The organism is Cellulomonas sp. (assembly GCF_036279715.1).
Classification (GTDB): Bacteria; Actinomycetota; Actinomycetes; order Actinomycetales; family Cellulomonadaceae; genus Cellulomonas_A.
Genome location: NZ_DASUIR010000049.1, coordinates 1 through 55,035, shown reverse-complemented (window position 1 = coordinate 55,035; position 55,035 = coordinate 1). Strand labels below are relative to the sequence as shown.

The 55,035-nt window shown below is 72.8% G+C and carries 49 protein-coding genes and 1 tRNA gene; 24 read left to right on the top strand and 26 right to left on the bottom strand.

Going from position 1 to position 55,035, the window contains the following annotated elements; translation table 11 throughout:
• Positions 1 to 257 precede the first annotated feature (257 nt).
• Both cysS and rlmB read left to right on the top strand, forming a co-directional pair.
• Positions 258 to 1,715 (top strand): cysteine--tRNA ligase, encoded by a 1,458-nt coding sequence (gene cysS, locus VFW79_RS05545; RefSeq protein WP_329676323.1) that lies wholly within the window; start codon positions 258 to 260, stop codon positions 1,713 to 1,715.
• Entirely contained in the window at positions 1,715 to 2,785 is a 1,071-nt protein-coding gene (gene rlmB / locus VFW79_RS05540) for a 23S rRNA (guanosine(2251)-2'-O)-methyltransferase RlmB (protein ID WP_329676322.1), read from the top strand. The genes cysS and rlmB overlap by 1 nt, the downstream gene beginning before the upstream one ends.
• A gap of 51 nt (positions 2,786 to 2,836) precedes the next feature.
• Here rlmB and VFW79_RS05535 read toward each other — a convergent pair whose 3' ends face one another.
• The 7 genes from VFW79_RS05535 to VFW79_RS05505 all read right to left on the bottom strand — a co-directional run bounded on the left by VFW79_RS05535 (position 2,837) and on the right by VFW79_RS05505 (position 12,379).
• Complete coding sequence (locus tag VFW79_RS05535) at positions 2,837 to 4,114, bottom strand: DUF4032 domain-containing protein (protein WP_329676321.1); 1,278 nt, start codon at positions 4,112 to 4,114, stop codon at positions 2,837 to 2,839.
• 141 nt (positions 4,115 to 4,255) lie between these two features.
• A complete protein-coding gene (locus VFW79_RS05530) occupies positions 4,256 to 5,383 on the bottom strand; it encodes a sn-glycerol-3-phosphate ABC transporter ATP-binding protein UgpC (protein WP_329676320.1) in 1,128 nt (375 codons plus the stop codon).
• 199 nt (positions 5,384 to 5,582) lie between these two features.
• Positions 5,583 to 7,085, bottom strand: a complete 1,503-nt coding sequence (locus VFW79_RS05525; RefSeq protein ID WP_329676319.1) for a PQQ-binding-like beta-propeller repeat protein — start codon at positions 7,083 to 7,085, stop codon at positions 5,583 to 5,585.
• Between the two features lie 39 nt (positions 7,086 to 7,124).
• Positions 7,125 to 8,567, bottom strand: a complete 1,443-nt coding sequence (locus VFW79_RS05520; RefSeq protein ID WP_329676318.1) for a PQQ-binding-like beta-propeller repeat protein — start codon at positions 8,565 to 8,567, stop codon at positions 7,125 to 7,127.
• Between the two features lie 37 nt (positions 8,568 to 8,604).
• Entirely contained in the window at positions 8,605 to 10,098 is a 1,494-nt protein-coding gene (locus tag VFW79_RS05515; RefSeq protein ID WP_329676317.1) for a PQQ-binding-like beta-propeller repeat protein, read from the bottom strand.
• Between the two features lie 21 nt (positions 10,099 to 10,119).
• Positions 10,120 to 10,956 carry a trehalose-phosphatase gene (gene otsB, locus VFW79_RS05510; protein ID WP_329676316.1) on the bottom strand — a complete coding sequence of 279 codons (837 nt, stop codon included), beginning with the start codon at positions 10,954 to 10,956 and terminating at the stop codon, positions 10,120 to 10,122.
• Positions 10,949 to 12,379: an alpha,alpha-trehalose-phosphate synthase (UDP-forming) gene (locus tag VFW79_RS05505; protein WP_329676315.1), complete on the bottom strand. Its 1,431-nt coding sequence runs from the start codon at positions 12,377 to 12,379 to the stop codon at positions 10,949 to 10,951. The genes otsB and VFW79_RS05505 overlap by 8 nt, the downstream gene beginning before the upstream one ends.
• A gap of 139 nt (positions 12,380 to 12,518) precedes the next feature.
• On the opposite strand from VFW79_RS05505, the gene VFW79_RS05500 reads away from it, so the two are divergent.
• The 4 genes from VFW79_RS05500 to VFW79_RS05485 all read left to right on the top strand — a co-directional run bounded on the left by VFW79_RS05500 (position 12,519) and on the right by VFW79_RS05485 (position 15,822).
• A complete protein-coding gene (locus VFW79_RS05500; protein WP_329676314.1) occupies positions 12,519 to 14,180 on the top strand; it encodes a serine/threonine-protein kinase in 1,662 nt (553 codons plus the stop codon).
• A 52-nt stretch (positions 14,181 to 14,232) separates the two neighbouring features.
• Positions 14,233 to 14,748: a hypothetical protein gene (locus VFW79_RS05495; protein WP_329676313.1), complete on the top strand. Its 516-nt coding sequence runs from the start codon at positions 14,233 to 14,235 to the stop codon at positions 14,746 to 14,748.
• 44 nt (positions 14,749 to 14,792) lie between these two features.
• Complete coding sequence (locus tag VFW79_RS05490; RefSeq protein WP_329676312.1) at positions 14,793 to 15,644, top strand: DsbA family protein; 852 nt, start codon at positions 14,793 to 14,795, stop codon at positions 15,642 to 15,644.
• A gap of 104 nt (positions 15,645 to 15,748) precedes the next feature.
• Positions 15,749 to 15,822 (top strand) — tRNA-Thr (locus tag VFW79_RS05485).
• A gap of 5 nt (positions 15,823 to 15,827) precedes the next feature.
• Here VFW79_RS05485 and VFW79_RS05480 read toward each other — a convergent pair.
• Both VFW79_RS05480 and VFW79_RS05475 read right to left on the bottom strand, forming a co-directional pair.
• Entirely contained in the window at positions 15,828 to 16,154 is a 327-nt protein-coding gene (locus VFW79_RS05480) for a hypothetical protein (RefSeq protein WP_329676311.1), read from the bottom strand.
• Entirely contained in the window at positions 16,151 to 16,819 is a 669-nt protein-coding gene (locus VFW79_RS05475) for a response regulator transcription factor (RefSeq protein ID WP_329676310.1), read from the bottom strand. Before VFW79_RS05475 ends, VFW79_RS05480 begins: the two co-directional genes overlap by 4 nt.
• A 17-nt stretch (positions 16,820 to 16,836) precedes the next feature.
• Here VFW79_RS05475 and VFW79_RS05470 point away from each other — a divergent pair, with 17 nt between their 5' ends.
• The 5 genes from VFW79_RS05470 to VFW79_RS05450 all read left to right on the top strand — a co-directional run bounded on the left by VFW79_RS05470 (position 16,837) and on the right by VFW79_RS05450 (position 21,112).
• Positions 16,837 to 18,051 (top strand): sensor histidine kinase, encoded by a 1,215-nt coding sequence (locus VFW79_RS05470; RefSeq protein WP_329676309.1) that lies wholly within the window; start codon positions 16,837 to 16,839, stop codon positions 18,049 to 18,051.
• A 328-nt stretch (positions 18,052 to 18,379) separates the two neighbouring features.
• Complete coding sequence (locus VFW79_RS05465) at positions 18,380 to 18,799, top strand: hypothetical protein (protein WP_329676308.1); 420 nt, start codon at positions 18,380 to 18,382, stop codon at positions 18,797 to 18,799.
• A 100-nt stretch (positions 18,800 to 18,899) separates the two neighbouring features.
• Positions 18,900 to 19,532: a signal peptidase I gene (locus VFW79_RS05460; protein WP_329676307.1), complete on the top strand. Its 633-nt coding sequence runs from the start codon at positions 18,900 to 18,902 to the stop codon at positions 19,530 to 19,532.
• Complete coding sequence (locus VFW79_RS05455; protein WP_329676306.1) at positions 19,529 to 20,338, top strand: hypothetical protein; 810 nt, start codon at positions 19,529 to 19,531, stop codon at positions 20,336 to 20,338. Before VFW79_RS05460 ends, VFW79_RS05455 begins: the two co-directional genes overlap by 4 nt.
• A gap of 375 nt (positions 20,339 to 20,713) precedes the next feature.
• Positions 20,714 to 21,112, top strand: coding sequence for a hypothetical protein (locus tag VFW79_RS05450; RefSeq protein ID WP_329676305.1), 399 nt, complete (start codon positions 20,714 to 20,716; stop codon positions 21,110 to 21,112).
• 77 nt (positions 21,113 to 21,189) lie between these two features.
• Here the strand turns inward: VFW79_RS05450 and VFW79_RS05445 are convergent, their stop codons facing one another.
• The gene (locus VFW79_RS05445) at positions 21,190 to 21,999 is read right to left on the bottom strand and encodes an SGNH/GDSL hydrolase family protein (RefSeq protein ID WP_329676304.1); all 810 of its coding nucleotides are present in this window, start codon (positions 21,997 to 21,999) and stop codon (positions 21,190 to 21,192) included.
• 39 nt (positions 22,000 to 22,038) lie between these two features.
• Complete coding sequence (locus VFW79_RS05440) at positions 22,039 to 22,716, bottom strand: uracil-DNA glycosylase (protein ID WP_329676303.1); 678 nt, start codon at positions 22,714 to 22,716, stop codon at positions 22,039 to 22,041.
• A 194-nt stretch (positions 22,717 to 22,910) separates the two neighbouring features.
• On the opposite strand from VFW79_RS05440, the gene VFW79_RS05435 reads away from it, so the two are divergent.
• From VFW79_RS05435 to groL, 4 genes are all read left to right on the top strand, one after another.
• Positions 22,911 to 23,213: a DUF3263 domain-containing protein gene (locus VFW79_RS05435; RefSeq protein WP_329676302.1), complete on the top strand. Its 303-nt coding sequence runs from the start codon at positions 22,911 to 22,913 to the stop codon at positions 23,211 to 23,213.
• A gap of 71 nt (positions 23,214 to 23,284) precedes the next feature.
• Positions 23,285 to 23,908, top strand: coding sequence for a LytR C-terminal domain-containing protein (locus tag VFW79_RS05430; protein ID WP_329676301.1), 624 nt, complete (start codon positions 23,285 to 23,287; stop codon positions 23,906 to 23,908).
• Positions 23,909 to 23,957: 49 nt separating this feature from the next.
• Entirely contained in the window at positions 23,958 to 25,430 is a 1,473-nt protein-coding gene (locus VFW79_RS05425) for an NAD(P)/FAD-dependent oxidoreductase (protein WP_329676300.1), read from the top strand.
• Positions 25,431 to 25,718: 288 nt separating this feature from the next.
• Positions 25,719 to 27,356: a chaperonin GroEL gene (gene groL, locus VFW79_RS05420; protein WP_329676299.1), complete on the top strand. Its 1,638-nt coding sequence runs from the start codon at positions 25,719 to 25,721 to the stop codon at positions 27,354 to 27,356.
• A 202-nt stretch (positions 27,357 to 27,558) separates the two neighbouring features.
• On the opposite strand, the gene VFW79_RS05415 is transcribed toward groL, so the two are convergent.
• The 7 genes from VFW79_RS05415 to VFW79_RS05385 all read right to left on the bottom strand — a co-directional run bounded on the left by VFW79_RS05415 (position 27,559) and on the right by VFW79_RS05385 (position 34,533).
• Positions 27,559 to 27,843: a DUF4031 domain-containing protein gene (locus tag VFW79_RS05415; RefSeq protein WP_329676298.1), complete on the bottom strand. Its 285-nt coding sequence runs from the start codon at positions 27,841 to 27,843 to the stop codon at positions 27,559 to 27,561.
• Between the two features lie 51 nt (positions 27,844 to 27,894).
• Positions 27,895 to 28,185 carry a WXG100 family type VII secretion target gene (locus VFW79_RS05410; protein WP_329676297.1) on the bottom strand — a complete coding sequence of 97 codons (291 nt, stop codon included), beginning with the start codon at positions 28,183 to 28,185 and terminating at the stop codon, positions 27,895 to 27,897.
• 91 nt (positions 28,186 to 28,276) lie between these two features.
• A complete protein-coding gene (locus tag VFW79_RS05405) occupies positions 28,277 to 29,041 on the bottom strand; it encodes a hypothetical protein (RefSeq protein ID WP_329676296.1) in 765 nt (254 codons plus the stop codon).
• 54 nt (positions 29,042 to 29,095) lie between these two features.
• Positions 29,096 to 30,727 carry a HAMP domain-containing sensor histidine kinase gene (locus VFW79_RS05400; protein WP_329676295.1) on the bottom strand — a complete coding sequence of 544 codons (1,632 nt, stop codon included), beginning with the start codon at positions 30,725 to 30,727 and terminating at the stop codon, positions 29,096 to 29,098.
• Positions 30,724 to 31,458: a response regulator transcription factor gene (locus VFW79_RS05395; protein ID WP_329676294.1), complete on the bottom strand. Its 735-nt coding sequence runs from the start codon at positions 31,456 to 31,458 to the stop codon at positions 30,724 to 30,726. The genes VFW79_RS05400 and VFW79_RS05395 overlap by 4 nt, the downstream gene beginning before the upstream one ends.
• Before the next feature lie 80 nt (positions 31,459 to 31,538).
• The gene (locus VFW79_RS05390; RefSeq protein WP_329676293.1) at positions 31,539 to 32,267 is read right to left on the bottom strand and encodes a PspA/IM30 family protein; all 729 of its coding nucleotides are present in this window, start codon (positions 32,265 to 32,267) and stop codon (positions 31,539 to 31,541) included.
• A 142-nt stretch (positions 32,268 to 32,409) separates the two neighbouring features.
• Entirely contained in the window at positions 32,410 to 34,533 is a 2,124-nt protein-coding gene (locus tag VFW79_RS05385; RefSeq protein ID WP_329676292.1) for a TPM domain-containing protein, read from the bottom strand.
• A 120-nt stretch (positions 34,534 to 34,653) separates the two neighbouring features.
• Between VFW79_RS05385 and VFW79_RS05380 the strand changes: the two genes are divergently transcribed.
• A complete protein-coding gene (locus VFW79_RS05380; protein WP_329676291.1) occupies positions 34,654 to 35,433 on the top strand; it encodes a type 1 glutamine amidotransferase in 780 nt (259 codons plus the stop codon).
• Positions 35,434 to 35,465: 32 nt separating this feature from the next.
• On the opposite strand, the gene VFW79_RS05375 is transcribed toward VFW79_RS05380, so the two are convergent.
• The gene (locus VFW79_RS05375) at positions 35,466 to 37,145 is read right to left on the bottom strand and encodes a DNA repair helicase XPB (RefSeq protein WP_329676290.1); all 1,680 of its coding nucleotides are present in this window, start codon (positions 37,143 to 37,145) and stop codon (positions 35,466 to 35,468) included.
• Positions 37,138 to 39,828, bottom strand: a complete 2,691-nt coding sequence (locus tag VFW79_RS05370) for a helicase-associated domain-containing protein (protein ID WP_329676289.1) — start codon at positions 39,826 to 39,828, stop codon at positions 37,138 to 37,140. Before VFW79_RS05370 ends, VFW79_RS05375 begins: the two co-directional genes overlap by 8 nt.
• 179 nt (positions 39,829 to 40,007) lie before the next feature.
• On the opposite strand from VFW79_RS05370, the gene VFW79_RS05365 reads away from it, so the two are divergent.
• The 3 genes from VFW79_RS05365 to VFW79_RS05355 are packed head-to-tail and all read left to right on the top strand — an operon-like array spanning position 40,008 to position 44,892.
• Entirely contained in the window at positions 40,008 to 40,391 is a 384-nt protein-coding gene (locus VFW79_RS05365; protein ID WP_109131702.1) for a cold-shock protein, read from the top strand.
• Positions 40,388 to 41,422, top strand: coding sequence for a DUF3027 domain-containing protein (locus VFW79_RS05360; RefSeq protein ID WP_329676288.1), 1,035 nt, complete (start codon positions 40,388 to 40,390; stop codon positions 41,420 to 41,422). Before VFW79_RS05365 ends, VFW79_RS05360 begins: the two co-directional genes overlap by 4 nt.
• Before the next feature lie 2 nt (positions 41,423 to 41,424).
• Positions 41,425 to 44,892, top strand: a complete 3,468-nt coding sequence (locus VFW79_RS05355) for a sacsin N-terminal ATP-binding-like domain-containing protein (RefSeq protein WP_329676287.1) — start codon at positions 41,425 to 41,427, stop codon at positions 44,890 to 44,892.
• Between the two features lie 41 nt (positions 44,893 to 44,933).
• On the opposite strand, the gene VFW79_RS05350 is transcribed toward VFW79_RS05355, so the two are convergent.
• The 6 genes from VFW79_RS05350 to VFW79_RS05325 form a co-directional block, all read right to left on the bottom strand.
• A complete protein-coding gene (locus VFW79_RS05350) occupies positions 44,934 to 45,179 on the bottom strand; it encodes a DUF2530 domain-containing protein (protein WP_329676286.1) in 246 nt (81 codons plus the stop codon).
• Between the two features lie 58 nt (positions 45,180 to 45,237).
• On the bottom strand, positions 45,238 to 46,461 hold the full coding sequence (locus VFW79_RS05345; protein WP_329676285.1) for an EAL and HDOD domain-containing protein: 1,224 nt from the start codon (positions 46,459 to 46,461) through the stop codon (positions 45,238 to 45,240).
• A gap of 96 nt (positions 46,462 to 46,557) precedes the next feature.
• Positions 46,558 to 46,980, bottom strand: a complete 423-nt coding sequence (locus VFW79_RS05340) for a flagellar assembly protein FliW (protein WP_329676284.1) — start codon at positions 46,978 to 46,980, stop codon at positions 46,558 to 46,560.
• A complete protein-coding gene (gene flgL, locus VFW79_RS05335) occupies positions 46,977 to 47,882 on the bottom strand; it encodes a flagellar hook-associated protein FlgL (RefSeq protein ID WP_329676283.1) in 906 nt (301 codons plus the stop codon). The genes VFW79_RS05340 and flgL overlap by 4 nt, the downstream gene beginning before the upstream one ends.
• Positions 47,883 to 47,887: 5 nt before the next feature.
• Positions 47,888 to 49,312 (bottom strand): flagellar hook-associated protein FlgK, encoded by a 1,425-nt coding sequence (gene flgK, locus VFW79_RS05330; RefSeq protein ID WP_329676282.1) that lies wholly within the window; start codon positions 49,310 to 49,312, stop codon positions 47,888 to 47,890.
• Positions 49,313 to 49,324: 12 nt separating this feature from the next.
• The gene (locus VFW79_RS05325) at positions 49,325 to 49,807 is read right to left on the bottom strand and encodes a flagellar protein FlgN (RefSeq protein ID WP_329676281.1); all 483 of its coding nucleotides are present in this window, start codon (positions 49,805 to 49,807) and stop codon (positions 49,325 to 49,327) included.
• 407 nt (positions 49,808 to 50,214) lie between these two features.
• Here VFW79_RS05325 and VFW79_RS05320 point away from each other — a divergent pair, with 407 nt between their 5' ends.
• The 5 genes from VFW79_RS05320 to VFW79_RS05300 all read left to right on the top strand — a co-directional run bounded on the left by VFW79_RS05320 (position 50,215) and on the right by VFW79_RS05300 (position 54,741).
• Positions 50,215 to 51,117 carry a sigma-70 family RNA polymerase sigma factor gene (locus tag VFW79_RS05320; RefSeq protein ID WP_329676280.1) on the top strand — a complete coding sequence of 301 codons (903 nt, stop codon included), beginning with the start codon at positions 50,215 to 50,217 and terminating at the stop codon, positions 51,115 to 51,117.
• 115 nt (positions 51,118 to 51,232) lie between these two features.
• Positions 51,233 to 52,396: a flagellin gene (locus VFW79_RS05315; protein ID WP_329676279.1), complete on the top strand. Its 1,164-nt coding sequence runs from the start codon at positions 51,233 to 51,235 to the stop codon at positions 52,394 to 52,396.
• A 126-nt stretch (positions 52,397 to 52,522) separates the two neighbouring features.
• Entirely contained in the window at positions 52,523 to 53,902 is a 1,380-nt protein-coding gene (fliD, locus tag VFW79_RS05310; RefSeq protein WP_329676278.1) for a flagellar filament capping protein FliD, read from the top strand.
• Positions 53,903 to 53,977: 75 nt separating this feature from the next.
• Complete coding sequence (locus tag VFW79_RS05305; RefSeq protein ID WP_329676277.1) at positions 53,978 to 54,406, top strand: flagellar export chaperone FliS; 429 nt, start codon at positions 53,978 to 53,980, stop codon at positions 54,404 to 54,406.
• On the top strand, positions 54,403 to 54,741 hold the full coding sequence (locus VFW79_RS05300; protein ID WP_329676276.1) for a hypothetical protein: 339 nt from the start codon (positions 54,403 to 54,405) through the stop codon (positions 54,739 to 54,741). Before VFW79_RS05305 ends, VFW79_RS05300 begins: the two co-directional genes overlap by 4 nt.
• The last annotated feature ends 294 nt before the right edge of the window (positions 54,742 to 55,035 follow it).

The following is a 55,035-nucleotide window of genomic DNA, read 5'->3' as shown; positions in this document are numbered from 1 at the left end:
AGAGGCAGCCGGCCTAGCGCAGGCCGGCGCTGCTGGCGCGCAGGATCGCCACCACGTCGTCCCGGTGTCCTGGCGTCACTCTGATCGATTTGATGTATCCGTACGGCACGGCTTCTCCGGGGGTAGCGCGTCGTGGGCGGGTGCGTGCCGAATCGTGCCCGACAGGTCCGACACGGACGCGGATCGCGCGACGGGCCGCCGTCGGGCAAGAACCGCAGGCGGCGGGGCGAGACCGTATACCCCGGTAACCTTGGGGCGTGAGCCTGCGCCTATATGACACTGCGACGCGTGAGGTGCGCGATTTTGAGCCCGTCGTGGCAGGCGAGGTCGGCATCTACCTGTGCGGCGCAACGGTGCAGGCGCCCCCGCACATCGGGCACGTGCGCTCGGGTGTGGCGTTCGACGTGCTCGTGCGGTGGCTGCAGCGCAGCGGGTACCGCGTCACGATGATCCGCAACGTCACCGACATCGACGACAAGATCCTCGCGAAGTCCGCCGCCGCCGGTCAGGCGTGGTGGGCGTGGGCGATGGAGAACGAGCGGGCGTTCACCTCCGCGTACGACGCGCTCGGCGTCCTGCCCCCGACGTACGAGCCGCGCGCGACGGGCCACGTGCCCGCGATGGTCGACCTCATGGAGCGGCTCGTCGCGAGCGGGCACGCGTATGTCGCCGGCGAGGGTGACGTGTACTTCGACGTGCGGTCGTACCCCGACTACGGCTCGCTGACGAACCAGCGCCTCGAGGACATGGTCCCGGCGCCCGACGGCGCGCCCGCGGACGACGACGGCGACCTGGTCGCGAAGCACGACCCGCGCGACTTCGCGCTGTGGAAGGCAGCGAAGCCCGGCGAGCCCTCGAGCGCCTCGTGGCCGACGCCGTTCGGCCGCGGACGGCCCGGTTGGCACCTCGAGTGCTCCGCGATGGCGCAGCGCTACCTCGGCGACACGTTCGACATCCACGGTGGCGGCCTGGACCTGCGGTTCCCGCACCACGAGAACGAGCAGGCGCAGTCGCGCGCGGCCGGGTACCCGTTCGCGCAGTACTGGCTGCACAACGGCTGGGTCACCCTGGGCGGCTCCAAGATGAGCAAGTCGCTCGGCAACGGGCTGCTCGTGAGCGTCATCCTCGAGAGCGCCCGCCCGGCCGTGCTGCGCTACGCGCTGACCGCCGTGCAGTACCGCTCGATGCTCGAGTGGACCCCGGACACCCTGGCTGAGGCCGAGGCGACGTGGGACCGGCTCGCGGGGTTCGTCGAGCGCGCGACCGAGCGGGTCGGGGTCGTGGACGACGACGAGATCGCGCGCACGGCCTTGCCCGACGCGTTCACCAGAGCGCTTGACGACGACCTGAACGTCCCCGCGGGCCTCGCCGTCGTGCACGAGCACCTGCGCGCGGGCAACACGGCGCTCGCGGAGCGGGACCTCACCGCCGCCCGGACCGCGCTCGTGGCCGTGCGGGGCATGCTCGACGTGCTCGGTCTCGACCCGGCCGGCCCGCAGTGGGGCGGCCACGGGGCCGACGCCCGCTACGCGGTCGCCCTCGAGCAGGTCGTCCAGGCCGAGCTCACCGCCCGTGCGGAGGCCCGCGCAGCGCGCGACTTCGCCACGTCCGACGCGATCCGGGACCGGCTCGCCGCCGCCGGCATCGTCGTCGAGGACTCCGCGACCGGCGCCCGCTGGTCGCTCGCAGCACATCGCACCGAGGACGAGGACTGATGACAGGGAACTCGCAACGACGGGGCGCCACGCGCAAGCCGGGATCGAAGAAGGGCCCCACCGGGGGTACCGGTGGAAAGGGACGCCAGGCGCTCGAAGGCCGCGGCCCGACCCCCAAGGCTGAAGAGCGTCCGTACCACGTCGCCGCCAAGCGCAAGCTCGCCCACGAGAAGCTCGCGGCGACGTCCGGCGGACGCGTGAGCGGACCGACGCGACGCACGGGCGCGCCCACCGGACGGGTGCCGGGTGCCGGTGCCCCGCGCAGCGCATCGCGTGGCGCCGCCGGGACCCGCGGCGGCAAGGGCGTCAGCGCGACGCACGAGATCGTGTCCGGTCGTAACTCGGTGGTCGAGGCGCTCCGCGCCGGGATCCCCGTCACGACCGTCTACATCGCCACGCGCATCGAGGCCGACGACCGCACCCGCGAGATCCTGCAGGCCGTCGTCGGCCGCGGGTACCCGCTGCTCGAGGTGTCCAAGCCCGAGCTCGACCGCCTCACCGACGGCTCGGTGCACCAGGGCGTCGCCATCCAGGTGCCGCCGTACGAGTACCGCGACACCGACGACCTGCTCGACGCCGCCGCTGCGTCGGGGCGCCCGCCGCTCATCGTCGCGCTCGACGGCGTGACCGACCCGCGCAACCTCGGTGCCGTGCTGCGGTCGTCGGGTGCGTTCGGCGTGCACGGCGTCGTCGTCCCCGAGCGTCGCTCGGCCGGCGTGACCGCCGCCGCCTGGAAGGTGTCGGCCGGTGCCGCCGCGCGCGTCCCGGTGGCTCGCGTGACCAACCTCGTGCGTGCGCTCCAGGCCTACCGCGAGGCGGGCTGCTACATCGTCGGGCTCGACGGCGGCGGCGACACCCCCATCGGCGACCTGCCGTACGCGGGCGACCCGCTGGTCCTCGTCGTCGGCTCCGAGGGCAAGGGCCTGTCCCGGCTCGTTCGGGAGAACTGCGACGCGATCGCGTCGATCCCGATCAGTGCGGCGATGGAGTCCCTCAACGCAGGGGTGGCCGCAGGCATCGCCCTGTACGAGGTCGCTCGCCAGCGCAGCGTCTCGGCCGCTCAGGCCTGACCCGAGCCTGTCTGACGCGCCCGGTCCGACTCAGGTCGGGCCGGGCGCTCGTCAGTCGGCCCGGACCACCGGGATCATGTCGGTGTCCTCGCGCAGGTCCGCGGCGGAGATCCCCAGGATCGCCTGCTCGTCCGGCCGGTGCGGGAGGATGTACTTGACGTAGCTCTTGACCGCCTCCTGCATCGGCACGTCGCGCCCCTGCTGCTGCGACAGGAACCAGCGGTGGTCGAGCAGCTCGTGGAACACCTGGGCGGGTTCGAGCTTGCCGCGCAGGTGCCGCGGCACGGCCCGGACGGCGGGCTCGAACACCCCGGTGAGCCAGTCGTGGGCGACGAACGGCTCGTCCTCGTTCTGGCGGTCCGTGGCCGCGCGGAACGCGTCGAGGTCGTTGAGCAGCCGTCGGGCCTGGTTCTCCTGGACGTCGAGGCCCGTGAGGCGCATGAGCCGACGGGAGTGGTGGCCGGCGTCCACGACCTTCGGCTGGATCCGGACGGTCGTGCCGCCCAGGTCCGTCGTGATGTCGAGCTCGCCGACGTCGAAGCCCAGGTCGTTGAGGCGCTCGATGCGCTTCTGGACGCGCCACGACTCACCGCGACCGAACGACTCGGCATCGGTGAGCGCCGCCCACAGCTCGGAGTACCGCTCGACGAGCATGCCGCCGATCGCGACCGCGTCGGTGTCCTCGTCCAGGAACTCGCCCGCCTGCAGGTCCATGAGCTCGCCGATGATGTTGACCCGGGCGATCTCGAGGTCGTAGCTGCGCTGGCCGTCCGTCAGCGAGTCGTGCAGGTCGCCCGTCTCGGCGTCGACGAGGTAGGCGGCGAACGTCTCGGCGTCGCGCCGGAACAGTGTGTTCGACAGGGACACGTCGCCCCAGTAGAAACCGATGAGGTGCAGACGCACGAGCAGGACCGCGAGCGCGTCGATCAGCCGCGTGGCGGTGTCGGGCTGCAGCGACTGGCTGAACAGCGCGCGGTACGGCAGCGAGAACTGCAGGTGCTCGGTGATGAGGACGGCCTCGAGCGGCTCCCCGCTCGGGTCCGTGCGGCCCGTGATGACCCCGACGGGCTCGACGCTGGGGACGTCGATGCGGCTGAGGGAGCGCAGCAGCTCGTACTCGCGGTACGCGACCTCCTCGCCGATCTCCTTGACCGCGATGACGCGCCCGGACAGTCGAGCGAAGCGCACGATGTGGCGCGAGATGCCGCGCGGAAGGGCGGCCAGGTTCGCTGCGGGCCAGTCCTCGAGGGGGATGTGCCACGGCAGGTCGAGCAGGGCCGGGTCGGGCGCTGCCGTCGTGATCTGCAGCCGCTGGGAACGGGGACTCATGGGCGCGATTCTCTCAGAGGGACCTGACAGGTCGACGACACGTCCCACGTCGACGACGCGGTCCGCACCACCTGCACTGACAACAACGACGGGGCGGGCCCGGCAATTGCCGGACCCGCCCCGTCGTCGTGCGCGTGGATGTCAGACGTCGATGCGCGCACCCGACGCGGCGTGGAACAGGTGCTGCTCGCCGGGACGGATGAGGACGGCGATCGTGTCGCCCTTGGCGGGAACCTGACGCGGGTCGACGCGGACGATGACCTGCGCGTCGCCGGCACCCGACGTGATCGACGCCGCGGCGCCGAACTCGTTGGTCAGCGAGCCGTAGACGAACGCGTCCGAGCCGAGCTCCTCGACGAGGTTGACCTCGACGGGGATCGAGTCCGGGGTGCCGTGCGGCACGACGTCGAGCGCCTCGGGCCGGAAGCCGACGATGAGCTGGTTCTTGTCCTCGGGCGTGAGGCCCGAGACGACCGTGCGGGGGACCGCGATGCGGGCGCGCCCGATCTGAGCGAAGCCCTCGAGGACCGGGAACGTCCCGATGTTCATCGCGGGGGAGCCGATGAAGCCGGCGACGAACACGTTGTTGGGCGTGTCGTACATGTCGCGCGGGGTGCCGACCTGCTGCAGGACGCCGTCCTTGAGGACCGCGATGCGGTCACCCATCGTCAGGGCCTCGGTCTGGTCGTGCGTGACGTAGACGGTCGTGACGCCGAGGCGGCGCTGGAGCGACGCGATCTGCGTACGGGTCTGGACGCGGAGCTTGGCGTCGAGGTTCGACAGCGGCTCGTCCATGAGGAACACCTGGGGCTGACGCACGATGGCGCGGCCCATCGCGACGCGCTGACGCTGGCCACCCGAGAGGGCCTTCGGCTTGCGGTCCAGGTACTCGGTGAGGTCGAGGATCTTCGCGGCGTCCTCGACGCGCGAGCGGATCTCGGCCTTCGGGGTGCCCGCGATCTTCAGGGCGAAGCCCATGTTGTCAGCGACGGACATGTGCGGGTACAGCGCGTAGTTCTGGAAGACCATCGCGATGTCGCGGTCCTTGGGCTGCACGTCGGTGACCTCGCGGTCGCCGATCAGGATGCGGCCGGCGTTGACGTCCTCGAGTCCCGCAAGCATGCGGAGCGAGGTCGACTTGCCACAGCCCGACGGGCCGACGAGGACGAGGAACTCGCCGTCCTCGATGTGCAGGTCGAGCGCGTCGACTGCGGGACGCTCCGTCCCGGGGTAGATCCGTGTCGCGTGGTCGAAAGTCACTGTTGCCATGATGATTCCCTCCACCGGCAGGTACGTGCCGGACGATCCGTAGTGAGAGGTGCCAGAAGTGTCGCCGCTGACACGGAACGAGGGTCGGACATCATGCGTGCTGCCACGCACGGCGTCGTCACCCTCGGTCCAGGGCTAATCCTGCCATACCGCGCACCCGGCCGGTCAGGACTCCGGGCACGACTTGCGTCGACGCAGGTCAGCCGAGCACGACCGTCGAGCTGCCGTCCTCCGTCGCCCCGACGAGCTGGCGACCGAACGGCCACACGTAGGCGACCGAGCCGGGCAGCGGGGCCTCCCAGAGGCGTCGCCCGTCGTCGGTCGCGAACGCGACGAGCACGGCAGGGCCGGTGGGCGACGGCTCTGCCGCCAGGATCGAGCGACCGTCGGTGGACACCGAGCCGTCCGGGCCTGCGGCGACCGGCACGTCCCACAGCGTCGTCCCGGTCGCCGCGTCGATCGCGTACAGCAGGCCGCCCGAGGTCCTCGTGTAGAGCCGGCCGTCGAGCAGCAAGGCGTTGCTGCTGACCGACACGCTGCTGGACCAGGCGCGGCGTCCGGTCGTCAGGTCCCAGGCGACGAGCTGGTCGCTCATGGTGAACAGCAGTTTCGGGACCGACCCGTCGTCCACCTGGAAGGGCACGGGCTGCTGGTCGGAAGCCGCGCCCAACGACCCGTCGCCCACGACGATCCGTAGGGACTGAGCACCCGACGCGGACGGGCCGTAGTCGACGACGACGACCCGGTTCAGCCGGAGGACCGCCACCCCCGTGAGGTGTCCGGGGCCGACGTGGTCGATCAGGTCGCCGCCACCCGTGAGCACCCAGACCTCGCCGCCCGACGCGGTCACGGCGATGTGGTCGGCCACGACGACGAGGTTGAGCCCCGACGGGTCCTGCGACCAGGCGTAGGGGAGCGCGTCGGCCAGCGCGTCGGACGACTCGAACCGCCAGCGCACCTCACCGGTCCGCGGCTCCTCCCCGACGACGACGAGGTGGCCGGTGCCGCTCCGTGAGGCCAGGACCGCGAGGCCGTCGAGCAGGGGCACCGACAGGGCCGACGAGACAGGCTCGTCGTGCTGCGCCACCAGGCGGCCGGTCAACGGGTCGAGCACGACAAGGCGGGCGAACGTCGCCGGGACGGGGGTCAGGGACCCGTCGGCGTTGTCCAGGCGCGCGGCGTCGGACACGAGGCAGACGACCTGGGCCGCCCGCTCGTCGACCGAGCATGCCGGTCCGCTGCGCGCACCCCTCGACCGCGCGACCGGGTCCGCGGCGCTGAGGACTGTCGTCCACACCACCTCGCCGGTGCGCGTGCGGACGGCCCGGGCCGTCCGCACGCCCGCATCGTCGATGTACGCGCCGATGCTCAGGTCGCCGAAGGTCCCCCCTGCCAGCGAGTAGATCGTGGACCAGTCGCTCGACGACCAGAGGGTGCGGATCGACGCGTCCACCGGCGCGAGCACCCCGGGGACCGTCGCGAGGCGTGCGAGGTGGACGCGCTCGCGGGCGTCGAGCACCGCCTGGGTGCCCACGAGTCCGACGACGAGAGTCGCCGCGACCGCAAGGGCCCAGCGACGCCGCCGTCCCCACCGGCGGGTGGCCGCAGGTCCGGTCGGCGTACCCGAGCCGGTCGTGGCCGGCCCGGTCCCGTCGACCGGCTCGTCCGACAGCTCGACCGGCTGCATGAGCTCGCGCCCCATACGTGCAACCTACGACCTCGGCCGCCCAGGGGGGCAGGTTCAGCCGAGCGCGACGACCTCCAGCCCCGACGTCGTGTACCGGGTGCCGAACGCGCGGCCGTGGACCTCCTGGAGGTTGTCGACGTGCGCGGGCAGCGCGGCGTCCCACAGCCGTCGCCCGTCGGCGAGGTCGAACGCCACCAGGTGCGACGTGGGTACACGCTCGACGACCACGAGCACGCGACCGTCCGTGAGCGGGACGGCGAGGTCGGACTTGAGCTGGACCGGTGAGGTCCACAGCACCTTGCCGGTCGCGGCGTCGAGTGCCAGGACGGAGTCGTAGGTCGCCGAGTAGAGGGTGCCGTCGAGCAGCACGAGCGTGCGCCCCGTGTCGGCGTCGCTGCGCCACCGTCGCGTGCCGGTCGCGGCATCCCACGCGATGAGCGGCGTGCCGCCCGTGAAGACGAGACCCGGGGCGCTCCCGTCGTCGACCGCGAGGTTCACGGGCTCGCCGTCGAACGTCGGCCCGTCCCGACCGTCGACGAGCAGGGTCGTCCGGGCGCCGACGGGACCCTCCGGCGTCCGGAGCGCGAGCAGGCCGACGCGCGCCAGCTCGAACCACGTGGATCCACCGTTGCCGGGCAGCTCCCGCTGCAGCACCCCGTCGGGGGACAGGAGCCACAGCTTCTGCGACCACGAGCCGACGATGATGCCGACACCGACGTCGGTCACGTCGAGGCCGAGGCGCTCACCCGCGCGGGCCTCCAGCGGCGCAGGCGTCGTGAACGTCCACCGGACCTCGCCCGTCCGCGGCTCGGTCCCCGTCACGACACCGTGCCCGTCCCCGCTGACCCAGGCGACGAGGACCAGGTCGGACGCGACGGCGAGCGTGGACGAGGACGCGGCCTCGCGCTCGGCGACCAACGTGCCGGTCCGAGGGTCGACGACGACGACCCGGGCGCGCCGCGGCGCCGTGGACGTGGGGGCGATCGTGCCGGTCAGAGGCGCGTAGTCGTCCAGCACGAGGCACACCGCGAGACCCTGGGCCGCCAGGCACTGCGGGGGCCGGGCGGCGTCGGCGGGGGTCGTGGGATCGGCATCGCTCACCGGGAGGGACCATGCCGTGGCACCGGTCTGCGCTGCGAGCGCCTCGACGGACTGGCTCCCGTCGGCGTCGAGCCGACCCCCGACGAACCGATCGGCCAGGAGCGCGCCCCCGGTCACCGCGCTGCTCTCGCCGGCGTCGGACCGCCACAGCTCGTGGACCGACGCGTCGAGCTCGCGCACCACGCCCGGGAGGGCGCGGACCCGGCTGAGCCGGGCACGCTCGCGGGCGTCGAAGACGGTCTGGGTGACGGCGAGGCCGCCGAGGAGGACGGCGACGAGTCCGGCCGCGAGCGGCCACGAACGGCGCAGGCGCGCCCGGGCCGCGGCGAGGTTCGAGGTGGGGAGCGCCTCGATCTCGTCCATCTCGACGTCGTGCATGTCCTCATGCCGCGCCATAGTGCGCAACCTACGCGGGCACCCGGCGGTGCGCCGGTCAGCCGAGCGCGCTGACCGCGTCCCCGTGGAAGTACGAGCGCTGCAGCGCGACGATCCGGCCGCCGACGACCGTGAGATCGGTCGTGTCCTCCGGGAGCAGGCTGGCCCACATCCGCGAGCCGTCGGTCGGGTCGAACGCCACGAGCCGCCGGGTCGACGCCGTCTCGAGCAGGAACACGGCGCGGCCGTCGCTCACGACGCTCGGGAGGTGGCTGCTGCCGACCGGCATCAGGACGCGCCTCTGCCACAGGAGCGCGCCGCTGGTCGCGTCCAGCGCGCGGAGCCCGATCTGGGTGGACTGGTAGAGCCGCCCGTCGAGCAGCACGAGGTTGCCCGTCGAGCTCGACATCGGGACGGACCAGCGTTCCTCGCCCGTCGCGGCGTCCCACGCGGTCAGCTGCGAGCCGCCGGTGAAGACCAGACCGGGCGCGCTGCCGTCGTCGACGGTGGGGGTCAGGACGTCGCCGCGGATGGCGGGGCCGGCGCTCGAGCCGTGGTCGCCCGCGAGCACGCGCAGGAGCGGGCTGCTCGCCCCGGACCACGTCTGCAGTGCGAGGACACCCGTGCGGGGGGCGACGAGGGCTGCACCGGCGACGTCGGTGACCTCGCGCTCGACCGAGCCGCTCGACGACAGCAGCCACGCGGCGCCCTGCTCCGCGCCGACCAGCACGTGACCGTCGAGAGCGCTCAGGCGCACGTGCGGTCGCTGCCCGGAGGTGATCTGCAGGGGCTGCGGGGTCGTGAACGTCCAGCGGGCCTCGCCCGTGCGGGGGTCGGTCGCGGTGACGACGCCGTGGCCGTCCGACGCGACCTCCGCGACGTAGGCGACGTCGCCGTCGATGACCAGCACGGACGACGGCGCCGCAGCCCGCTCGGCGGTGACGGTGCCGGTCGCGGGGTCGACGACGACGATCCGGGCGGTGCCGGGCTCAGGGGAGGTGGAGGAGGCGCTTCCGCCGGGCGTCGAGTACCCGGCCACGACGAGGCACAGGAGCGTGGGGGAGTCCGAGGCTGTGCCGGTCGGTCGCGCGAGGCCACAGGTCGGCGCGAGGATCGTGACCCCCGTCGCGGCGGGCTCGGGTCCGGCGAGCACCGTCGACCAGGTCGTGGCCCCGGTGTCCGGGTCGATCGCCTGGATCGTCTGGGTGCCGTCCGTCGTGACGCCGGCACCGACCCACCGGCCGGCGACCGTCGCCGCGGTCCGCACGAGCTCGATGCTGCCCGGCACGTCGCGGCGCCACTTCTCGGTCACCGACGCGTCGGTCGTCCGTGCCACGCCCGGCATCGCCTGGATGCGGCTGAGGTGGCTGCGATCGCGGGTCGCGAGCGTGGCCTGCGTGACGGCGAGCACGGCGACCACCCCGACGGCGACCGGCCACCAGCGCCGCGCCCGGCCCGCGCCCGTCGCCTGCGGCGCATCCGTGGGTGGCACCGCGGACGAGCGCCCGGCGTCGTCGCGAGCGACGTCTCGTAGCCCGTCCTGCAGTGTCATGGGATGAAATCTACCGGGCCGTCAGGGTGTCGTCGCCCCGGCGAGCGCACCCACCAGTGCCGTGAGCGCCTCGACGACGTCGTCCGGCCCGTCGACCCGGTACTCCGCGATCGTCTCGCCCGCACCGACCTTGACGGTCACGTCGTCAGGGCCGAGGGCGGCGAACGCGTGCTCGTCGGTCACGTCGTCCCCCACGTAGACCACGACCCGCGCACCGAGCTCGTTGCGCAACGCGGTCACGGCGTCGCCCTTGCTGGCGTGGAGCACCGAGATCTCGACGACGTCCTTGCCGTGCAGCACGTTCGTCCCGAGACGGGCGCCGACCTCGAGCGCCTCGGCCTCCGCGACCTCGGCCACGTCGTCCGGCGCGAGCCGCGTGTGCACGACGACGGCCGTGGGCTTGGTCTCGACCCACACGCCGTCGCGGCCGCGTGCGACGGCGGCCACCTCGGCGCCCAGCGACGCGAGCCGGTCCGCGACGTCGTCGTCGAGCTGCACGACGTCGCGGTCCAGCCCGAATGCGGTGACCCGCGCGCGCTCGGCGCCGTGGCTGCCGATCAGGAACGTGCCGACGGGTGGGTGCGCGAGGGTGTGCAGGTCGCCGAGCGCCCGCCCGGACACCAGCGCGACGTGCACGCGCGCCGAGGCGGGTAGCTCCACGAGCCGCACGAGGGCTGCGGCAGCGCCGGGCAGCGCCCGCGACGCCGACGGGTCGTCGACCAGGGGTGCGAGGGTGCCGTCGAAGTCGAGCGCGACCAGCAGGGGTCGGCGAGCGGTGTCGGCGGCCAGCTCGCGGAGCCCTGCGGACACGTCATGGTCCGCGGACCCGGCGTCCACGTCGGTGCGTGGCTCAGCCATGGGTGGTCCGCACGGGGACGGCGGTCAGGACCGCGAGGAAGGTCTCGGACCACAGCGCGACGTCGTTGGTCAGGACGCGGCGGCGCAGGCGACGCATCCGCTTGCGGGCCTCGCGCGGCTCGAGGTGCGCCGCATAGGTGATCGCGTCCTTGAGCCCGGCGATGTCGTGCGGGTTGACCAGGATCGCGCCCGTGAGCTCGTCGGCGGCGCCCGTGAACTCGCTCAGCACGAGGGCGCCGCGGTCGTCCGAGCGCGCAGCGACGTACTCCTTGGCGACGAGGTTCATGCCGTCGCGCAGCGCGGTGACGAGCATGACGTCGGCCGCCAGGTAGAGCGCGGCCATCTCCTCGGGCGGGTACGCATGGTGCATGTAGTGGACCGCGGGCTGACCGAAGTTGCTGTACTCGCCGTTGATCCGGCCGACAGCCTTGTCGACGTCGTCCCGGAGCTGCTGGTAGGCGCCGACGTTCTCGCGGCTCGGGCTCGCCACCTGGACCAGGGTGGTCTCGGGGACTGTGAGGCGGCCGTCGTCGAGCAGCTCGCCGTAGGCCTTGAGCCGGTGCCGGATCCCCTTGGTGTAGTCGAGCCGGTCGACGCCCAGCATGAGGACCTTCGGGTCGCCCAGCTCCTTGCGGATGTCCTTCGCACGCTGCTGCACCTCGGGAGTGCGGGCGAGCGCGTCGAACTTCTTGGAGTCGATCGAGATCGGGAACGCCGCCGCGCGCACATGCCGCGGGGAGTGGCCGTGCTTGCCCGGGATCGTGATGACCTGGCCGCGCGTCGTGAGCTCCGTCAGACGGCGGACGACGCGCACGAAGTTGGCGGCATCCGCGGCGCGCTGGAAGCCGATGAGGTCCGCGCCGAGCAGGCCCTCGACGACCTGGCGGCGCCACGGCAGCTGCGCGAACAGCTCGAGCGGGGGGAACGGGATGTGCAGGAAGAACCCGATGCGCAGGTCGGGACGCAGCTCGCGCAGCATCGCCGGCACGAGCTGGAGCTGGTAGTCGTGCACCCAGACCGTCGCGCCCTGCGCGGCCTGCTTGGCGGCTGCCTCGGCGAACCGACGGTTGACCCGGCGGTAGGACTCCCACCACAGCCGGTGGAACGCGGGCGGCGCGATGACGTCGTGGTAGAGCGGCCACAACGAGTCGTTGGCGAATCCCTCGTAGTAGTCCTCGACGTCGCCCTCCGACAGCGGGACGGGCACGAGCCGCATGTCGTCGACGTCGAACGGGTCGAACTCCGCGTCGGCGGCGCCGCACCAGCCCAACCACGCGCCGTCGGCCTCCTTCATGACCGGCTCGAGCGCCGTGACGAGACCCCCCGGCGACCGGACCCAGCTCGGCTGACCGTCGGGGTCGATCGACACGTCGAAAGGCAGTCGATTCGAGACGACGACAAGTCCGTAGCCGGCAGATGGCACCAAACATCAGCTCCTTGGGGTTTTGTCGACCATACCGTGACCTTCCCGTGGTCGCCCATCCCCGTGGGCCCCGGCGCGAGCCCGGCCGGCGCCCGCGCGGCACCCAGCGGCGAGCCCCGGCCACGGCTACGTTTCGCCCATGGAGCGCATCGGCCTGGAACCCGGGTCAGAGATCGGCGGCTACACGATCGTCGCGCCCCTCGGCTCGGGGGGCATGGGGACCGTGTACCGCGCGCTGGACGGCGGCGGCTCGCCGGTCGCGCTCAAGCTGCTGCACCCCCACGTCGGGGCCGACCCGGTCGCCCGGGACCGGTTGCGCCGCGAGGTGCTCGCGCTGCAGCGGCTGCACCACCCCGGCGTCGCCGCCGTGCTCGACGCGGAGGCCGACTCGACCGAGGCCTTCCTCGTGACGGAGCTCGTCGCCGGGGACGACCTCGAGGACGTCGTGCGCCGGCACGGACCGCTTGACACCCGCGAGCTGCACGAGCTCGCGGCCGGGCTGTACAGCGCGCTGACCGCGGTCCACGAGGCCGGCGTCGTGCACCGCGACCTCAAGCCCGCCAACGTGCTCGTCACGGACTCCGGCCCGGTGCTCATCGACTTCGGGATCGCGCAGGCCGCCGACGACGCGCGGGTCACCACGACGGGCCTCGTCGTCGGCACCCCCGGCTACCTCGCCCCCGAGCTGCTCGACGACGCCGAGCCGACCGCGCACACCGACTGGTGGGGCTGGGCCGCGCTGCTCGCGTTCGCTGCGACCGGTCGGGCGCCGTTCGGGCTGCGCCCGCTCGAGCAGGTGCTCGCCCGTGCCCGTGCCGGGCAGCCCGACCTCGAGGGCCTCGGGCCGATCACGACGCGAGCCCTCCGGGGCGCGCTCGCCCCCGCGCCACGCGACCGGCTCTTGCCGCCCGAGGTCGTCGCCGCCCTGGCGGACGCCGCGAGGTACGGCGACGAGCCCCTGGACGACGACGCTGCCCAGGACTCCGTCGGCACCACGGTGCTCGGCGGTGGCGCGGGCGCCGCGACGACCGTGCTCGGCGGCGCGACGGCGGCCGCGCTCATCGCGAACGACGGCGCGACGCGTGCGTTCGTGGCAGGCGCGGCGGGGGACGACGTGGACGACGGGTCGGACGGCTGGATCGCCGACGAGCTCGAACCCGACGACTCGGAGGTCGACGGGACAGGCTACGTGCGTCCGCGCGCCCGTCGGCGCTGGGGAACGCTGCTGTCGCTCGCGCTGGTCGCGGTCGCCGCCGCGGCCCTGTACCCCGGGTACACCCTGATCGTCGTCGGCGTCCTGATCCTTCTCGTGCGAACCGTCGGACGGACCGTCGAGTCGATGCACGCGCGCCGCGAACGGGTCGGCGTGCGCCGGTCTGACCCTGTCCGGGCCGTCGTGCTCACGCCGTGGCACCTGGTGCGATCCGTCCTCGGCCTGGTGCCGTCGATCGTCGTGGGCGCGAGCCTCGTCGTGATCGTCCTGGGTGTGCTGTGGTGGATGCTCGGCAGCGGCTACTGGGTGCTCGCCGGGTCGACGTCGGGCCGGCAGCCGGAGGGCTGGCAGGCGTCCGCCGTCGTGGCGGGCGCGTTCCTCCTCGGACTCGTGGCGACCTGGTGGGGCCCGCTCGCGGCGATGACACGGATCGGAGCCCGCCGGGTGCTCGCGGTCGTCGCGCCCGGTCGAGCGGGTGCGCTCGTGGTCGTCCTGCTCGCGCTCGCGGGCACGGCCGTCCTGCTCTCACAGGTGGTCCACGGAACGCCGATCGTGTGGGACCCGCTGCCCGAGCCGATCCTGCCCTGACCCCCGGCCGACCGGTCGGTCAGCCGACAGGCCGACCCCTTACCCTGGGCGCATGACCGCTCCCCGGCCCCGTGCCCGGGTCGGCGTGCCCTCGCGGCGCGCGGGCCTGGCTGTCGCGTCGGTCGCCGCGATCGCGGTCCTGGGCGCGTTCGCGCTGCCCGGTCGGATCGCCCTGCACCAGTGCGTGAGCGCCGACGGAGCCCTCGGGCCGCTCGGGCTGCGGCTCGCGCTGCTGCGCGACGCCGCCGACTGCCCGGACGGCACCCTCGCGTTCTCTCCGCTCGCGCGCGGTGGCGTCGTCGTCCTGCTCAGCGTCGCGGTGCCGGTGCTGCTGTTCCACCTGGCCCTCGGTGCCGGGGGACTGGGTGTCGGGGCTGTCCTGGTGCGCGCCGTGCGGTCCGCGGCCGGAGTCCTCGCCGCAGCGCTGCCGAGGGTCCCGCGCGCCGCGGTCGCCGTCGTCGGGCAGGTCCCGCGGTTCGTCGCCACCGTCGAGGTGCGCTCGCTGCGCACGATCGCCGCGGTCCTCGCCGCCCACCCGCACCGCGGACCGCCCGTCCTGCCCGCCTGACGCACGCTCCATCTCCACCCGACACCTCAGACGGAAGCAGAACCATGCCCACCAACGATCCACGTCCCAGCAAGGCCGAACGCCGCGACGAGGCCCGCGTCAAGGCCATCCAGATGCGCGAGGAGCAGAAGAAGCGCGAGAAGCGCAACCGGATCATCGCGATCAGCGGGCTCGTCGCCGCGGTCGTCGTGCTCGCCGTCGTCGTCGCGCTCATCCTGGGCCAGACGAAGGGCACCACCGCCGGCGCCGCATACACGGGTGACGCCGTCAAGCTCGCCGACGTCGCCAAGCCCTCGACGGCCGAGGACAACGGCGCCATCCCGGTCGGCGCCACCGGCAAGGCGGGGGAGAAGCCCGCCACCGGCGACGTCGTCGTCTCCGTCTACCTCGACTACATGTGCCCGTACTGCCACCAGTTCGAGACCGCGAACGACGCCGAGCTCGCCACGCTGCGCGCTGCGGGCGGCGTGACCGTCGAGTACCACCCGATCTCGATCCTCGACCGCCTGTCGTCGGGCACCGAGTACTCGACCCGGGCGTCGAACGCCGCTGCCGTCGTCGCCGACCAGGCGCCCGACAAGTTCCCGGCGTTCAACTCCGCGCTGTTCGCCAACCAGCCGGCCGAGAACTCCCAGGGCCTGTCCGACGACGAGATCGCGAAGCTCGCGCTCACCGCCGGTGTGCCCCAGACGGTCGTCGACACGTTCACCGCGACGGCGCCCGGCAAGGCCTGGCGCACGTTCGCCCCGTACGTCTCGGCGTTGACCGCACAGGCCAGCGTCGACCTGGGCGCGTCGTACGGCACGCCGACCGTCCTGATCAACGGCACCGCGTTCAAGGGCGACCTGTACTCGGCCGGTCCGCTCACCCAGGCGATCGTCGCCGCGAAGGGCTGATCGCGCGGTACTCACGGGGCCGTCGGGCCGGGCGCACACCGCTCGGCACGGCGGCCCCGGCGTACCGGCTTCGGTACGCTTGCGCGGTACCCCTCGGGGTGCGCGCCTCCTTAGCTCAGTTGGCCAGAGCAACGCACTTGTAATGCGTAGGTCATCGGTTCGAATCCGATAGGAGGCTCTGCCTCAGCTGCCGATGCGCTCCGTCAGCGCACGCCACAGCACAGTGCGCTGCACCCAGTCCTCGGCCGAGCCGCCCTCGAGGCGATCCGCGGCCGCATCGAGCTCGGCGGCCAGGGACGCCGGGAGCCCGTCGGTGCGAGCGGCGGCGGCCGCTGCGCGGTAGAAGCTGCTGCGTTCGGCTGCGTACGTCGTGGCGAACCGCTCGAGCATGCCGCGCGCCCCGAGAGCAGCCCCGGGCGTGAGGTCGTCGACGGGGATGTCGCGGCCCTTGATGTCCCGCCACACCCGTCCGTCAAATCCCCACGGGGCGGGGCGCATCACGAAGGTCATGACCGGCCGGTCTCCTCGAGCAGGCGCAGCGCGGCGCTGACGCGGGGGTTGCGGGTCGGGTCGGTGTCGATCTCGAGCGTGCCGTAGATCGCGTTGATGTGGTTCTGCACGGACTTCTCGGTGATCCCGAGGGCCTCGCCGATGCCCGCGTTCGACCGGCCCTGCGCGAGCAGCCGCAGCACCGCGTACTGCCGGTCGGTGAGCCGGGCGACGGCAGTCCCGGTGCGCGGCTTCTTGCGGTCGATGAGTGCCGAGTCGAGCGTCGTCTTGCCGGCCGCCGAGGCGCGCACGGCGGCCACGAGCGTGTCGGCGCTGGTCGAGGACGTCTTGGACAGGTAGCTCCAGCCGTTGCGCACGTCCGGCGGCAGGTCGAGCAGCAGGTCCATGGAGTCCTGCGCGGACAGCAGGAGGATGCCGAGACCGGGCTGCTTGCGGCGCAGGATGACGCCGAGGGCGATGCCGTTGCCGTCGGGCAGGTCGATGTCGAGGATCGCGACGTCGACGACCCCGGGGGTGATGCGCTGCTCGGCCTCGCGCGCCGTGCCGACCGCCGCCACGACCGTGATGCCGTCGACGCTTGCGAGCGTGAACTCGAGCATCGAACGGAACAGCGGCTGGTCCTCGACGATGCCGAGCCGGATGGGGTCGTGCGCCTGCGTGGTCATCGTGTCCCAGTATCCTCGTGCGCGACGTCACGTGCGCGACCCCGCGCCGTGGGGACACCGATGACGACTGGACGATGATGCCCGCCGCGAAGACAGCCGAGCAGTCAGCCCAGCGCGACGACCTCAGGGCGCTCCTCGTCGCGGCGGGCGGCGTCCTCGGCCTGCTCGCGGTGGGTGCGGCGCTGGTGGTGTCGACCGCGTACAAGTACGCCCCCGCGGGTGTGGGTGGCGGGTCGTTCGGCGGTCGGCTCGCGGCCAACCTGATCTGCGTGCTGGTGATGCTCGCCGCCCTGCGGTGGAGCAGGGTCGCGACCACCCCCAGCGTCTGGGAGATGGTGTTCGGGATCGCGGTCGCCACGATGTACGCGGCGACCGCGCGCGTCCTGGCGCAGTCCGCGTTCCACGTCGCCGACGTCACCGTCGGGACGACTCAGCTCGTCGAGCTGTCGGCCGGGCTCGTCGCGGCGTTCGCGGCAGGCATGGCGGGAGCGGCGGCCATGGTGTCGCGGCGCCGGCTCCGGACGGGCATCGTGGCGGGCGCCGCGGCGAAGGTCCGGATCGAGCTCGCGCTGCGTGCCTTGGAGGACGAGGAGGTCCGGGTCCGCCGCGAGGTCGCCGAGGGCCTGCACGGCAGCCTGCAGCAGCGGCTCGTGCTCATCGTGGCGCGGCTCGACCGCGCGATCGAGTCGTTCGAGTCCGGGTTCGGCACCGATGCCGACGTGCTCGCGCTGCGCGAGGTACGGGCGCAGATCGAGGACGTGCGCGAGGGTGACGTGCGCGAGACCAGCCGCATGCTCTACCCGGAGAGCCTCGAGATCGGCATGGTGCCCGCGGTCCGGTCGCTGCTCGCGCGGATGCCCCCCGACATCGCGACACGCATGGTCGTGTCCGACGACGTACGCAGCCTCGACGACCCCGTGTCACCCCGGTTGACCCAGAGCGAGCGGCTGCTCGCGGTCCGGGTGGTCGAGGAGGCGGTGACCAACGCCCTGCGCCACGGGGGTGCGAGCTCCCTGCGTGTGGCCATCGATCTCGACGTGGACTGCCTCGCCGTCGTCGTGGTCGACGACGGGTCCGGGTTCGATGCGCCGACCGCCGGCGCGCGCTCCGGGACGAAGCGTCTTCAGGAGCGTCTGGTCCTCATCGGCGGACGTCTGAATGTCTCATCTGTCCCGGGTGAGGGCACGCGCGTCGAGGCGCGGGTCCCGATCTCGACGATGTACGACGCCTGAGGGTCAGTCACACCCCGCGCGCCAGCGTGTCATACGTGATGTTCATCAGGATGGTCGCGCTTCCACGGACCAGCGAAGGGCCGCGCCGATCGCTGTGAATGTGCTGTGGGCGCGCTCTGGGGCCGCCCGATTCGTGCGGATTGGGAGGATTGTGCGGGGTGAAACAATCGGACTAATCGGGCGTGGCAGGTGGCTGCACCCAGGGCGGTTGTGGACAACCGTTCAGGAGTTTCTAGTCTTCCCACTGTCCAGCAGCGAGAACGCTCTTTGGACGGGTTTCGGTGAGCCGCCGACTCCCACCTGAACTCATAGCTCCAGGAGCAATCGGATGTCGAAGTCCACGAACCGTCGCAAGTCCATCGCCATCGCGCTTGCCGTCCTCGGCGTCGCTGGCCTGTCGCTCGCGTCGGCCGCGCAGCTGAACCTGACCGGGACCGCCTCGGTCCAGTCGGGCATCCTCGCCGTGAACGCGGACTGCCAGTCGGCGCCCATCACAGTGACGTTCTCCGCGCCTGTCCGCACGGGCACCACCTACGCGTCGGCCGCCGTCAACCTCGCCGGCATCGACAACGCGGTCGGCAAGTGCGTCGGCAAGAACTACAAGCTGGCCCTGCTCGACAGCGGCAACGCCCTCGTCACGGGCACCACGGAGCAGACCGGCACGATCGCGGCCTCCACGCTCTCCGTCGTGATCCCCTCCGGCCAGGACAACGCCATCAAGACCGTCGCGCTCACGATCTACAGCTGAACCGGGCTCACGGACTGACCGAGGTCGGATCATCGAGCGACGCACGCACCAACGAGCCGGCGCGGCCACCCCGCGCCGGCTCGTCGGCATCGTCGCGTCCGTGCTGCTGTACACGCTCGCGGGCGTCGCAGCCTTCCTCCTGTGGCCGACGAGCCTCGGTGGTTGCACGACCCTCACGATCGTCTCGGGCCACTCGATGGAACCGACGTACTACACCGGCGACCTCGTGGTCGCCCGGTGCGCCACCGCGGCGGTCGGCGACGTCATCGTCTACCAGCCCAAGGAGCTCGGCGGCGCGCGCATCATCCACCGCATCACGGGCGGCGACACGACGACCGGCTGGGTCATGCAGGGTGACAACAACAACGCCGCCGACCCGTTCAACCCGGCCGGCTCCGAGGTCCTCGGGGTCGCCACGCTCTACCTGCCCAAGGTCGGTCTGGTCGCCCGCGGCCTGACCAGCCCGTTCGTCTGGGGCTCGTTCATCCTGATCGCGATCGGGCTGTTCGTCTGGCCCCGTCAGGACGACGACGACGAGGCGCCGACCGCCGGCCTGGCGACGGCGGGCTCGCTGACCGACGCGGCTGGCATCGACCTCGGCACGGACGTCGACGCCCCGGTGCTGGGCTCCCTTGAGGACGAGTCCGTGCTCGACGAGGGCGCCGCCGTGCTGTCCTGGGTCCCGGACGCTGTGCCCGACTCGGTGCACACACCCGCGATGGGCCCCCGATGAAGCGTGCTCTCGGCGCCTGCGCACTGGTTCTCGCGCTGGCGGTGTCGTTCATGGCGCCCGCCAGTGCTGCTCAGCTCGTCCTGACCGGCGGGCAGCACCCCTCCTCCTTCGCGGGCGCGCGCTGCGGTGACGCCGTGGCAGCGACGAACCCCGCCACCGCCGGGACCACGAACGCCGTGCAGCTCTCCGGCATCGATGTCGCGTGCGGTGGCCTGCCCGTCGCCGTCCAGCTCTACGACTCCCTCACGGCCACAACCGTCACGGGGACGGCCACAGCACCCGCGGCGGGAGGCGCCGTCGTGGTGGCGATGACAGGTCAGTACACGCCGACCGCCTCCACCGTGATCTCCGTGACCGTCGCGACCTGGCCCATCCCCACGACCTGGACCTACACAGCAGCCACCCTGACGACCGGGTGCGTCGTGGTCAATCCCGGGGGCAACGTCGTCAACGGCAAGTCGTGCTCGTTGACGTTCGGCGGCAACACAGACGGCTCGGGGACCGCCTGGAACGTCAAGATCACGGTCTCGACGTCGGAGACCAACCCGGTGGCCTGGCGCGCGACGGTCGACTTCGCCGACCTCGCGAAGTTCCCCTTCCTGGCGCGGTACGTCGGCGAGTACACCGGCGGTGCGGCCTATGCGCCCCTGCCGGGCGGCTTCTGCTCGGGGAGCACGCGGCTCGTCACGTTCACAGGGGTAGCCGGCCGCGGTACGGACCAGGTGGTCGCCGGGTCCAGCAAGACGTTCGACTTCGTCGGGAACTCCACCGGGCAGATCACGAACCCGGTGTACAGCTGCCCCTGAGTCGAGAACTCTGAGCCCCGACGCTCGCACCCCTCGCGCTCGATGAGTCCTCGTCCGGACCGGGTGAGTCTGCGCCTGCGCGTCGATGGACCCCGTCGCGTCTTGGGTGATTTCACTCCATATCCCGCAAGTCATCCCCTTGACAGTTAGTGCCCCAGCTCGAGTCCCTCTCTGGGGCCCGCTGTGAGGACCGTGCGTCGACCCGCTCCTGACCTGCGCAGAGCCCGGGGACGTGCTCGCTCCGGCGACTTCGCCCAAGTGTCCTGCCCTGGGGCTTTATTTCATCCCGTGCGGCCTGGCTCACTGCTGGCTTGGGTGTTTCCACCTACATAAGGTCGTGAGTGAGGGAACGACTTGCGGTGAAGGAGGTGCGCGATGAGCGCAGCGACCAGCTCGAAGCGGCGGAGCAACCGCCGGTGGTGGGCCAGCGCGTTCCTCGCCGTCGCAGCCGCTGGGGCTTTCGCGTCGTCCAGCGCGGCACAGGCCGGCGAGCTCTCGTCCGCCTCCGCGTGCCCCACCTCCCAGATCTCCGTCAGCTATGAGGTCGGCATCGACTCGACCCTCGGCGCGTACGCCGTCACGGGGATCCGGGTCACCGGCTACCCGAGCCAGTGCGCGGGCCAGCGCGTCGCGGTCACCGTGCACGACGCGGCAGGTGCGGCGCTCGGCACCGCGACCGGCGAGCTGAGGACCGACTCGGTGCTCGCGATGGCGGCAAGCTCGCCCGTCGCCGCCGCGCAGGCCGACCGGCTCACGATCGCTCCCGCCGTCTGACCCCTCGCTCGACAGCCACCCAACCGCTCCGCGGGCCCGCGCTTCTCCGCGGGAGCGGGGCGGAGCTGCGTCGGGGCTCACTCGACCGGTGCGAGCTCCGGCCTCTTCGCGACGCGCGACGCGCCGGACGACTGACCGCGCAGGCGGCGGGTCGCCCAGGGGTACACGTCGTCGCGCACCCACCGGGCGTCGTCACGCAGCTGCCGGATCCGGGGGACCGGGAGCAGGGGAGCGAGCGGGTCGTCCCAGGCGGAGTCGTCGGGCGTGAGGCCCAGCCCGACCAGGGCCGCCTGCGCGACCCGCGCGTGCCCGTCGGTGGTGAGGTGGATGCGGTCCGGGGCCCACATGCGCCAGTCCCGCAGCGAGCGCATGCCCCACAGGTCCAGGACGTGCGCCCCGTGGCGGCGGGCGATGGACCAGATGTGCGCGTTGTAAACGCCGACGCGCCCGCGGGTGGCCCGGATGAGCGGGCTGTCCGCCGAGTCCATGCCGGTGCCGAGGAGCACGTCGATGCCCGCCCGGCGCAGTCGCACCACCGCAGTCTCGAGCTCGCGTGCCAGCCGGTCGATGTCGACCGACGGCCGCAGCACGTCGTTGCCCCCGCCGATGAGGCTCACCAGATCGGGTTCGAGCGCGAGGGCCGCGGGCAGCTGCTCAACGATGATCGGGCGCAGCAGTCGGCCGCGGATCGCGAGGTTCGCGTAGGCGAGCGGCTCGGCGCCTGCGGCGGTCCGGCGCTCGGAGAGGTGGCCGGCCAGCTGGTCGGCCCAGCCGCGGCACTGCCCGTCCGCGTCGGGCGCGTCCCACAGGCCCTCGGTGAACGAGTCGCCGACCGCCACGAAACGGCTCCAGCGGGGCGCGAGCGCGTCGGGGATGGGTGTGGTCACGGGGACAGTCTGCGCGGTTCAGGCGTTGACGTCTCCGGTTCAGGGCAGGGACCAGTCGACCGGCGCGGCTCCCTGCGCGATGAGCAGGGCGTTGACCTGGGAGAACGGTCGCGAGCCGAAGAACCCGCGGTGGGCCGACAGCGGGCTCGGGTGCACGCTCGCGACGATCGGCGTCGAGCCCAGCGCGGGCGCCAGGGTCTGCGCGTCGCGGCCCCACAGCACTGCCACCAGCGGACCGCCACGCTCGACGAGGGCCGCGATGGCGCGGTCGGTGACGGCCTCCCAGCCCTTGCCGCGGTGCGACGCCGGGGCTCCTGGGCGCACGGTCAGGACCCGGTTGAGGAGCATCACGCCCTGGTCGGACCACGGCGTGAGGTCGCCCGAGCTGGGTCGTGGTGCGCCGATGTCGCTCGCGAGCTCGGTGATGATGTTCGCGAGCGATCGCGGCAGGGGGCTGACGTCCGCCTGCACCGAGAACGACAGCCCCATCGCGTGCCCCGGCGTGGGGTAGGGGTCCTGCCCGACGACGAGGACCCGCACGTCTGCGAGCGGACGCGCGAACGCCCGCAGGATCGCGTCGCCGGCCGGCAGGTACCCGTGACCGGCGGCGACCTCGGCGCGCAGGAAGTCCCCGGCCGCCCTGATGGCAGGCTCGACCGGCGCGAGCGCGACCGCCCAGTCGGGGGCCACGAGGTCGGTGAGGGGTCGGTTCGTCACACCGCGAGGGTAGCGACGACGGCCGTCCCGGCGTGTCGTCCGCGTGTCGGTGCGCGACCGGGTGAACCGTGAGGAGCAAGGAATGACACCCGTGTCATTCCCGCCTACGATGACGTGAGCGCGATCGGGGCCGTCGTCCGGCCCGGGTCGTCGCGAGGCGCGGACAGGTCAGGCACGGAAGGTCAGGAGCCACGATGGAGACCGCGACAGCGGAACGGGTCGGCAGCATCGTCGCCGAGCACACCGGTGAGCTGACCGAGCGTGACCAGCAGGTCCTGGCGTTCGAGCGGCAGTGGTGGAAGTACGCCGGCGCCAAGGAGCAGGCCATCCGCGAGCTGTTCGACATGTCGGCCACCCGGTACTACCAGGTGCTCAACGCCCTCATCGACTCGCCCGCTGCGCTCGCCCACGACCCCATGCTCGTCAAGCGCCTCCGCCGGATGCGCTCGACCCGCCAGCGCGCCCGCTCGGCTCGCCGGCTCGGCGCTGAGGCCTGACCTGCGTCGCGATGCGCGCCCGACGACGGATGCGGTCACCGTTCACGGCTTGACCGGATAGCCTGTCCGCCGTGAGCAAGGCCAGCTACCCGTACCCACCAGACGAGTTCGACGCCGCTGACGACCACGACGGTCCTCGCGGTGTGCACCGCTCACCACGCACGACGTGGAGCAAGGTGTGGCCGTTCCTCGTCGTCCTCATCGTCTTCCCGGCGCTCGCGTACGGGCTCGTCACCTGGATCTCGAACTCCGACACAGGGCTCGGCGACGCCATCTCGGGTATCGGCGCGACGGGGACCACCGAGCCGACCGACGGCGCCAGCGATGCGGCGACCGGCAGCGCGACCGACGCCGCGACGACGCCCGCGGTTGCCCCCACGACCGAGGCGCCCGTCACGCCGGCCGCCCCGGCTGCCGACTTCACCACACCGGTCACGGTGCTCAACGCCGCGAACGTCTCGGGCCTCGCAGCGAGCCAGGCCAAGAAGCTCGAGGCCGGCGGGTTCACCAAGGTCACCGCGACGAACGGCAGCGGTACGGGCGTCAAGGCGACGACCGTCTTCTACGCGACCGACGCCCAGAAGGTCACGGCCGACGCGGTCGCCCAGCTGCTCGGCATCACGACCGTCACGAAGTCGTCGACCCAGGCGAAGAGCGGCATCACCGTCGTCCTGATGCCCGGCTTCAAGGGCTGACGGGCGCGCCGCGCCTCGGCTCGCACCGACGGCGTCCGGTGCTGACCCGATGAGCCGCGCGAGGTCGACCGACGTCGACGCGGTCGTCGTCGGCAGCGGTCCCGGCGGCCTGGCCGCTGCGGTGACGTTGGCGCGCGCGGGCCTCAGCGTCCAGGTCGTCGAGGCGCAGGACACGATCGGCGGCGGGTCACGCACCCACGACCTCGGCCTCGCGGACGGCGTCGTGCACGACCTCTGCTCCGCGGTGCACCCCCTCGCGGTCGCCTCCCCGTTCCTGCGGGCCTTCGACCTCGAGGCGCGCGGCGTCGAGCTGCTGGCGCCTGAGGCCGCGTACGCCCAGCCGCTCGACGGGGGGCGCGCTGCGGTGGCCTACCGGTCCATCGAGCGCACGGCTGACGCGCTGGGCGCTGACGGCCCCGCCTGGCGCCGACTCCTCGGACCGCTCGCGACGCACCCCGAGGGCCTCGTCGACATCGCCCTGGGTGACCGGCGCAGCATGCCCGGCGACCTGGTGACTGCCGCCCGCTTCGGGCTCAGGGTGCTCGAGCAGGGCAGCATCGCGTGGGGCGCGAGGTTCCGGACCGAGGAGGCTGCCGCGCTGCTCACCGGCGTCGCTGCGCACGCGATCACACGCCTGCCGTCGCTCGCGTCCGCCGGTACCGCCGTGATGCTCGCGGGGCTCGCCCACGGAACCGGCTGGCCGATCCCGCGAGGTGGCAGCCAGTCGATCGCGGACGCACTTGCAGACGACCTGCGTGCGCACGGCGGCTCGATCGTGACGGGCACCGAGGTGCACGACCTCGACGAGCTGCCGCGTGCCCGGGCGTACCTGTTCGACACGACCCCGCACACCCTCGTCCGCGTGCTCGGGCGGCGCCTGCCTGGACGTGCTGCCCGGTCGTTCGCCCGGTTCCCAGCCGGGAACGCCGCCGCGAAGGTCGACTTCGTGCTCTCGGGTCCCGTGCCGTGGACCTGTCCCGAGGTCGGGCTCGCGGGCACCGTCCACGTCGGGGGAAGCCGCGCGCAGATGGTTGCCGCCGAGGCGGCCGTGGCGGCCGGACGGCACGCCACGCACCCGATGGTCCTGCTGAGCGATCCGACGACGGTCGACGCGACCCGGTTCGGCGCGGGTGGCCTGCGCCCGCTGTGGACGTACGCGCACGTCCCGAACGGGTCGACGCTCGACCTGACGGACGCCGTGACGAGGCAGATCGAGCGGTTCGCGCCGGGGTTCCGGGACGTCGTCGTCGCCGCGCGGTGCATCCCGGCCGCGCAGATGAACCAGCACAACGCCAACTACGCGGGCGGGGACATCGCCGCGGGCGCGGTGTCGCTCTACCGGACGTTCGCCCGCCCACGGCCCACGTGGGACCCGTTCTCCGGCGGGCTGCCGGGCGTCTACCTGTGCTCCGCCTCCGCGCCGCCCGGGCCCGGCGTGCACGGGCTCGGTGGCTGGTACGCGGCCACGCGTGCGCTGCGGTCCAGGTTCGGGATCACCGAGCCGCCGTCCCTCGCTCCCTGAGGTTCGCGGGGAGGCGTTCCGGCGCACGACCGGGTCATCTGCCATGCGCGAACACCACGCACCCGATCAGCGCGATCATGCCGATCGGCACGTCCCGGCGGGTGAGCCGTCTTGCACTCTCCTGGGGTGAGTGCTAACCATTGACTTAGCACTCTCCGGTGGAGAGTGACAGAATCAACCGGTTGACCGGTGAGGTTCGCACCCGAGCGGGACATGACCGTCCGGGAGCGCGCCGTCCGTCGCGGGCACCGTCAGCCGAACCGAGCCACAGTGAAGGATCACAGCCCCATGGCCAAGATCATTGCCTTCAACGAGGAGGCCCGTCGCGGCATCGAGCGAGGACTCAACATCCTCGCCGACACCGTCAAGGTCACCCTCGGCCCGAAGGGCCGCAACGTCGTCCTGGACAAGAAGTGGGGCGCCCCCACGATCACCAACGACGGCGTCTCCATCGCCAAGGAGATCGACCTCGACGACCCGTTCGAGAAGATCGGTGCCGAGCTCGTCAAGGAGGTCGCCAAGAAGACCGACGACGTCGCCGGCGACGGCACCACCACCGCCACGGTCCTGGCCCAGGCGCTCGTGCGCGAGGGTCTGCGCAACGTCGCGGCCGGCGCCAACCCGATCGCGCTGAAGAAGGGCATCGAGAAGGCCGTCGAGGCCGTCATCGCCCAGCTCCTCCTGCAGGCCAAGGATGTGGAGACCAAGGAGCAGATCGCTGCGACGGCCTCCATCTCGGCCGGCGACACGGCGATCGGCGAGCTCATCGCCGAGGCGCTCGACAAGGTCGGCAAGGAAGGCGTCATCACGGTCGAGGAGTCCAGCGCGCTGGGCCTCGAGCTCGAGCTGACCGAGGGCATGCGCTTCGACAAGGGCTACCTGTCGGCGTACTTCGTCACCGACCCGGAGCGCCAGGAGGCCGTCCTCGAGGACGCCTACGTGCTGCTCGTCGAGTCGAAGATCTCGAACGTCAAGGACCTGCTGCCCCTCCTGGAGAAGGTCATCCAGGCCGGCAAGCCGCTGTTCATCATCGCTGAGGACGTCGAGGGCGAGGCCCTGGCCACGCTCGTCGTGAACAAGATCCGCGGCACGTTCAAGTCCGTCGCCGTCAAGGCGCCCGGCTTCGGGGACCGCCGCAAGGCGATGCTCCAGGACATGGCGATCCTCACCGGTGGCCAGGTCGTCTCCGAGACCGTCGGTCTCAAGCTCGACACGGTCGGCCTCGAGGTCCTCGGCACGGCGCGCAAGATCGTCGTCACCAAGGACGAGACGACCATCGTCGAGGGCTCGGGCGAGGCGGCGCAGATCGCCGGCCGCGTCTCGCAGATCCGTGCCGAGATCGAGAACTCCGACTCGGACTACGACCGTGAGAAGCTCCAGGAGCGCCTCGCGAAGCTGGCCGGCGGCGTTGCCGTCATCAAGGCCGGCGCTGCGACCGAGGTCGAGCTCAAGGAGCGCAAGCACCGCATCGAGGACGCCGTTCGCAACGCGAAGGCCGCCGTCGAAGAGGGCATCGTCGCCGGTGGTGGCGTCGCGCTCATCCAGGCGGGCAAGCTCGCGTTCGCCGACGCGGGCATCCTCGCGCTCGAGGGCGACGAGGCGACCGGCGCGAACATCGTTCGCGTCGCGCTCGACGCGCCGCTCAAGCAGATCGCGATCAACGCTGGTCTCGAGGGTGGCGTCGTCGCGGAGAAGGTCCGCAACCTCCCCACCGGTCACGGCCTCAACGCCGCGACGAACGTCTACGAGGACCTGCTCCTCGCCGGCGTCAACGACCCGGTGAAGGTCACGCGCTCCGCGCTGCAGAACGCGGCGTCGATCGCCGCGCTCTTCCTCACCACCGAGGCCGTCGTGGCCGACAAGCCGGAGAAGGCCCCGGCCGGTGGCGGCGGCGGTGGCGGCGAGGACTTCGGCGGCGGTTTCTGATCCGCTGAGGTAACCCCGCAGCCTCGGCTGCACTGCACGACGATCGACAGGACGACGGGCCGGTCACCGCGAGGTGACCGGCCCGTCGTTCGTTCGTGCGGGGGCTGTCGTTGTGCCGCTGTCGTCATGCCGCTCTCGTCGGGCGCGGCTTCCGTCGGGCGCGGTCCTCGGCGGCGCAGCGTGCCGGGAAGAGCGCGTCTCGTCAGTCGCCGGGGCGGTCGCGGCCGCGGTCGCGACGTGTGACCCGCAGGCCGGACGCGCGCAGCCGCCGGATGAGCTCGTGCGGGCTCACCGGGTGCGCGCCGAGCGCGACGAGCTCGGCATGGAGGTTGTCGGGCACGTCGTAGTGGTCGTGGTCGAACCCGCGCGCCGGGATCCCGGCCCGGGCGGCGAACGCATGGAGCTCGTCGAGCGACTCGTCGCTCACGAGGTGCGCCCACAGCCGCCCGTGCCGGGGCCACATCGGGGGATCGACCAGCACTGCCATGAACTGAATCTACGGTGCCCGGCACCGACCGGGCCCGGTGCGCCGAGCGGGTCAGCGCATGAACAGCCGCGACGCCTGGGACTCGGCGTCCGCGTACGTGCGTGCGGCGGTATGCAGGGCCGTCGTGATGTGGTCGAGGGCCTGCTCGACGCGTGCTTGCGTCGCTGACCACTCGGTCATGACGCCGGTGAACGCGGTGGCCGCGCCGCCGCGCCAGGTGCTCTGCAGCTCGTTCAGCTGCCGCTGCAGGGCCGCGACCTCACCCCGCACCGCCGCGGTCCGTGCCTGGACGGCCGCGGCTGCCTGCGCGACCTGTGCGCTGTCGACCTCGAACTTGCTCATGGGTGACCTCCTCGTCTCGTGGGAGCACGGACGCTACGGAGGTGCACCCGCGCGTGAGGCCGGCGCGCGGCGGCGTGGTGGGCGCGCTCGCTCAGCCGGCGACGGTGGGCGGCTCGACGGTGGGCGACGCCGACTCCGCGGGCCCGCCGGCGCTGACGGACACGGCCTCGATCGCGCTGAGCTCCTTCTCGAGGCGCTGGAGCTCCGCGGACAGGTTCTGCCGCGCGGGCTCCTCCCAGGCCGCTCCGAGCGGGCTCACGAAGAGGCTGGGCCGCGCGATGAGCTTGCGCAGGATCCGCAGTCGGGCGCGCAGGTAGTGCTCGACGGGCAGGTGCTCATACTCCGCGCGGATGTCATGCAGGTAGACCTTGTACCGCTGCGGGTCGGCCGCGAGCATCGCGAGGTCGGCGTCGCACAGGACGGCGCAGTCGAAGTCGGTCGGGTTCGGGGTGTGCCGAGCGAGCGCATTGACGAGGGCGTGCACGCGCGCGGCACGGGCCTCCGGTACGCCGAGCTCGAGCAGGTCGGTGCGGGCCAGCTGCGCGCTCGCGACCTCGTCCTCCCCGCCGCGGTTCGCGTACGCAGCGATGTCTGCCGCGTCGAAGATCGCGCCGTGGTACCAGGCTGCGAGTCGGACGAGGTCAGGCTCGTGGGTCTCCTCGGCGAGCTCGTCGACGCGGGCGAGCACGTCGACGAGGTGCCGCAGGTTGTGGTACCTCCGACCCGGCGACGACCACTTCTCGATGAGCTTCTCGCCGACTGCCTTGATCTCGTCGCGTTCCGCGGTCGCCCCGGCGCCGACGGCGCTCCGGACGAACGCAGCGAGCAACCACTGTGGTGCCTCGTGGACGTCCATGAACCACCCTCTGTGAACCGATCTGCATTCCGAGCCGAGCCATCGTAGTAGCCGTCAGGCTCGGGCGGCACCCGGAGAGGCCGACACCGGTCCAGCAGGTGGACTTCCCGGCCCGACGACGGGCAGGCTCACGCGGACGGTCGTGCCGCCACCGGGCGTCTGCTCGATCTCGACGTCGCCGTCGTGGGCCTCGACGATGGCCGCCACGATCGCCATGCCGAGACCCGCGCCACCGCCCGTCCCCAGCCCAGCGGCGTTCCGGCTGCGGCTCGCGTCGACCCGGTAGAAGCGTTCGAAGACGCGCGCGGCGTGCTCGGGGTCGATCCCCGGGCCGTGGTCGCGCACCTCGAGGATCGCCGAGCCGTCACGGCTCCCGAGCGCGATCTCGACCGGGCTGCCCGCGGGCGTGTGGGCGACGACGTTGCCGACGAGGTTCGACAGCACCTGCCGGAGCATCCGCTCGTCTCCGACGGCCGTGCACGAGCGCAGCCCGTCGGTCCCCTCGATCGGTTGGATCTTCAGCGGGCGGTCAGGGTCGAGCGCGTGCAGGTCGCTGATCGAGTCGGCTGCCAGGACCGCGAGGTCGATCTGGTCGGACCGCAGCGGCCGCCGCTCGTCGAGGCGCGCGAGAGCGAGCAGGTCCTCGACGAGGCCGCCCATGCGGGTCGCCGACTGCTCGATCCGGCGCATCGTGTCGTCGACCTGGTCATGCTCGGTGAGCGCGCCCATGCGGTAGAGCTCGCCGTACCCGCGGATCGCGGCCAGCGGCGTGCGCAGCTCGTGCGAGGCGTCCGCGACGAACCGGCGCATCCGGCCCTCCGAGGCGGTGCGCGCGTCGAACGCCTGCTCGATCTGCGTGAGCATGCCGTTGAGCGCCTCGCCGAGCCGGCCGACCTCGGTCGACGGGGGCGCCGCGGGCACGCGGCGGGTCATGTCACCCGCAGCGATCGCGGCGGCCGTGTCCTCGATCTCCCGCAGGGGCCGCAGCGAACGGCGCACGGCCCACCCGCCGCCGAGCGCGCCGATGACGATGATGACGGCGCCGCTCGACACGAGGAGCAGGACGATCCGTTCGACCGTCTGCTGGATGCCCCCGAGTGGGAGCCCGACCGTGACCGTGCCGGTGTAGACGCCCCCGAGACCCAGCAGCGGGTAGGCCACGACGCGCCACGACGAGTCCGAGCGCGTGCTCGGCACCGTGAAGGGCTCGCCACCGAGCGCGTCGACCTCCGTGGGCGTCAGGGTGGGCAGCCTCGGTTCACCGGACTCCTGGTAGGTCACGCTGCGGCCGCAGTCCTGGACGGTCTCGGTGGCGTCCTGGCCAGTGCCTGCTGCGATGCGGAAGATCACCGTGTAGTCGCTGGGCAGGAGCGAGGTGCCGCCCTGGTTGCAGCCGTTGCGCTGCAGCGCGTCGAGCTGGCGGTTCGCGAGGCTGAGCGCCTCGGTCTCGAGCTGCTTGTCGACGCGCCCGACGAGGTAGCGCTGCAGCAGCGTCGCCGTCGTCACGCCCGCGACCACCAGACCGACCGTCAGCAGGACGGTGATGATGCCCACGAGCCGGACCCGCAGCGGCACGCGGGCCCAGCGCGCGCGGAGGCGACCCACCAGCGGTGCGAGCCGCGAGTCCGCGATCCGCGGCACGTGGAGCCGCCGCGTGCGCCGGACGGGCGCGTCGGGACCGCTCACGAACCGCTCGGGAGTCGCAGCAGGTAGCCGACGCCTCGCTTCGTCTGGATGAGCGGGACGACGCGCGCCCCGTCCGGACCGTCGACCTGGTCGATCTTGCGACGCAGGTAGGAGATGTAGGACTCGACGATGTTCGCGTCGCCGCCCCAGTCGTACTGCCAGACGTGATCGAGGATCTGGGTCTTGGAGAGCACGCGCCCGGGGTTGAGGAGCAGGTAGCGCAGCAGCTTGAACTCGGTGGGAGACAGCTCGACGACCTGGCCGGCCCGACGCACCTCGTGGGAGTCCTCGTCCAGCTCGAGGTCCGCGTAGGACAGCACGCTGCCCGGGTCGATCTCGGCGGGGTTCGTGCGGCGCAGGACCGCGCGGATGCGGGCCACCACCTCCTCGAGGCTGAACGGCTTCGTCACGTAGTCGTCGCCGCCGACCGTCAGACCCTGGACCTTGTCCGCGGTGTCGTCGCGCGCCGTCAGGAACAGGACGGGGACGTGCTGGCCCTTCTCGCGCAGGCGCCGCGTGACGGTGAACCCGTCCATGTCGGGGAGCATGACGTCGAGCACGAGCAGATCCGGCTCGACCTGCCGGGCGAGACGCAGCGCACTGGCGCCGTCGGCGGCGGCGAACACCTCGAAACCCGCGAAACGCAGGGACGTCGCGAGGAGCTCGCGGATGTTGGGCTCGTCGTCGACGACAAGGAGCCGGGCCTCGGGCACGCCGGACGGTCCATTCATGCACCCATTCTGCCCGTCATCCCTGAGAGCTGCCTGGGTGCGCGCTGCATGATCGCCCGGCGTCGGCCCGACGCGGTGGCTCAGAGGCTCGGCGCGGTGCCCTTCTTCAGCGCCGCGAGGCGTGCCTCGACCTCGAGGTTGGCACCCGAGCGGTCGAGCTCCTCGAACTGCGCGTCGATCGAGGACGCCGCGAGCTCCTGCTCGCCCGCGACGCGAGCCTCCTCGCGACGCACCTTGTCCTCGAACCGGGAGATCTCACTCGTCGGGTCGAGCACGTTGATCGAGCCGAGCGCGTCGTGCAGCTGGGACTGGGCCTGGGCGCTCTTCTGGCGGGCGACGAGCGAGTCGCGCTTGGTCTTCAGCTCCTCGAGCTTGACCTTGGACGACGACAGCCCGGCCTTGAGCTTCTCGACGACGTCGGACTGCGAGGCGATGAGCGGCTCGGCGGTCGTGGCCTCGTCCTCCGCCGCGATCTGCTTGCCGAGGGCGACCTTGGCGAGGTTGTCGAACTTGTCGGCGCCCGTGATGTCGCCCGACGCGCGCAGCTCGTCGGCCTTCGACGAGGCTGCTGCGGCCTTCTGGCCCCAGCTGCTGGCCGCCGCCACGTCGTCCGCGTGGTCCTGCTGCGCGAGCCGGAGGTTGCCGATGGTCTGCGCGACCGCGTCCTCGGCCTCTGCGATGTTGTTCGTGTAGTCGCGGATGAGCTGGTCGATGAGCTTGGCGGGGTCCTCTGCGCGGTCGAGCAGGGAGTTGATGTTCGCCTTGGCGAGCTGGGTGATGCGACCCAGGATCGTCTGCTTCTCGGTCATCGTGCGTCCTCTCGTCGGGCGTACCGCCTGCTCGGTCGTCGAGCGGGCAGCTCGTGCTCCAGGGATGTCTTTCCAGGTCCGGCCTGTGCGCGGGCCTGATCGTGCGACGGTGCGTGATACGACTGCCGGACTGCCGGTCCTCTCAGAAGCGGCCGCCTCCGCCCCGGCCGCCGCGCGACCCGCCGCCGAAACCGCCGCCGCCACCCCTGCCGCTGCGGCCGCCACCGAACCCGCCGCCGAAGCCCCCGCCGCCGAACCCGCCGAAGCCCCCGCCGCCGCGCAGCAGCTGGTCGATGAGGATGCCGCCGAGGATCAAGCCGGTCGACGATCCGCCACCACGAGTCGGTCCACCGAACCCGCCGGGGCCCGAGCTGCGCTGCTGGTCCTCCCACTGCTGCACGTCCGCCTGCGCGAGCTGCCCCGCCTGCTCCGCGAGGCCGCCGGCCTGCTGGACCAGTGCGAGCGCCGCCACCGGGTCGGTCGGGAGCGTCACCTGTGCCTGCTGCGCGAGACGCGCGGCCTCGGACAGCCGGGTTCGCGCCTCCGGCCCCACAGCGCCGCGGCGCGTCTCGATGTAGTCGGAGATGCCCCGGATCTGGGAGGTCACGCGGCCCAGCAGGTCGGTGGCCTGTGCCAGTGCGCGGGCGCTCTGCTCGGCGTGCTCGCGGAACGGGGCAAGGGCCGCGTCGAGCCTGGCCTCGGCGTCGTGCAGCGAGGTCAGGGCTGCGAGCGGGTCGCCGCCGATCCGGGCCTGCTGGGCAGACGCGACCGCCTGCCGACCCGCCTCGGTGGCGGTGGACACGGCAGGGTCGGCGGGAGCGAGGCGCGCGGCGTCGGCGAAGTCGGAGCTGATCGACGCGATCGCCGCCTCGAGGTCCGCGCCGGCGCGCGCGAGCTGCTCACCCGCACGGTCGATCGCGTCGAGGAGCGTCGCGGCCTGCGCGATGCCGGCCTCCGCGGCGCGGGCGGCGGCCACGGCAGCGGCCTTGTCGCCGCCGTCGAGGGCTGTGCGGCCGTGCGCGATCTGCTCGCGAGCCCCGGCGAGCAGCGACTCGGCGTGGTCCGGGTTGGCGCTCACCGATGCGAGGGCCGCCGCGGGGTACGTCGCGGCAAGCCCGGCGAGCGTCGTCCGGGCGGCCGCCACGCGTGCGGCGACCTCACCGGCGCGTCGCTCGTCGCCCGCGAGGACCTCGGGCGCACGGGCCTGCAGGTCGCGGAGCTTCTCGAACTCGTCGGAGTGGGCGTCGAGGGACGCCGCGACTGCGGCGCACGTGTCGACGATCGCGAGCATCATCCGACGCGCCTCGGGCTCGGTCTCGGGCGTGCTGTCGTCGAGCTCCTGGCGCAGCCGGAACGCCCCGGACACCTGCGTCTTGGCGTCCGCGAGCGCCGCGCCGAACTGCGTCGTGGCCTCGAGGCCGAACTGGGCCTGCGCGAAGCCGAGCTCCTGCTCGGACGACGTGATCGCGTCGTCGATCGCGACGAGGGCCGAGCTGGCTCGAGTGTTCAGCTCCGCCGTCGGCAGCGCGTCGAGGCCGTCCGGACGACCCCGTCGCGGAGAACCTGGAGCGGCCACGACGCCCGGGCCACCGGCACGCCGACGGGTCAGGGCCCAGATGACCAGGCCGCCGAAGACGACGACGAGGAAGACGACGAGCACCACGAGCAGGCCGGAGGTCGACGACCCGCTCGACGTCGAGGTCCCGCCGCCGGTCGTCGACCCACCCGTGTCCGACCCCGTCCCGCTCGCCGCCGCGCGCAGGCCGTCCGCCGCCGCGATGACGGCGCCCGACCAGTCCTCCGCGCTGAGGCGCGGCTCGATGAGGTCGGTCCGCAGGTGCCGGATCTGGGCGTCGGTGAGCTGGGACTTGTCCGCCACCGACAGCCCGTAGCTCCGCTCGGTGACGGCGACGGCCAGCAGCACGTCCTCGGTGCCGAGACCGGACGCGATCGCCGTGTCGTCGGCCCAGGCCGAGCCGGACGCCCCCGAGAAGTCGTCGACGAACACGACGTACAGGTCGTAGACCGTGTCGTTCGTCAGGGCGTCGAGGTGGGTCGTGACGTCCGCGGTGGTCGAGCCGAGCGCGCCCACCTGGTCGGTGATCCGCTCGTTGACGTGGAAAGGGGCGACCGCCGGGACCTGTGCGACGGCGGGGGCGGCGAGTGCGCCGACCACGCCCAGGACGCCCATCGCGGCGACCGCGCCGAGCAGATGCGCCGCCCTGCGGGAACGGGTGCGGCACAGGGCGAGCAGTCGTCGGGTCACACTCCGATCCTTGACCCCCACGGCCCGAGGTGCAACGGGCCTGGTGCCCACCGGGCGCGAAGTACGGGCCCACGACCTGCAGGTTTCGGGGTCCCGGGTACCCCGGAGTACCGTCTCCGCGTGACCTTTGAGACTGCCCCCGTGCCCAGCACCCCGGGCCCGCGCGTCGTGACTGTCGTCCAGCAGGACGCCCACGTCCCGCTGGACATGTTCGAGGAGTGGCTCGACGGGGTCGAGCTCCGCACCATCCACTCCTACGCGGGCGAGATGGTCCCGGTCGACCCGGCCGAGGTCGGGGACGGTCTGATCGTGCTCGGCGGGGAGATGAGCGCGGTGGACGACGTCGTCGCGCCCTGGCTGCCCGCGACCCGCGCGCTGCTGGCCGCGGCCTCCGCGTCGGGTGTGCCGACCCTCGCGATCTGTCTCGGGGCGCAGATGTTGGCGCTCGCTCGTGGCGGGCGGCTGCAGGTCGCGGCGCCCCCGGGCATCGAGGCCGGCGTCATCGACGTGCAGTGGCGTCCCGAGGCCGTGGGGGACGCGCTGCTCGGCGGGCTCCTCGACCTGGCGGTCGCCGAGGAGCGGCGCAGCACCCCGATGCCGAGCATGCACTCCGACGCGGTCGTCGACCTGCCGCGTGGTGCGACCTGGCTCGCGTCGTCGGCGATGTACCCGTACCAGGCGTTCCGGATCGGTTCGGCCTGGGGCGTGCAGTTCCACCCCGAGGCTGGCACCGAGCTGCTCTCGGCGTGGGCGAACGAGGACGACGACGTCGACGCGGCCGAGGTCCGCGACGCGTACGCGAGCCGGGCCGACCAGCTGACGGACGCGGGGCGCAGGATCGCGGAGGCGTTCGTGAGCCTGGTCAACGAGAGCGCGGTCACCGACGCAGCGCTCGTCTGAGCCGGCCTGCCGTCCCGGGCCGCCCGGATGCGTCAGTCGGTGACGAGGTCCTCGGCGTCGACGATCGTGTACGCGTAGCCCTGCTCCGCGAGGAACCGCTGGCGGTGCGCCGCGAAGTCCTGGTCGACCGTGTCCCGGGCGACCACCGCGTAGAAGTGCGCCGTGCGGCCGTCACCCTTGGGCCGCAGGAGCCGTCCGAGGCGCTGCGCCTCCTCCTGGCGTGACCCGAACGATCCCGACACCTGGATCGCGACCGAGGCCTCCGGCAGGTCGATCGAGAAGTTCGCGACCTTGCTCACGACGAGCTTGGTGATCTCGCCGGTCCGGAACGCGTCGTACAGGCGCTGGCGCTCGGGAACTGTCGTCGACCCCGTGATGAGGTCGGCACCCAGGTGGTCGGCGAGCTCCTCGAGCTGGTCGATGTACTGCCCGATGACCAGGGTCGGCTCGCCCTCGTGCTTGGCGACGAGCCGCTCGACGACGTGGTTCTTCCCGGGCGCCGTCGCGGCGAGCCGGTAGCGGTCCTCGGGCTCGGCGGTCGCATAGATCATGCGGTCCCGCTCGGGCATCGTGAGACGGACCTCGACGCAGTCGGCCGGCGCGATGTACCCCTGGGCCTCGATGTCCTTCCAGGGGGCGTCGAACCGCTTGGGGCCGATGAGGCTGAACACCTCGTCCTCGCGACCGTCCTCGCGGACGAGGGTCGCGGTCAGGCCGAGCCGGCGCCGGGCCTGCAGGTCGGCGGTCATGCGGAAGATCGGCGCGGGCAGCAGGTGGACCTCGTCGTAGATGACCAGGCCCCAGTCGCGGGCGTCGAGCAGCTCGAGGTGTGTGTAGACGCCCTTCCGCTTGGTCGTCATGACCTGGTAGGTCGCGATCGTGACCGGGCGGACCTCCTTGCGGGCGCCCGAGTACTCACCGATCTCGTCGTCGGTCAGCGACGTGCGCTTGAGCAGCTCGTCGCGCCACTGCCGCGCGCTGACGGTGTTGGTCACGAGGATGAGGGTCGTGGTCTGCGACCGGGCCATCGCGCCCGCGCCCACGAGCGTCTTCCCGGCACCGCAGGGCAGCACGATGACGCCCGAGCCGCCGTGCCAGAAGCCCTCGATCGCCTGGTTCTGGTACGGACGCAGGTCCCAGGGGCGCGGCGCGCCGTCCTTGCCCGGGTTCGAGGCGCCCGCAGTGTCGAGCGACATCGCGTGGGCCTCGCCGTCGACGTAGCCCGCGAGGTCCTCAGCGGGCCAGCCGAGCTTGAGCAGCACCTGCTTGAGGTGGCCGCGCTCGCTCGGGTGCACGATCACGTCGGTGTCGTCGAGGCGCGCGCCGAGCAGCCCTGCGCTCCGCTTGGAACGCATGACCTCCATGAGGACGGCCTTGTCGAGCGCGTGCAGGACGAGCCCGTGCACGGGGTCCTGGACGAGCTGCAGCCGCCCGTACCGCGACATGGTCTCCGCGATGTCGATGAGCAGCGCGTGCGGCACCGGGTAGCGCGAGTACTCGAGCAGCACGCTGACGACGAGCTCGGCGTCGTGACCGGCGGCGCGCGCGTTCCACAGCCCGAGCGGGGTCAGCCGGTAGGTGTGGACGTGCTCGGGGGCCCGTTCGAGCTCGGCGAACGGCGCGATCGCGCGTCGGCAGGCCTCCGCCTGGTCGTGGTCGACCTCGAGCAGGAGCGTCTTGTCGCTCTGCACGATCAGCGGGCCGTCAGTCATGCGTCTCCTCGGTGGGGTCCAGCGGGTCCTGCTCGACCCGGGCGACGGACGCGATGCGGTGCACCGCGACGGTCAGCTCGGAGTCGCGCGCGGGGTCGAGCGCTCGCAGTCGTCCGGCCTCGAGCCGGATCGGACGTACGCGCCGTCGCTGCGGGACGCCATGGGCGTCCACGAGCTCGAGCCACACGTCCGTGCGGTCCTCGACGGCCTCGCGTAGCAGTCCCAACGCCGCGACGGGGTCGGCTGTTCCGCCGGTCGTCGGCGGCGTCGTGCGGCGCGCCGCTCCGCGCTGGCCGACGCCGCTCCTGGAACCCGCACCGACGGTCCGTGCGCGGCCGTCGTCGGGTGCAGACCGGTCACGATCCGCGCCCCCGGCGCTCGGGCCGGTGGCGCCGCCGTCGGCCGCGCCGGCTCGGGCGGCCGTCGCGGCGGCGTCGGCCTCGTCGGCCCGGGACCGCGCGGCGACGCGGTGCGCCTCGCGGTCGGCCAGCTGGGCCGCCAGGTCCGCCTGCTGCGCGAGCTCAGCCCGGCGCAGCTGGGGGACCAGGGCGGCGCTCCGTGCCGCGCGGGCGGCGGCGCTCTGGGACGCGTCGTCGGGCGGCGTGACGAGGCCGCGCCGCGGCCGGCGGGCGACGCGGCGGATGACCCGCTCGGCGTGCACGATCTGCCCGTCCGGGCCCTCGGCGACGGGGGCGAGCCCGCGCTCCCGCAGGGCAGCGAGCAGCTCGCGGGTCGAGACCTGGGCGGCCAGGACGGTCGGTGCCAGGCGCACGAGGCCGAGGGAGGCGAGCCGGGGGTCCTCGACGAGGCCCGCGAGCAGCGCCGGGTCCTCGGCGCGCACGTAGCTCGACGCGGCGCCGGCCCGCAGCCGACCGTGCCTGCGGGCGGCGTCGCGCACGAGGTAGTCGAGCGGCTGAGGGACCGCACCGCGGGAGTGCGCGGCCAGGTCGGCGAGCAGCTCGTCCGCGGTCGTCCCGGCATCGAGCGCCGCGCGCACGCTCTCGGGCGTGAACCGGACGGTCAGGGCGCCGCCGCGCGACTCGACCCGGGCGGCGCGCTCGATGAGCGCCTCGAGCTCGGGGGAGGGGCGGCCCGGCACGACCCCGGTGAGGTCGCCCTGCAGCAGGATCTCGTCGACCGCGTCCGCGAGTCCCGCGCGCAGAGCTGCGGCTACGTCGTCCACCTCCGGCTGCGCCTCCGCTCCGGCAGCCGACGACGTCGTCGAGCGTCCTCGCCGACCGGCACGAGCGGTCGCGGTACCGGCGATCTCGTCGAGGGGGCGCAGGTCGGGGAGCAGCGCGCGACCCGCGGGGGACAGCGCGCCCGCGGCCACGACGCCGAGGAGACCGGCCTCGTGGAGCGTCGCAGCGACTGCCGCGGCCGGCGGCAGGGCGCGAGGTGACCGCCAGGCGAGCTGCTCGCTGACCTGCGCGGCCGTGAGTGCTGCTCCCGGCTCGGCGTCCGCGAGCACGCCGAGGACCGACGCGCGCAGCCGTGGTGCCCACGGCCGGGTCAGCTCGGGGTCGAGCGCGGCCCGCACCGTCCCGCGGTCGTCCCGGGTGCCGACCATCCACGCGGTCCGGGTGGTCGTGAGCCACGTCCGGGCGAGCAGAGCCCACCGGACGGACAGCTCGGCCGTCAGCCAGTCGTCCACCGCGAGCGTCGGCGCGAACGAGGGGATCTCCTCGCGGTCGTCGGCCACGAGACCGGCGGCACCCGCGAGCTCGACGACGAACGCCGTGTCGGACTCCTCGGTCTCGAGCTGCGCGGCGAGCTTGCGCAGCTCACGCACGCCGAGCCCGCCGGTGCGCAGGACCGGCGCCGGCTCGATCTCCCACGTGCGCACGAGCGAGGCGACGAGCCGGACGACCCGCTGCGCGGCCATGGTCGACTCGCCGGCGACGAGCTCGAGCGGGTGACGCACGTCGGACGGGGTCGCGGGGGGTCGGTGCAGGTCGGCATGGGTCCGGCCCGAACGCAGCGCGAGGGCGACGTCGCGCGGCAGCAGCACGTGGCGGGCGTCGCCGGGGCTGAGCAGTCCGTGCGTGAGCAGCCACTGCACGGCGTCCCGCGCGGGGGTCCGCACCGCGGGCAGCAGGCCGACCGGGGGGCCCCACATCAGCGCGTCGAGGACCTGACGGGCGCCGGGGGGTGCGTCGGCGAGGGCGTCGTCCAGAACACGTGGTGCCGCCACGCCCGGGGACGCCCCGGGGCTTCGGGCCGTCGTCGACGGTCCGCCCGAGACGGCGCCCGCGGGCGGGAGCCCCGCGGGGTACGGACCGAGCAGCTCGGCGAGGCCGGGCGCGGCGAGCAGTCCGCGGCCCGCGCTCGAGCCGGTGGCCGGCGTGTCGTCCAGCCGTACGAGCAGCAGGCTGACCGCGCGGGTGAGCGCGGCGTCGACGAGCTCGCGGTCGGCGTCGGACCGGGCACCGACTGCCTGCGCGACGCGGTCGGGCGTCACCGGGGCCGCGTCGTCGTGCAGCGCGACCACCGCCTCGACGACCTGGAGCACGACCGCGTCGACGCTGCCGAGCGCGCGCTCGAGGCTCGCCCGGCTGGTGGCCCTCGCCGCGAGCGAGGACAGCGTCGAGGGAGAGGGGGAGGCCAGGTCAGGGCGGCGCAGCAGCAGCGCGACGAGCTCGTCGTCGCTGCGACTACGCAGGTCCTCGCTGAAAGTGGCCATCCGCACAACGATACGTGGGACGAGCGGCTCGTCGGGACCGTGCAGCACGGGGCTCGGGGCCCGTCCCGCGCGGACGTCGACCGCACGACCGCGCTCGCGACCACGCGGAGCACCCGCGCCGGGTAGCCTTGACTGGTACGACGTGCACCGTCACATCCATCGACACATCTGGGGTTGCAGTGCCCACCGGCAAGGTCAAGTGGTTCGACACCGAGCGCGGCTTCGGATTCATCGCCAGCGACGAGGGTGACGAGGTGTTCCTGCATGCGTCCGCGCTGCCGGCCGGAGCCGCCCCGCCGAAGCCCGGCGCGAAGGTCGAGTTCGGCGTGGCCGACGGCCGCCGTGGACCGCAGGCCCTGGCCGTGAAGATCCTCGACCCCGTCCCGTCGGTCGCGAAGGCCGCGCGCAAGCCGGCCGACGACATGGTGATCATCGTCGAGGACCTCATCAAGGTGCTCGACAAGGTCGGCAACGACCTGCGTCGCGGCCGCTACCCGGAGAAGGCCCAGGGCGAGAAGTACGCGTCGCTCCTCCGCGCCGTCGCCGAGAGCTTCGAGGCGTGAGCGTGGCCACCGCCACGAAGGACGCCGTCCTCGGTGCGGCCGTCGACCTCGCACGCGAGTTCGCGGTCGAGCTGGCCGAGCACCCTTCCGACGTCGGGGAGTACCTCGGCGCGGTCGTCGAGGGCGAACGGCTCGTCTCGCACCGGTTCGCGTGCGCCGCGACCGGCTATCACGGCTGGCAGTGGACCGTCACGGTCGCCCGGATGCCGCGCGGTCGCGTCGCTACGGTCTGCGAGGCCGTGCTGCTCCCCGGCGACGGTGCGATCCTCGCGCCCGAGTGGCTGCCGTGGTCCGAGCGGCTGCGCCCCGGCGACATCGGTCCGGGCGACGTCGTGCCGTTCCGCGCCGACGACCCGCGTCTCGAGCCGGGCTGGACTCCGACCGGGGACGACGAGCTGGACTCGGTCGCGATCGAGGAGCTCGCGCTCGCCCGCGCCCGCATCCTGTCGCGCGACGGCCGCGACGCCGCCGCCACGCGCTGGTACACCGGCTCGCAGGGCCCGACGTCGGCCGGTGCGCTCGCGGCCGCGGATGCCTGCATGAGCTGCGGCTTCCTCGTCCCGCTCCAGGGCGCGCTCGGGACCGTCTTCGGCGTCTGCGCGAACGAGTGGTCGCCCGACGACGGTCGCGTCGTGAGCCTCGACCACGGCTGCGGGGCCCACTCCGAGACCGACGCCGAGCCGCACGCGAGCGACTGGCCCGAACCGAGCGCGGCGATCGACGACCTCGACATCGAGCTCGTGTCGCTCGGGGGGCCCGCGAAGGCTGTCCCGACCGAGGAGGCAGCGGCGGACGACGCCGCAGCCGTCGAGGCACCTGTCGACGAGGTACCAGTCGACGTGACGCCGGTGGACGAGACGCCTGCCGACGAGGCCCCAGTCAACGAGGTGCCTGCGGACGAGGCTCCTGCTGACGTGGCGCCGGTTGACGAGGCTCCTGCTGACGGGGTGCCGGTGGGCGAGGCTCCTGTTGACGAGGTCCCTGCTGACGTCGTCGCGGTCGACGACGAGTCGGCCGGGACGAGCCAGTAGCCATGACCCGCGACGCCTTCGGGACGGCGGCTCTACGAGCGGCCGTCCTGGGGGCGTGGCGTGCCTCGCCGGCCCGGCTGCGCGAGGACGCCAACACCGAGGAGGACCACGCCCGCGGGTATTACCGCGACCGCGTGCTCGTCGAGCTGGCCCAGAACGCCGCGGACGCCGCGACGAGGGCCGGGGTGCCCGGACGGCTGCTGCTGAGGCTCGCGTCGACGCCGGACGGCGAGGTGCTCATCGCCGCGAACACCGGCGAGCCCCTCGACGACGCCGGGGTCGCGTCGCTCGCATCGATGCGCGCGTCGGCCAAGCGCGACGGTGGTCCCGCGAGCAGGGCGTCGCACGGTCACGCGGGCCTGGGGGTCGTCGGCCGGTTCGGGGTCGGGTTCGCCGCCGTGCGGGCCGTGGCCGACGAGGTCTCGGTGCTCTCGACGTCGGGTGGGGTGCGGTTCTCCCTCGCCGACACCCAGGAGATGCTCGCCCGGGCGTCCGAGGAGAGTCCCGCCCTGGCCGACGAGGTGCGCCGTCGCGACGGTTCGCTGCCCGCGCTGCGCCTTCCGCTGCCCGCCGAGGGCGCCCCGCCGACGGGCTACGACACGGCCGTCGTCCTCGAGCTACGTGACGAGGTCGCCGCCGACGAGGTGCGGGCGCTGCTCGCGCAGGTCGGCGACCCGATGCTGCTCGCGCTGCCGGGCCTCGTGGAGATCGTGGTCGAGGACGACACGGGCGAGCTCCCCGTGCGCCGCGTCGCGGACGTCGCCGACCGCTGGCGCGTCGCCTCCGCGCACGGCGAGCTCGACCTCGCGCTGCTCGCGGACCGGCCCGTCGAGGAGCGCGGTGCGCGTGCCTGGCGCGTGACGTGGGCCGTCCCGCGCACCGCCTCCGGCTCCGGCGCGCGGGACCTGAGCCCCGACGACTACTGGTCGACCGCGTCCGCCGACCCCGCGCTCGGAGCGCACGCGTCCTGGCACCACGTCGTGCACGCGCCGACCCCGACCGACGAGCCGTGCAGCGTCCCCGCCCTCCTCGTCGCGACCCTGCCGCTCGACCCGACGCGGCGGCACGTGGCCGCCGGACCGCTCACCGACGCCGTCCTCGACCATGCGGCCCGCGTCTACGCACGGCTCGCCGTGTCGGTGGCGGTCGATGGCGGCGACCCGCTCGACCTCGTGCCGACCGGGCTGCCGGCCGGTGCGCTCGACGGCTCGCTGCGGGAGCTGATCGTCGAACGCCTCGCGCGCACACCGCTCCTGGCCCCCGCCGCGCCGGCGGCCGAGCGGGAACCCGGCCAGGCGGACGCGGTGAGCCCGGTCTTCCGGGCCGGGACCGGTGCGTTCGACGCCATGAACCCCTTGCCGGACGACGAGTCGGACGGCGCGGGTCGGATCGACGTGTCCGGTGCCGCGGACATCGGCCAGGTCGACCCCGACTCGCTCGTCGAGCCGCGGCGGGCGGTCGCCGTCGTCGGCGCGATCGGTCGCGATCCGGTCGCGGTCGGTGCGCTCGCTCTGCGCGCGTCGGGCCTCGTGCGGCTCGCCCCCGGGACCGAGGCGGCAGCGCGCACGCTCGGCGTCGAGCTGCGCGAGCTCGCCGACCTCGTCGAAGAGCTCCCGGCGATGCACTCCGGACCGCCCGAGGAGTGGCGCGACCTGTATGCCGCGCTCGAGCCTGCGGCGACCGACGCGGCGGTCCGTGAGGCGCTGGGCTCGTTGCCGGTGCCCCTCGCGGACGGCCGGATGGTGCGGGGACCGCGCGGTCTGGTGCAGCTGCCCGCCGAGGACGTCGTGGTCGACACCGACGCCGCCGCGGGGTCCGAGATCGACCTCGAGACCTCGGTGACGGGCGGCTGGACCGGCACCGGCATCCTGGACGTGCTGGCGCGCTGGGGGCTGCGCGTCGTGCACCCCGCGGCCCAGCACCCGCTGCTCACCCAGCTCGGTGCCGAGGAGGTCGATGCGGCCGGGCTCCTGCGGCACGCGGCCGTGCGCCAGGCGGTGCTCGACCAGGCCGACGACGACGACCTCGAGGTCGCGCGCGACGTGACCGAGGCGGTGCTCACGCTGGTCCGGCACGCGCTGGGGGAGCGCACGCGCGCGGGGGACCGCTCGCCGCGGGACGTCGTCGACCCCGACACCGCGGGCTGGCTCGGACTGCTGACGCTCACCGCTGCCGACGGCGAGCCGACCCCGGCGCACGGGCTCGTGCTGACCGGCTCGGTCGCGTCGCGGCTGCTCGACCCGCGCGTGCTCGCGCCCGTCGAGCTCGCGACGATCGAGCGGTGGGGCGCCGACGTGCTCGTCGCTGCGGGCGTCCGGGACGACCTCGTGGCCGTCCGCGTCACCGACGTGGTCGCGGACCCCGCCCAGCTCGACGACGAGGGCAACGGGGCGAGTGCGCTCGCGGCGCAGTCGCTCGACGGCTGGCCGGAGTACGTCGCCGCGCTGTCCCACGCGCTCGGCCGCGGCGCCTACGTGCCCGAGGTCGTGGCCGTCGCGGACCTCGACGCGGTCGACGCGGAGGCTTGGGCTGAGGTCCTCGACCGGCTCGCGACCCAGCCGGCGCTCCGACGCGCCCTCCTCGACCCGGTCCGCGCAGAGGGGCAGGGTGGCCGGGAGGCGCCGTCGTACACGGCCTGGTGGCTGCGGGCCCGCGCCGGGATCGGCCTCGACCACCCCTTCGCGACCGCCGAGGCCGACGACGCGGTGCGCCGCCTGCTGCCCCCGGCCCCCGAGTCGGTGCGTCCCCTCGACGCGCAGGTCCAGCGCGCGCTCGGTGGCGTCGCGACCCTGACCTCGCTCGACGCGGCCGCGTGGGCGCGGGTGCTCGCCGGGCTCGGGCCTGCCGGGTCTCCCGTCGACCTCGCGCTCGCCACGGCGCTGTGGCGTGCATGGGCCACGCTCGCAGCGGACGCCGACCGGGACGGCGGGGGGCCGGGGGGCGACGTCGAGCTCGTGCCCGCGCTCGTCGACGAGCGTCGGGTCGTCGTCGTGCACGCGGACGACGCCGCGGTCGCGGATGCCCCGATGTGGCTCCAACGGACTGACGTGGCGGCGCTGGTCCCCGCGCCGCCGGCGATCGCCGCTGCGCTCGCTGCGCTCCTCGACGTACCGCTGGCCTCCGAGCTCGCGGAGGGCGCGGTGGATGACAACGTCGACGGTCCGCGCGAGGCCGACCTCGTCCCGACGCCCGAGGGGGTGCTCGCGCTGCTGCCCGACGCGCCGCTGACGTGGGTCGAGCACGAGACCCTGCACGTCGACGGGACGCCGGTCGACTGGTGGGTCGAGGGGGTGGGCGCCGATGCCGTCGTGCACGCCACGCAGCTGGCCGGGCTGGCCCGCGGGCTGGCGCAGGCCGCAGGGCGCTGGGTGGACCGGCACGCGGTCGAGGTCGTCCTGACCGAGCCGCTCCGCGCCCAGGACCTGGCCGTGGAGATGGCGCTCGACCCGGCGGCCGGGCTGCCTGCCTGAGACGGCAGAGGTCCTGAACCGCCCCGGCGGTCAGCCGGGTGTCAGCGCCAGCCTCGGCGGTGCACCATGCCGAGCCCGATGAGCCCGAGAACCACGCCGGCCGCGCACGTCCAGACGGCGGTGCCGGGGACCTTCCCGCCGAAGAACCAGAGTCCCCAGACCAGCACGCCGACGACGGCCCACACCACGATGCCGAAGCGCACCAGGGGACGCAGGCTGACGCGAAGCGGCTCGGGGGACGGCTTGTTCCGTTCCGGGTGGAGCACGACGTCGATCAGTGAGGGCACGCCGACAGGCTACGTGCTCGACGCCTCCGCGCAGGTCAGGACGGCAGGTGAGAACGGCTCAGTACCGCGAGCTGACCGAGAGCGACGTGGCCGTGGCAAGGGCCTCGGGGACCGCGCTGAGGTACACGTGGGCGACGTCGTACGGCTCGTACCCGGTCGAGCGGACCGCGTCGAGGTCGTTCTCCTCGTGCGCGAGCACCGCCCCGAGAACCGGACCGTAGGGGCCGTCCAGGTGCAGCAGGGCGTTCGCGACGTCGGTGGAGACCCCGGTGCGGGCCACGAGCTCGGCCGGGGCGACGCCCAGCTGGGATGCGACCGACGAGAGCAGACCGACCGTGTAGCCGGCGTCCTCGCCGCTGATGCCCTTGCATGCGAGCGCCCGCGTCAGGATCGCCCACAGGGCCCCGACGGACGTCGGGCGTGCGTCGATGAGCGAGGCCATCGCGAGCGCGGCGATCTGCTGCGGCCCGACGAAGACGACTGCCTGGTGGACCGAGTCGATCTCGCGGCGCAGCGCGTAGCTGCTCGAGTTGACCAGGTGCAGGACGCGCATCGCGAGCTCCGGGTCCGAGCTGACGACCCGGACCACGGCGGCCTGGTCGACGTGCGCCTGGCTGAGGAGCTGCATGAGCTCGAGGCACTGCAGCTCGCCCGCACTGAACTCGCGACCGGTGGGCGCCGTCTCGCGCTGGAACATCGGCCCCTGGAGCAGGTCCACGCCGAGCTGGCGACCGAGGTGGATCCGGTCGCGCGTGTCGGCGCGCTCGGCGATGACCGTGCCGCCGGCGTCGTGCGCGCGGTCGACGAGGGTCGCGAGGTCGTCCGCCGGCCGGGAGACGTCGACCTTCACGAGGTCGGCGAGCGGGAGGAGCGCGTCCTGCGGGCCGGTGCCCCGGTAGTTGGCGAGCGCGATCCGCAGGCCGCGGTCGCGCGCGGCGGACACGAGCCCGGTGGCGTCGTCGCGCTGCGCGAGAGCGGGCGGGATCTCGAGCACGATGCCGTGCGGGGAGTCCGGGGCCACGAGGTCGCCGGACAGCAGGCGGCTCGTGGCGCGCAGCAGGATCGGTCGGTCACCCGCGAGCAGAGCGACGTCGAGGCGTGCGTACTCGATGTCGACGAGGTGCTCGACCTCGGGCTCGGGGAACATGCCGCCGACGCCGTCGAGGACGTTCACGCGGATCGCGTAGCCATACACGCTGCGGTCGGGGTGCACGACCGGCTGCCGCAGGATCGCGATCTCGCTCGCGCGAGCTGAGGCGTTTCGGTCGTTCAGCGCGCTCATCAGCCAGCACTCCCTGGGGACGGTCATCGATGTCCCCGGGCCTATCGGCTGCCCCGACCCGCCGTTGAGCGATTGGCGGCGTGCGACTCGCCCGGGTCAGCCGAGCGGTGCGCGCAGCGGCAGGTCGCCGTCGAGGACCGTCTGCACGGCCTGACCCGTGGCGGGGTCGAGCACGAGGGGGGCGAGCAGGTTGGCGGTCGGCGCGCTGCCGTCCTCGCCGGGGCGGACGACCACGAGGGTCGCGACCGATCCGTCGCCCACGCCGATGCTGTCGCGCACGTCGGGCCGGACGGTCGGTGTGTAGTCCGGGAAGAACGCGGCGGGCGTGACGACGAAGAGTCGGATCGACTGCTCGTCCTCCGGGAGGCTGCGCAGCGCGTAGAGCACGCCGATGTCGTCGAGCGAGGTGAGCGAGAAGTCCGCGTGGCCCGGCAGGCCCGGGAGCGGGTCGACGAGGTGGAGCGCCCGGGGGAGGGCGGGCGTGGGGAACGGCTCGGTCACGGCGGTTGCGGCGTTCACTTGAGGAAGTCCAGCAGACTCGGCTGAAGAACCTTCGCCGCCGCGCCGAGAGCGCCCTGGTACGCCGTCTGCTGCGACTGCAGCTGGAGGATCGTCTCGGCGAGGTCGATGTCCTCGATGCCGGAGAGCTGGGACTTCGTGGTCAGCTGGGTCGACTTGAGCTCGGTCTGCGCGGTGAGGACCTGGCTGTGGCGGGCTCCGACGCTCGCGAGCTGCGTGAGCATCTTCTCCATGCGGGCGTCGATGGTGCCGAGAGACGAGGTCGCGTCGCCACCCGCGCGGAGCGTCGTCGAGATCGTGTCGAGGAGGGCGAACACCGAGGTGTCGCCGGCGACGTCGTTGCCGAACGCAGCCGCGCCGTCTGCGTCGACCCGGACGGTCGTGGTGGCGTTGAGCCGGCGGTCGACGGTGCCGGTAGCGGCCCCGGTCCAGGTGTAGGTCCCCGTCACCGGGTCCTTGGCGAACGCGGCGCCCGCGTCGGACGTCCCGGCGAACACGTTGCGGCCGAGATAGGTCGTGTTGGCGTGCGCCAGGAGCGAGTCGCGCACCCCGTCGATCTCGGTGGCGAGGGCCTCGCGCGACGTGGCGCCCAGTCCGCCGTCGCCGCTCTGGACCGTGAGGTCACGGGCCTGTCGCAGGGCGGCGAGCGACGACTGCAGCGCATCGTCGACAGTCGTGAGCCACGAGCCACCGTCGTCGGCGTTGCGCACGTACTGCGTCTGAGCGCGCAGCTCGCCGCGGAGGCGCAGCAGGTCGGACGCAGCGGCCGGGTCGTCGGACGGGACCGTGATCTTCTTTCCGCTCGAGAGCTTCGACTGCATGTTCGCGGTCGCGGCCAGGTTGAGCTGAAGGTTGGCCAGGGTCGAGCGCTGGATCGTCTGCTGGGTCACTCTGCTGATCACGGTGGTTACCTGCCCACGAGTCCGGTGCGGTTGATGAGCGTGTCGAGCATCGCGTCGATAGCCGTCAGCACGCGGGCCGAACCCTCGTACGCACGCTGGTAGGCGAGCATGTTGGTGCTCTCCTCGTCCATGTCGACGCTCGCCTGAGAGAGCTGCTGCGCCGCGGCGCTCGAGCGGGCGGCCTCGGCGACGGTCGAGCGCGAGGTCGCGCTGGCAGTGCGGACCCCGAGCTGCACGACGACGGAGCTCCACGTGGCGTCCGGTCCGTCGCTCGCGGAGCCGAGTGCGGCGATCTTGTCCGCGACCGAACCGTCGAGCGCGCCCTGACCCGGCTGGGCGACAGCGATCTGGGCCGGGTCGGTGATGGCAACCGAGAGGCCGAGCGCAGCAGGCTTCGTCGGGTCGAGCGCGAAGAAGTCGATGCCCGTGGCGCCGCCGATTGTCGTCGCCGAGGCGTGCAGGGTGTTGACGCTCGTGGCGATCGTCGTGGCCAGCGCGTCGTACGACGCGGCGGCCTCCGTGAGCATCCCGCCGGCCCCGCCCGACGGCGGTGCGAGCACGGACAGCAGGCCGGCGACCCGTCCGCCGTCGAGACCGACCGCGACGCCGGGCCGGCTCGCCCACTCGACCCCGACGGGCTGGCCGGCGGTCGCACCCGAGAACACGGTCGGGCCGGTCACGGCGAGCGCATTCGTGGTTGCTCCGCTCACCAGCGCGTTTCCTGCGACGAGGACGTCGACGGTGCCGTTGTCGCGCACGCGGGCGGTCGCCCCGACGAGGCCGGAGAGCTGGGTGACGAGCTGGTCGCGCTGGTCCATGAGCTCGTTGGCGCTGCCGCCCGTGTTGGTGATCGCGAGGATGCGCGTGTTGAGGTCGGCGACGTTCGCGGCGGTCGTGTTGACCTGGTCGACGAGCGCGACGGTCGTCGTGCGGGCCTGGGTCCACTGCGTGTCGGCCGCCGTGTAGAGCGTGGCGATGCGGTCCACGACCGCGTTGGCGGTCTCGAGCAGCACCGCGCGGGCCGAGTCCTTGTTGGGCGTGTTCGCGACGTCCGAGAACGCGCCCCAGAGGTTGCTGAGCTGCGTCGAGAGGCCGGTCGTGGAGGGTTCGCCGACGCTCTGCTCAAGCGTCGTGTACGCCGAGGCGCGGGCCGAGAGGTAGGCGGACCCCGCGGTCTCGCTGCGGACGCGGGCGTCGATGAACACGTCGCCGAGCCGCTCGATGCCGGTCACGCGCGTGCCCTGGCCGGGCCCGTCGTTCGTGGAGAACATCGACGAGACGCTCGCGGCGGGCAGCGAGGAGATGGAGGCGCGCTGCCGCGTGTACCCGACGGTGTTCGCGTTGGCGATGTTCTGGCCGGACACCTCGAGCGCCTGGCGCTGCGCGATGAGCGAGCTCAGCGCGGTGCCGAGGCCGGAGAAGGTGCTCATGGAGTGTCCCTCTCAGAAGGAGCGGTCGAGCAGCTGGGCGCTGCTGGCGGTCGCGGTCGTCAGGCCCTGACCGTCGTAGGTGCGGACGTTGTCCTGGAGGGAGAGGAGCGTCTCCTGGGTGGCGCGGTGCGACATCGCCAGCAGCTCCCGGTTGCCGTCGGCGAGCTGGCGGATCTCGGTGGTCAGAGTGATGAAGGCGTCGCGGTGCGCACGGAGCAGCTCGTTCCAGGGCTCGGGAGCCCGCTGGGAGAGCTCGAGCAGGCTGGCTCCGGGCTCGACGCCGAACATCGCGGCGACGGCCTCGGCCTCGGCGGAGCGGCCGAGCTCGGCGCCTCGGATCTGCTCGAGGACAGCCTCGACCTCGCGGGTCGCGTGGCCGAGCCAGCGCGTCTTCCCGGTGGTCAGGAGCAGCTGCTCCTCCTCGAGCTTGAACAGCCACAGCTCGAGCAGGTTGCGCTCCTGCCACAGCACGTCGGCCAGGCGGCTCAATGGCATCGCCGGGTCCTCCCCTTCAGGTCGTGCGGCACAGGTGCACCGGCACGATCCCCCTATCGGCAGGCTTCCACTGCATGTGACGAGTCTTGGCCGGGTGAATCGGACGAGGACTGGACAACTGTCCAGGTCTAGCACGTCCCGGTTCGGGGGAGATGGCGCGCGCGTGAGTGTTTCGCACCCCTTGTTGCGGAACCTACCCCGACGTCCGACCAGGTCAGAAGGCCAATCGCGCCCCCCCAGGGAAATCGAGTGTGATCTACATCACACTCTGGCTGGGTGCTTGCTGCCGAACCGTGCCGGCATGGGCGATTCACAGGTCCGCATCGTCCGATTCCGCAGGTCGAAGCGGTTCGCGGGCCGAAATGACGCTGCTCAAGCGGGCGCCATGGCGGGACGACAGTACGGACGTGACAACTACCGGACACGCCACTGACGAGCTCGTGGCACAGCACCTGCCGCTCGTCGGCTATCACGTGAGCGAGCTGCTCATGCGTGTCCCGAGGACGGTCAACCGCGACGACCTGGCCTCGGCCGGCAGTCTCGCGCTGGTCCTGGCGGCGCGTGCCTACGACCCGACGACGGGCGTCCCGTTCGCCCGGTACGCCGCCCTGCGCATCCGTGGAGCCCTGCTCGACGAGCTGCGCTCGATGGACTGGGCGACCCGCGGTGCACGGCACCGTGCCCGCGAGCTCACCACCACGACCGAGACCCTTGCCGCGAGCCTCGGCCGGACCCCGACCCGCGACGAGCTCGCCACCGCGCTCGGTACCGACGTCGCCGGCGTCGACCAGGCGCGCGACGACGCCGCCCGCCGCGTGCTCAGCCTCGACGCCACGGTGCACCCGCTCGCCGAGCTGGTCGCGGACCGCGGCCCGAGTCCCGAAGAGTCGCTGCTCGCGAACGAGCGTCTGCAGTACCTGCGCGCCGGTGTCAGCACCCTGCCCGACCGTCTGCGGCACGTCATCGAGGAGCTGTTCCTCAAGGACCGCCCCGTCGCCGAGCTCGCCGCCGAGCTGGGCGTGACCCAGTCGCGCGTCAGCCAGCTGCGCACCGAGGCGCTCACGCTCCTGCGCGACGGCCTCAACGCGAGCCTCGACCCCGACCTCGTCCCCGAGGCCGACCGGCCGGACGGTGTCGCCGAGCGCCGACGCCAGACCTACTTCGCCGCCGTGGCCGCTCGCGCCGCGATGGGCACCTCGAGCATCGACTACGCCGCGGCCGCCCCGGGAGTCATCCCGACGCAGCGTTCCGCGTCCGCTGCTGGCGAGGGCTCCGACGCCGGTCATGGCGCCCTGTTCGCGACTGCCTGACCCCGCAGCAAAGTTTCTCGCCGAAATCCTCAACTCGGTGCGCGCCGGCCGATGAGACGGGTGCCAGCCCACGGACGGGCGGCAGCTTCGACCCGAATCAAGGAGGAGTTCCATCATGGGTCTCTCGATCAACCAGAACATCGCGGCAGTCAACGCGTACCACAACCTCTCCAACACGCAGAACGACCTGGCCAAGTCGCTCGAGAAGCTCTCGTCCGGCTTCCGCATCAACCGCGCTGCGGACGACGCGGCCGGCCTGGCGATCTCGGAGGGCCTGCGCTCGCAGATCGGTGGCCTCAAGGTCGCCGTCCGCAACGCCCAGGACGGTACCTCGGTCGTGCAGACCGCTGAAGGTGCGCTGAACGAGTCGACCTCGATCCTCCAGCGCATGCGTGACCTCTCCGTCCAGGCCTCCAACACCGGCGGCCTCAGCTCGGACGCCAAGGGCAACATCCAGTCCGAGATGGGCCAGCTCAAGCAGGAGCTGACGCGCATCGCCGACACCACGCAGTTCAACGGCACCAAGCTGCTCGACGGCAAGTACAACGGCAAGTTCCAGATCGGCGCGAACGTCGGCGAGACCATCAACGTCAAGGTGGGCACGTCCATGGGCGCGGCCGGCCTCGGGGTCAACGGCGTGGACGTCACGACGTCGGCTGCGGGCGTCTCGATGACTCAGACCACCGCCTCGGCTGTCGGCACCGCCGGTGTCGTCACCGTTGCGGCCGCCACGGACTTCACCAAGTCCGAGGGCTTCGACGGCCTCAACGGCACCGTCGCGCTCGGGAGCAAGTCGCTGGACCTGTCGACGGTGAAGTTCGCCGCCGGGTCGACCGCTGCGCAGCGCACGACCGCGATCCAGGCCGCGGCCGACAACGCGTTCGGTACCGGCGCAGTCACCGTTGCCGGCACGGCCACTGGTCTGACCATCACCCAGGCGACGGCACCTGCCGACGCCGCGGCGCTGGCGACCTCCGCGCTGGTCGGCACGCAGGCCTCGGGCTCCGACCTCGCGATCAACCAGATCGACGCCGCGATCAAGACGGTCTCGACCACGCGTGCCGACCTCGGTGCCGTGCAGAACCGGTTCGACCACACGGTGAAGAACCTCAACGTCGCGGTGGAGAACCTCTCCGCGTCGGAGAGCCGGATCCGCGACACCGACATGGCGTCGGAGATGGTCAACTTCACCCGTTCGCAGATCCTGTCGCAGGCCGGCACGTCGATGCTCGCGCAGGCCAACAAGATCCCGCAGGGTGTGCTCTCGCTCCTGCAGTGATCTGACCCGTGACCGGTAGCCCGGCCACATGAATGACCAGCAGCACCTCGCACCGGCGGTGGGTGGACAACCGTCCGCCCACCGCCGGTCGCACATCCAGACCCCTCGCACGAAGGAACGGCACTCATGGCGACGATGGGCATCGACGGGCTGATCAGCGGCCTCGACACGACGACCCTCATCAACCAGCTCATGACGGCCGAGGCGGGCCCGCAGACGCTGCTGAAGACCAAGCAGACGGCGGCGTCTTCGCTCGTCACCGCGCTGCAGGCTCTCAACTCCAAGGTCGCGTCCCTCGCGGCGTCCGCGACGACCGCCGCCACGGCGAGCTCGTGGAACGCCCTCAAGGCGACCAGCTCGGCAGCGTCGGTCAGTGCCACTGCCTCGACCAGCGCACAGGCCACGTCGCTCAACTTCACGGTCGACGCCGTCGCGAGTCGGCAGGTCTCGCTCAGCGACCAGTTCACCAGCACCACGGCCCTGTTCCCGACGGTCCCACCAGTCATCACGTTCAAGAAGACGGACGGCACGCTGACGACCGTCACGGCCGCGTCGGGCGACCTCGCGGACATCACCAAGGCCATCAATGCGAGCGGGACCGGCGTCACGGCGGTCGCGGTCAAGGTGGGGACCGACTACCGGCTGCAGTTCACGGGCTCCGCGACGGGTGCGAGCAACGGCTTCCAGATGTACCTCGGGAGCTCCGCCGACGTCACTGCGGGGACCGCACCCTCCCTCGCGCTGACCTCGACCTCGACCGCGCAGGACGCGAAGATCACGCTGTGGTCAGGTTCGTCCGCTGCGAAGCAGGTGACGTCGTCGTCGAACACGTTCGCGGACACGCTTGCCGGAGTGAGCATCACGGTCTCGCAGGTCGAGGCCAGCCCTGTGACGCTGACGGTCTCCCAGGACACCTCGGCGCTGACGACGCTCGCGTCGAACCTCGTGTCCGGCCTCGGCCTGGTGCTCTCCGAGATCTCCTCGCAGACCGCGTCCAAGACGACGACCTCAAGCACGGGCGGCACGGTTGTCACCGGGGGGGTGCTCAGCTCCGAGTCGACCGTGCGCGACCTGGCGCAGCAGATCCAGAGCGCGGGCTCGTACCCGGTCGACGGCGTGTCCCCGTCGACCGTCGGGATCTCGATCGGTCGGGACGGGACGTTCACGTTCGACGCCGCCAAGTTCACGGCCGCGCTCGCCGCCGACCCGGCCGCTGTCCAGAAGATGATGACCGCCCTCTCCCAGCGCATCGCCGACGTGGCCAAGGGTGCCTCGGACGCGACGACCGGCAGCCTCTCGACGGACATCTCGAGCCAGCAGGGCACGGTCAAGTCCCTCGGCGACCAGATCAGCTCGTGGGACGTCCGGCTCGCGACCCGCAAGGAGGGCCTGCAGGCGACGTACTCGGCGCTCGAGGTCGCGCTGTCGGGCCTGAAGTCCCAGTCGAGCTGGTTGACGGCCCAGCTCGCGTCGCTCGGGACCGGCACCTCGACGACCGGCGGATGACATCGCGCGGGGGCTCCGGCCCCGGAAACCTGATCACGCCAGAACCTGCTCCGACGACCGAAGGGCACCACCGCCGTGTATGACGTCCGATCCCGGTACCTGGCCGACACGGTCGCGACCGCGGCACCCTCCCGCCTGCTGATCATGCTGTACGACCGGCTGGCGCTCGACGTCGAGCGTGCCGAGGTTGCGCTGCGCGCCGGGAACCGCGGTGCCGCGTCGACCCAGCTGGTGCATGCTCAGGACATCGTCTCGGAGCTGCTCTCGAGCCTCGACGTCGACGCATGGGACGGCGGCCCCGGCCTGCAGTCCATCTACACCTACCTGCTCACCGAGCTCATCGGCGCCAACACGACGGCTGACCCGGAGCGTGCGCTCGCGTGCCGCGCGATCATCGCCCCCTTGCACGACGCCTGGCGCGCCGCCGCCGCCGAGGTCTCCCGTGCTCTCGTCCCGTCGGCGTTCGCGGTTCCCGCGATGTCGGGTGAGCTCGGCGTGGGATGAGCACCGTGACGGCGGTCCCGACGCTGTGGGTCGATGCCTGGCACGAGGCGCTGACCGTGCTCGAGCTCGACGTCGCGCAGGCCGAGGCGCTCCTCGCCGTCGCTCACACGAGCGCGCCCGTCCTGACACCACCCCGCCCCTGGGCGCCCCCGGCGGGTCTCGGCCCGCTCCCCGCATCGCTGCAGACCCGCGCCGAGGCGCTCCTCGACCGCCAGATCAGCGTCGGCCGCCGCATCGCCGAGGCAGCCAACCTCAGCCGCCGCCAGGCCGCCGCCGCCGAGGGCATGCGCAGCCGCCCGCCGGCCGTCCCGGTGTACCTCGACACGGAGGGCTGAACCCCTCGCGGCCCCCGCGACGGGTGACGCGCTGACCGGACAGGTGCGACACCGTGGGACACACGGTGACGTAGTCGCTCCGCCAGGCGAGTGAACGTCAACCTCGGCCGCTCGAAACCCTCAGCCACCTGGCACGTCACCCGATGGGGACGCCGAGCAAGGATCGCTCACGCAGCAGGCCACGGACCGGCCGACCCGAGCACCACTGTCGGTGAGGTGGACGGTCCATGTCCGTGTTCAGCTCTGTGAGCTCCGTGGCGCTGAACAGCGCCCTGGACGGGCTCGCGCTGCGTC

What these genes read in the sequence shown, in the direction of transcription:
- rlmB (WP_329676322.1), top strand. Translation starts at nt 1,715, where the DNA reads ATGACAGGGAACTCGCAACGACGGGGCGCCACGCGCAAGCCGGGATCG.
- VFW79_RS05535 (WP_329676321.1), bottom strand. Translation starts at nt 4,114, where the DNA reads ATGAGTCCCCGTTCCCAGCGGCTGCAGATCACGACGGCAGCGCCCGAC.
- VFW79_RS05530 (WP_329676320.1), bottom strand. Translation starts at nt 5,383, where the DNA reads ATGGCAACAGTGACTTTCGACCACGCGACACGGATCTACCCCGGGACG.
- VFW79_RS05525 (WP_329676319.1), bottom strand. Translation starts at nt 7,085, where the DNA reads ATGGGGCGCGAGCTCATGCAGCCGGTCGAGCTGTCGGACGAGCCGGTC.
- VFW79_RS05520 (WP_329676318.1), bottom strand. Translation starts at nt 8,567, where the DNA reads ATGGCGCGGCATGAGGACATGCACGACGTCGAGATGGACGAGATCGAG.
- VFW79_RS05515 (WP_329676317.1), bottom strand. Translation starts at nt 10,098, where the DNA reads ATGACACTGCAGGACGGGCTACGAGACGTCGCTCGCGACGACGCCGGG.
- otsB (WP_329676316.1), bottom strand. Translation starts at nt 10,956, where the DNA reads ATGGCTGAGCCACGCACCGACGTGGACGCCGGGTCCGCGGACCATGAC.
- VFW79_RS05500 (WP_329676314.1), top strand. Translation starts at nt 12,519, where the DNA reads ATGGAGCGCATCGGCCTGGAACCCGGGTCAGAGATCGGCGGCTACACG.
- VFW79_RS05495 (WP_329676313.1), top strand. Translation starts at nt 14,233, where the DNA reads ATGACCGCTCCCCGGCCCCGTGCCCGGGTCGGCGTGCCCTCGCGGCGC.
- VFW79_RS05490 (WP_329676312.1), top strand. Translation starts at nt 14,793, where the DNA reads ATGCCCACCAACGATCCACGTCCCAGCAAGGCCGAACGCCGCGACGAG.
- VFW79_RS05480 (WP_329676311.1), bottom strand. Translation starts at nt 16,154, where the DNA reads ATGACCTTCGTGATGCGCCCCGCCCCGTGGGGATTTGACGGACGGGTG.
- VFW79_RS05475 (WP_329676310.1), bottom strand. Translation starts at nt 16,819, where the DNA reads ATGACCACGCAGGCGCACGACCCCATCCGGCTCGGCATCGTCGAGGAC.
- VFW79_RS05465 (WP_329676308.1), top strand. Translation starts at nt 18,380, where the DNA reads ATGTCGAAGTCCACGAACCGTCGCAAGTCCATCGCCATCGCGCTTGCC.
- VFW79_RS05455 (WP_329676306.1), top strand. Translation starts at nt 19,529, where the DNA reads ATGAAGCGTGCTCTCGGCGCCTGCGCACTGGTTCTCGCGCTGGCGGTG.
- VFW79_RS05450 (WP_329676305.1), top strand. Translation starts at nt 20,714, where the DNA reads ATGAGCGCAGCGACCAGCTCGAAGCGGCGGAGCAACCGCCGGTGGTGG.
- VFW79_RS05435 (WP_329676302.1), top strand. Translation starts at nt 22,911, where the DNA reads ATGGAGACCGCGACAGCGGAACGGGTCGGCAGCATCGTCGCCGAGCAC.
- VFW79_RS05425 (WP_329676300.1), top strand. Translation starts at nt 23,958, where the DNA reads ATGAGCCGCGCGAGGTCGACCGACGTCGACGCGGTCGTCGTCGGCAGC.
- groL (WP_329676299.1), top strand. Translation starts at nt 25,719, where the DNA reads ATGGCCAAGATCATTGCCTTCAACGAGGAGGCCCGTCGCGGCATCGAG.
- VFW79_RS05415 (WP_329676298.1), bottom strand. Translation starts at nt 27,843, where the DNA reads ATGGCAGTGCTGGTCGATCCCCCGATGTGGCCCCGGCACGGGCGGCTG.
- VFW79_RS05410 (WP_329676297.1), bottom strand. Translation starts at nt 28,185, where the DNA reads ATGAGCAAGTTCGAGGTCGACAGCGCACAGGTCGCGCAGGCAGCCGCG.
- VFW79_RS05405 (WP_329676296.1), bottom strand. Translation starts at nt 29,041, where the DNA reads ATGGACGTCCACGAGGCACCACAGTGGTTGCTCGCTGCGTTCGTCCGG.
- VFW79_RS05395 (WP_329676294.1), bottom strand. Translation starts at nt 31,458, where the DNA reads ATGAATGGACCGTCCGGCGTGCCCGAGGCCCGGCTCCTTGTCGTCGAC.
- VFW79_RS05390 (WP_329676293.1), bottom strand. Translation starts at nt 32,267, where the DNA reads ATGACCGAGAAGCAGACGATCCTGGGTCGCATCACCCAGCTCGCCAAG.
- VFW79_RS05375 (WP_329676290.1), bottom strand. Translation starts at nt 37,145, where the DNA reads ATGACTGACGGCCCGCTGATCGTGCAGAGCGACAAGACGCTCCTGCTC.
- VFW79_RS05370 (WP_329676289.1), bottom strand. Translation starts at nt 39,828, where the DNA reads ATGGCCACTTTCAGCGAGGACCTGCGTAGTCGCAGCGACGACGAGCTC.
- VFW79_RS05355 (WP_329676287.1), top strand. Translation starts at nt 41,425, where the DNA reads ATGACCCGCGACGCCTTCGGGACGGCGGCTCTACGAGCGGCCGTCCTG.
- VFW79_RS05345 (WP_329676285.1), bottom strand. Translation starts at nt 46,461, where the DNA reads ATGAGCGCGCTGAACGACCGAAACGCCTCAGCTCGCGCGAGCGAGATC.
- flgK (WP_329676282.1), bottom strand. Translation starts at nt 49,312, where the DNA reads ATGAGCACCTTCTCCGGCCTCGGCACCGCGCTGAGCTCGCTCATCGCG.
- VFW79_RS05325 (WP_329676281.1), bottom strand. Translation starts at nt 49,807, where the DNA reads ATGCCATTGAGCCGCCTGGCCGACGTGCTGTGGCAGGAGCGCAACCTG.
- VFW79_RS05315 (WP_329676279.1), top strand. Translation starts at nt 51,233, where the DNA reads ATGGGTCTCTCGATCAACCAGAACATCGCGGCAGTCAACGCGTACCAC.
- fliD (WP_329676278.1), top strand. Translation starts at nt 52,523, where the DNA reads ATGGCGACGATGGGCATCGACGGGCTGATCAGCGGCCTCGACACGACG.
- VFW79_RS05300 (WP_329676276.1), top strand. Translation starts at nt 54,403, where the DNA reads ATGAGCACCGTGACGGCGGTCCCGACGCTGTGGGTCGATGCCTGGCAC.